This is a genomic window from Okeania sp. SIO2B3 (assembly GCF_010672525.1).
Classification (GTDB): Bacteria; Cyanobacteriota; Cyanobacteriia; order Cyanobacteriales; family Microcoleaceae; genus Okeania.
Map to the genome: position 1 here is coordinate 1 of NZ_JAAHGH010000062.1, position 42,829 is coordinate 42,829.

Below are 42,829 nucleotides of genomic sequence, written 5' to 3' on the forward strand. Positions count from 1 at the left end.
GGCGTACAATCAAATCACCTCCAACCAGATTATCAACCATTTTTTTTGTCAAGTCAAAAAAATCCCCTTCTTTGTTTGAGCTATTGCCAGAAATTGCCAGAGATATTGACACTAGCAATCAGCTCCTATTTCTCAGTATTTGCTCTATCATACTTTTTATGCGTTGAATAAAAAGTCATGCGTATGGGCGAGTTCACCCCAATAACATAATACTACCACATTTTTTTTGACTGTGAGAATCCTATTTGCTTCCATCCTGGGGTTTTTTTGGTGCTTCACAGGATGATAATTTCTATCAGTCGGATAAATCTTCAGTTTACCGAATAATTAAGGTTTAAACCCTCTCCTTTAAAGGAGAAACAATGAATTAATTTTCCTTTTATTCAATCCTCTTCCTTTTAGGGACAGGTAATTATCAATTATCAATTATCAATTATTGAACCACTAGCTTTTGCCCCAACTAAGTCTAAAACCAAACTCCTATTTCTCAATACTTCTTCCCTAGACAACTTTTATGCATTGAATAAAAAGTCATGTATATGGGCGAGTTCACCCCAATAACATAATACTACCACATTTTTTTTGATTGTGGGAATCCTATTGCCTTCCATCCTGGGGTTTTTTGATGCTTCACAGAATGATGATTTTTACCAGTAGATAAATCTTCAATCATAGAAACTCATAATTAATAGACATCTCTAGAAAATAGGGAGCAGGGAGTAGAGAGTAGGCGGAAAGAATTAATGATTTATGTACGAGAATTAATTTGATTTTTTATTATTGGAGATGTCTAATCAAGTTGCACTTGTTAAGCTGATAACTTTATATTTAATTTTTTATTATCAAACAGGATTGGGTCGCGCAACCCCGCCTTTTAAGGCGATCGGGTTTTTGGAGAGTTGCTCAAATCCCCTACTTCCCCTCCTGGGAGGGGGAGGGGCGAGGGGTGGGTTAACTTCTGACTTCTGACTTCGTTAAAGATACCCTCAATTTTAGAACATGAAAATTGATACTATAATAATTGTACTTCTGCTCAACAATAAACATTAAAGTAACTTAACAGGACAATTATGCAATCAACAACGACTCAATTAGATACCTCAAATATGGATATGCCAAAATATGGTTTACCAGTGACAATAATTACAGGTTTTCTTGGTAGTGGTAAGACTACTTTGCTTAACCATATATTGCAAAATCAACAGGGTGTAAAAACTGCCGTTTTAGTAAATGAATTTGGAGAAATTGGTATTGATAATGAGTTAATTGTTTCTACCGATGGAGATGACACAATGGTCGAACTTAGTAATGGTTGTGTTTGCTGTACTATTAATGAAGATTTAGTTAATGCTGTTTATAAAATTTTAGAAAGACCAGACAAAATTGATTATATGGTAGTAGAAACGACTGGTGTAGCTGACCCATTACCAGTAGCTTTAACTTTTTTAGGTACTGAATTACGAGATATGACTCGCCTAGATTCAATTATTACTTTGGTTGATGCTGCTAACTACAGTCTTGATTTGTTTAATAGTCAGGCAGCATATAGTCAAATAGCTTATGGTGATATTATTTTGTTAAATAAAACTGACTTAGTTGAGGAGGCAAATTTAGACTTATTAGAAGTGAAGATTAGAGATGTTAAAAAAGATGCGAGAATTATGAGGACTAGCCAATCACAAATAGCTTTGCCGTTAATTCTAAGTGTGGGTTTGTTTGAGTCGGATAAGTATTTTGAAATAAAAGAAGAAGCTCATAGCCATGACCATGACCATGACCACGACCATGAAAATCATCACAGCCATGACCATGAACATCATCATCACGACCACGACCACGACCACGATCATCATCATTCCAACCACTTAGAAAATGATGGTTTTACTTCTATTTCTTTTCAAAGTGATAAGCCTCTTTCTCTTAAAAAATTCCAAGATTTTTTGGATAATAAATTGCCTGCAAATATTTTCCGAGCAAAGGGAATTTTGTGGTTTCAAGAAAGCCCTCTACGACATATTTTTCATTTGAGTGGTAAGCGGTTTACTATTAATGATGATGAGTGGAAAGGTACTCCTAAAAATCAGTTAGTTTTGATTGGTCAAAATTTAGACCATGATGAGTTGCGATCGCAATTAGAAGACTGTGTTATTGCTTAAAAAGTTAGGAAAAAGGAATAAGGTAATAGGTTGGAATTCTTGAAATTTCCTACAAACCAAAATATCTTTTTTATTCTCTTTCTTAGAAGTGCTATACATTAGCATTTTTTCTACGTATAAAAATGATTATAGGGAGGTTAAAAGCAATATTTAAACATTAGGAATCAGGAGCTAGAGAAATAGGATAGGGGAAAAAGGTGGAAATGTGCCATTATATTCACCATCTACCTATCTCCCTATATTTAAGTACATAAAGTACATAAATAGACACCTCAAATAATAAAAAATTAAATCAATTATTGCACTCTTATTCATCAATTCTTGGCCTCTATGACCTACAGACGTTGCATGCAACGTCCCTACCCCCTACTCCCTCTTTTCTGGTAATGCCTAAAAGATCCCAAATGGGTTCTATACATTGATTCTGCTTAAAGAACAGAATTAGGAATCGGGAAAATTATGACTCAAGATTCACCCCCATTACAATTGAGGCAATGCAGGTAAGGTGTGGTCTATTAAACCAGGGAAGTGGTAGACAAAAGTAAGTATTCTCTACTCCTGACTCCTTTCGATTGAAGATTAATTAATACAATTTATCTGTAAAAATGTGCTTAATAATTGTTGCTCAGACCTGATTATACTGATTATTCTCATCTTTATATTAGGTGTAAATTTATGGAGAAATGTTATAAGTGGTAGTGCCAAATTAATTGCACATCTTTGACAAAGGAATATATGCAATAAAAAGCAAATATAGATTTATAACTTTATGAGATTCATGTTTAGATTGAAATCCAGAAAGTAGAAAGCTTCTCAAAAGAAGAAGTCACCATAGTAATTGTCCTCAAGTTAGAGACCCATACTAATTTAGATTTATTATTCTTCCCTAGTTTCTTCTTTGTCAAAAGAAAAAATTATTTTTAACTTTTAACTTTTAACTTTTTTATTATGCGAGTTTTTATCCAAAGAGTGAATTTTTCTCAAGTAAAAGTAAATGGAGAAATTGTCGGTAAAATTGGCAAAGGGTTAAATTTACTTGTAGGTATTGCGACTACTGATACAGAAGTAGAAATAGATTGGATGGTGCGTAAATGTTTAGAGATTCGTTTATTTCCTGACCCAGATAGTAATAGTAACCGTTGGGAAAAATCAGTAAAAGATATAAATGGTGAATTGTTAATAATTAGTCAATTTACTCTTTATGGAGACTGTCGCAAAGGTCGTCGTCCATCTTTTGATAATGCAGCATCTCCTGAAGTTGCTAAACAACTTTACCAGCTATTTGTAGACCGATTAAAATTGAGTTGCTTAAAGGTAGAAACTGGTATATTTGGAGCAATGATGGAAGTTGAAATTGATAATGACGGTCCGGTAACTCTTTTGTTAGAAAGAGAAGCTACTTCAACAATTAATAATTAATAATTAATAATTAATAATTAGGGTTTGCGCTCATAAAGTCTTTTTGTTAGGGTAGGGAGTAGGCAGTAGTTAAGAGTTAGGATTTAGGGGAGTTGTAGAAGAGGTAGTCATTCATCATTGCTCCTTAGTTTTTCTCTCATCATTACCCCACGATCCTCACTTTTTCCGCTCCATCAACTGAAAAGCTGGTACTTTTTCAGTACTTAAAATTCTTCAAACCGATATCAGTTAATGCTTTGATATTTAATCAGCAAACCCTATTTAATGAAATATCTATGAATAAAACTATTTTTTCCACCACAAAAAATATTTCTATACTTAATTCTCTATTATCTGTTGCCTATTTACTTTTTCTCAAAAGGATTTTCATAACTTAAATGTAAACTCTATATAAATGTGATAAATAAAATTTCGGGTTGACGAACCAAGATAGGGGTATTTCCACACCATTTTTTTTCAATGGTCGAGACAAAATTAATGTTATAGTACTATAAGTAATGGATTTACCTAACAAACAGGTATCATGTTGATATCATAATTGTTAAATTAGGGTAGTTCTAAACTTAAAAATTTAGTTAATATAATTTCAGATTTTAAATAAGGAAAGCTATGGGATTTTTTGATTCAGAAGTAGTTCAACAGGAAGCTAAACAATTATTTGAGGATTATCAATCCTTAATTAAGGTAGGAAGTGACTATGGTAAGTTCGACCGAGAAGGTAAAAAGATTTATATTGAAAAGATGGAATCTATTATGGAGCGCTACCGAATTTTTATGAAACGTTTTGAATTATCAGAAGATTTTATGGCTCAAATGACTATGGAACAACTTAAAACTCAGTTAAATCAATTTGGCATTAGTCCTCAACAAATGTTCGATCAAATGCACACAACTTTAGAAAGAATGAAGTCAGAATTAGAAAAACATTCCTAATTGAATACAAGATAAATAACGATTTAATATGTTAAGCAAATTATTTCAAACAGTTTTTTGGGAAATTTTTTTGATTTTTTGAAGTTATAGAAATTATAGATAGAAATAAGCAGTTTTTTCGCTTTTCCGAATAACGGTATGATTTGAACCCATCATTAAGTCACTTTCAATCTATAATCATACTTGCCTATTAACAAAGTTATTTTCTTTAACCCAAGCTGTTGATTCTAGGAATTAATAAAAAAATTATCTTGCATTTTGCTATTTATTTTAGGTATTTAGTAAACACATTTTTTTTGAGATTGTCAAAAACATCAAGACAAGAAGAATTAGGAATTTATTGTTGTACTGCTTGGCTTTTAATTTAGTTTTATTTAGCAACAAACAAAAAAATTCTACTTAGACCTTTGATTCAGATTGGAAAAATTAAAAATAGAATCTATCTTAGAGATACAAACTTATAGTTTTCTTTTAGCCCACATTCCGCACTTCAATTTGTAACATGAAAATTAGTATAAAATCCGTAGCTTGCTTAAGTATTTATACTATATAAGTTATCTTCATTTACATTGATCGGGAGTCAAATTCTCAGTGAAATGTTAAGCATAAATAGGGCTTGCTGATTAAATATCAAAGCATTGACTGATATTAGTTTCAGCCTTTTTTTCCCTTTAAAAAGTGCAAGCTTTTCGGTCTAAAGAGCTGCATAAAGCTAGTATTTTGGGATGATTATGGCAGAAAAATTGACAGACAATTCTTAACTCCTACCTCCTCGCTCATTCCTATTTCTCCCCTCCCAGGAGGGGTTAGGGGTGGGTTGTCTCCTGTCTCCTGTCTCCTGTCTCCTGTCTCCTACCCCAGCAAAAAGACTTTCCATACACAAACCCTATTTAGGGATTGCTGATTAAACTTCAAAGTATTGATATATAAAGGTTTTGACTGTTTTTGGTTGAACAAAAGAGCCAGCTTTTCGGTTGCTCAAGGTCAAAAAGGAACGCATTTTGGGCAAGAGTTGGGCAGAAAAATCACTCTTACAATTCTTACTCCTACTTTCTCTATAATTCCCCTAACTCCTGACTCCTGACTCCTAACTACTCCCCTTACTTACCAAAAGACTTTTTCAGCAAGCCCTACTTATTAGACACTAAATTTATGGCCGATCAAATTTATATGCTGGAGGGAAATATTCGCGACGCTGGCCACTCAAGGCTTGATTCATAAAATCACGCCAGATCGGTGCAACAGTAGTACCACCAGTAGCACCATAATTTAGAGGCCGATAATCATCATTGCCCACCCAAACAGCCGTTGCCAACTGAGGCGTATAACCTACAAACCAAACATCTCGTTCAGAAGAAGTAGTACCAGTTTTTCCAGCGGCCTGACGACCAATCTTAGCTCTAGTAGCAGTACCTCGTTCAATTACCCCCACCAATACACTATTAAGTGACGCGACAGCCCACTGATTGAGAACCAACTTAGGTTTAGGAGTATTATCCAACAAGACATTCCCACTAGTATCTGTTACCTGCACAATAAAAGTAGTATCAGAATGCCAACCATTATTAGCAAAAGTCGCATAAGCACCCGCCATCTCCAGAGGTGTCAAATCAACCGAACCAAGTGGTAAAGAAATAACAGGTTCCATCGGACTCTTAATACCTAAAATGCGACAAACCTCAATTACCTTATTAAGTCCAACATATTGACCAATTTTCACCGCTGGTATATTCAAAGAAGACTCCAAAGCCTTACGAATACTAACAGAGCCAGAATATCCACCACCATAATTTCGAGGAGAGTAATAACCATTACCATCTGGATAACTAACTCGAGTATCAGACACAACCGAATATGGAGAATATCTACCCGAAGCAAAAGCGGTGTAATAAACAAAAGGCTTAAAAGCAGAACCTGGTTGCCTGCGAGCTTGAACAGCACGATTATATTGACTACTCTTAAAATCTGCCCCACCAACCATTGCCCGCACAAAGTGGGTGCGTGGGTCAACTGCCACTAATGCCATTTGACCTTTGTCCCAACTCCGATAAACCCGACGGTAATATAAGATTTCATGCCATTCAGTCACAGTTCTTTCAGCCATCCGTTGGAAATTCATATCAATGGTCGTTTGTATCCGCATTCCTCCCTTGAGAACAGCATCTTTACCAAACCTCTCAGTTAACTCCTGAACAACTGCCTCAGTAATATAAGGAAGTTCACTCTGGCGAAAAGAGGTAACTTTACCCACTAATAATGGTTGCTTGAGAGCCTCTGCTTCCTCTTCAGCAGTAATCCAATTAAGTTCACGCAGTCTTGCTAAAACAGTGGCTTGGCGTTGCTTGGACTTTTGGTAATTGATAAATGGACTATACTCTTCTGGCGCAGGAATCATACCTGCCATCAAGGCAGCTTCAGCCAAAGTTAAATCCTTGGAGGATTTATTAAAATAGCTTTTCGCTGCAGTCTCAACTCCATAGAGATTATGACCCCAGTAAATTTGGTTGAGGTATAATTCTAAAATTTCGTTTTTATCGAGAATTTGTTCCATCCTAATTGCCAAAACTGCTTCAGCCACTTTCCTACTTAGTTTGGCTGTTGGGGAGAGAAACAAATTTTTCACCAACTGCATAGTTACGGTAGAACCACCTTCAACTGTTCTACCCCGCTCTAAGTTGGCCACAAAAGCACGCATAATTCCGATAGGATAGATTCCGTAGTGATTGTAGAAGTTACTATCCTCGATCGCTAGAACTGCTCGTTTTAAGTCTGGAGAAATTTGGTTTAGGGGTATGACTTCTCGGTTGGCCTCGTCGTGGAGACTTGCCAATGGTCTACCTTTAACATCATATATATGAGTTGTTTCTGAAGGTGTGTAATTTTTTAGTACTCGAACATCCGGAAGATTACGAAAGCTGATTGCTAAACCTACCAGTCCACCAGCTACTAATGAGCTAGTCAGCATGGTGATGCCTAGTACAGTACCTGCTGTCACCTTACTGACAGATTGAACAAATCCGAAGACTGGTGAAATTTCAGACTGAGATTTTGTAGTTTGCTTATGTGGGAGGGCGTTGGTGGACACTTTTATTTAACTTCCTTGACGAAATTTCAAATTTTAGAGCTAGTAATTGTTTAGGTGTTAGATATATTTTTAGAGATTAATTGATTATCAGGACTTATGCATGAGGTAGAACTAGGATTTGAGATTGCTTCCCTGTGGGTTGCTTTGGACGAAAATACATTGCACTGCGTAAGTCCTAATTAGGGTTTGCTGATTAAATCTAAAAGTATTGACATATAAAGACAAGTGCCTTTTTGGTGTCGAAAAAAATGCGCCTATTTCAGTCATTAATGCTCAAAAAGGAGCGTACTTTAGGTGCTATAGTTGGGCAGAAAAATCTTGGGACAAAACTTAGCTCCTACCTCCTCGAAATTCCCATTTCTCCCCTCCTGGGAGGGGTTAGGGGTGGGTTGTCTCCTGTCTCCTGCCTCTTGTCTTCTGTCTCCTGTCTCCTACCCTAGCAAAAAGACTTTATTGAGCAAACCCTAATTATATTAGAGAATTTTACTGTTCATAGCTGGCAACCTCTCGACTTAATTAATTGGTCAGCTAGAAGTGATAGTTGATGGTGTCTTAATTTATTGAGCTTAAAAAACTAAATTTCAAATTTTAGAGCTAGTAATTGTTTAGGTGTTAGATATATTTTTAGAGGTTAACTGATTATATTTGGCAATTCTAATGCCCATAGCTCGTAACCTCTCGACGGAATTAATTGGTCAGCTAGCAGCGAGAGTCGATAGTGTCTTAATTTATTGAGCTTACAAAGTAGATTAAGTATTTGAAGAAGGAAAAAGTAAGGACCGAATGACTGGAAAAGTGGATGGGGATACTGAAAAGTTGCTACTCCGCATCTACAAACCCCAATCAATTGTAGACACAGGGCGTGACGGTGGGGTATTAAACCCATAAGTAAAAAGGTCAAAGAATAAGGTTGAATTATACTCATAAATAATTTATGTTACTTTAGCACTCCTAAAATTATTAAGGAGGCTTAAACACAATAGACATAGGCGTGATCATCAAACATCAAATCAATTATCGCGTAAAAATCATCAATTCTTTTCCCTCTACTCCATACTCCCTACTCCCTCTTTTCCCGATAGGTCTAATAGTTTTTACAAAATCTACTGAACGTTTCTATAATATTTTACTTAGATATCATTGGGCAGTTGAGTTTTTGACATCCTCCCCGGCCTAAAGACACGGGGATTCCTACCGAGCCGTAGCTCCTCGGCGAGTTGACATCTCACAGGCTGCTGCTACTTTGGCAGTAGTCTCATGCTTGCCTCCATGTCCGTTTAATGTCTCGGATTGCCCACCCGCGACTAATATATTTCTTGCTGCATTTTCGTCTCTATCGTGCTTACTTCCGCAATTTAAACATTCCCACTCACGAATTGATAAATCTAATCTTCCACCCTTAAATCCACAACTAGAACAAGTTTGGGATGTGGGTTCCCAACGGCTAATCACCCTAAAATCACGACCGTATTTTTCTGCTTTTCCTTCTAAAAATGTCCTAAATTGCCTCCAACCTAAATCAGAAATAGCTCTAGATAATTTCCGATTTTTAACAATTCCTGAAACATTCAAATCCTCTAAAACAATTGTTTGGTTTTCACGAATTATTTCAGTAGATAATTTATGTAGAAAATCTATTCTTGTATCTTTCAGTTTAGCATGAAATTTAGCTATTTTCAGTCTAGCTTTTTCATGACGATTTGTACCTTTAGCTTTCTTAGATAATGATTTACTTAACTTTCGATATTTATTGATTCGTTTCTTTAGTGGTTTTGGTGCATCAATTTTTTGACCATTACTCAAAGTAGCAAAAGTTTTAATTCCTAAATCTATACCTACTGAATTATCAGTTTTAGGTAAGGTTTCAGGCAAAATTTCTACTACAAAACTTAAGAAATATCTGTTAGCTGAATCTTTGATTATTGTTACTGATGATGGAACATTTGGTAGTTCCCTTGACCAGACAATTTTCAGCTTTCCTATTTTGGCTAAATACACCTTATGCTGGCCAACTTTAAATCCACCTTTTGTAAACCTTGCAGTCTGTCTTGACTTTCTAGTTTTGAATTTAGGAGGTTTAACAGGTCTGCCCTTTCTCTTACCTTGAGTTGATTTAAAAAAGTTTTGATAAGCCTGGTTTAAATCATTCAAAGATTGCTGTAGTGGTATAGCAGAAACCTCTGATAACCATTCTCTGTATTCAGTTTTTTTAGCTTGAGTAATAAACTGTTTTTGTAGCTCAGAGTTAATAGGTTTCTTCTCTCCAGATTTGTACTTTTCCTGACAGCAAGCTAGACTATCATTCCAGACAACACGGACACAACCAAATAGCCTTGCTAATCGGTATTTTTGTCCCAATGTTGGATATATACGGTACTTAAATCTTGCTTTCATAAAATGACTTTTGAACTAACAATATGATAACATAACCTGTGGCAAAAATAAACTAAAAAGTCGCCCTAGAAGGGCGAGGCTTTAAACCCAATTTTTCGGTAAACTGTTCAGCGTTTAAACTATATAATCCAATTTTTGTCAAAGGGGATAGAGAATATAGAATTTAAATGTGTCTTAGCTGACTAAAGACTAAATATTAGGATTGATTGATAATTTAAACCATAGTTACTCTAAATTTAATTTACCCCCTAAAGTCAAGCTATATAAATGAACTTAAATTAAATGATGACTGATAAATTTACATGGCTGCGTCGTGGCATCAGCGAAATTTTCCCAGATCGACCAGATTCTACAGACCCCGATGAAAACTTATTGCAAAGATTGGCCAAGTCAGACCGTCCTTTACGAGTTAAATTAGGAATTGACCCCACAGGGGCAGATATCCATTTAGGTCATAGTATTCCGGTTCGCAAACTCCGAGCATTTCAGGATGCTGGACATACAGCAGTATTAATCATCGGAGATTTTACTGCAAGAATTGGCGACCCCACAGGGAAATCTGAAGTCCGAAAACAGTTAACTTCTGAACAGGTGCAGGAAAATGCCAAAACTTATTTAGAGCAAGTCCGGCCTATATTAGATTTTGACACGCCAGGGCGCTTAGAAATTCGCTACAACTCAGAATGGCTCTCTAAATTAGACTTGGCAAATATTCTGGAACTTTTGGCAACAATGACGGTGGGGCAGATGTTGGCTAAGGAGGGTTTTGCTCTTCGTTATCAGCAGGAAAGCCCTATCTATATCCATGAATTTCTTTATCCTTTGATGCAAGGTTATGATTCTGTGGCTGTGGATGCTGATGTGGAGTTGGGGGGTACAGACCAAAAGTTTAATATTGCTGTGGGACGAGATTTACAACGGCATTTTGGTAAAAAAACTCAGTTTGGTCTATTGATGCCAATTTTGTTGGGGACTGATGGGGTACAGAAAATGTCTAAGTCTCTGGGAAATTATGTGGGTTTATCGGAAGACTCTCTGAGTATGTATTCTAAGTTGGAAAAAATTCCTGATGACCAGATAGAGCAGTATTTTGAACTATTGACTGATTTATCTCTTGATGAATTGCCGGAAAATCCTCGTGACAGACAAAAATTGTTGGCCTTGGATATTGCATCTCAGTACCACGGTAGGGAAGCTGCTTTGTTAGCTCAAAAAACGGCTATGGAAATAGTGCTTGAGGGAGATATGAGTCAAGCTCAAGCAGTACCAGAGTTTTCTTTGGCGACTGTGGAGTTTCCAGCGAAGTTGTTTTATGTTGTTAGTGCTAGTGGTTTATGTAAAAGTAGCTCTGAAGCTAGGAAAAAAATTGCCGGAGGAGCTGTTCGTTTGGATGACGACCGTATTTCAGACCAGAATTTGACTTTTGATTCCCCGGCAGACCTTGATGGTAAGGTTCTACGAGTGGGTAAGAAAAATTTTGTCCGTTTGGTGAAGGATTAATCAATACTTTTGTTGAGACTCATAGTCTGAAAAAATCAGTAGAGAGAAATTCTGACTCACACCGAGATAAATTCTCTAGGTAGAAATGACTCAAAACTGTAACGTCTTAGTTTTTTGTTTCATTGCCCAGAAATAGACAACTGAAAATTAATTAATACTTTTGCTCAGGCTCCAAGTCGGAAAAATTCAGTAGAGAGAAATTCTGACTCACACCGAGATAAATTCTCTAGGTAGAAATGACTCAAAACTGTAACGTCTTAGTTTTTTGTTTCATTGCCCAGAAATAGACAACTGAAAATTAATTAATACTTTTGCTCAGGCTCCAAGTCGGAAAAATTCAGTAGACAACAATTCTGACTCACACCGAGAGAAAATCTCTAGGTGGAAATGACTCAAAACTGTAACGTCTTAGTTTTTTTTGTTTCATTGCTCAGAAATAGACAACTGAAAATTAATTAATACTTTTGCTTAGACTCAAAGTCTGAACAAGTCAGTAGATAAAAATTCTGACTCACACCGAGAGAAAATCTCTAGGTGGAAATGACTCAAAACTGTAACGTCTTAGTTTTTTTGTTTCATTGCTCAGAAATAGACAACTGAAAATTAATTAATACTTTTGCTTAGACTCAAAGTCTGAACAAGTCAGTAGATAAAAATTCTGACTCACACCGAGAAAAATTCTCTAGGTGGAAATAACTCAAAACTACAACGTCTTAGTTTTTTGTTTGAATGCCGAAAAATAGACAACTGAGAATTAATCAATACTTTTGCTGAGACTCACAGTCGGAAAAATTCAGTAGACAACAATTCTGACTCACACCGAGAAAAATTCTCTAGGTGGAAATAACTCAAAACTACAACGTCTTAGTTTTTTGTTTGAATGCCGAAAAATAGACAACTGAGAATTAATCAATACTTTTGCTGAGACTCACAGTCGGAAAAATTCAGTAGACAACAATTCTGACTCACACTGAGAGAAAGTCTTGAGGTGTAAATGACTCAAAACTACAACGTCTTAGTTTTTTGTTTGAATACCGAAAAATAGACAACTGAGAATTAATCAATACTTTTGCTGAGACTCACAGTCTGAACAAAAATGTAGACGATTGAGAATTGTGCAGAATATTCTCCAAGTACTTAAACTAATAACTTTTCAATTGTAACGAAAGTGATGAGTATTAATAAAATTATCGTTCCGTTGGATGTTCCAACTGAGGCAGCAGCGATCGCTCTGATAGACCAATTACCGGAAATAATCTGGTGGAAGGTTGGTCTAGAATTGTTTGTTAGTTGTGGCCCTAAAATTCTCTCAATTCTCAAAGAACGTCAGAAGCGGATTTTTCTGGATTTAAAGTTTCACGATATTCCTAATACTGTTGCTGGAGCTTGTCGAGCTGCTGCTAGTTATGGTGTCGATTTGTTGACCATCCATGCTACTGCTGGCAGAGTGGCTTTGACTGCTGCTCAAGATGCTGTTGTGGAAGGGGCAAAGGCTACAGGAGAAAACCCACCCAGGTTAATTGCTATTACTATTTTGACCAGTTTGACTTCTCGTGATGTGGCTTTTGACCTCAAAATTCCTCTGGAATTGCCAGAGTATGCTTTACAGATGGCATTGTTGGCTCAGGAATCTGGTTTAGGTGGGGCGGTTTGTTCTCCTCAAGAGGTGGAACAGTTGAGGCGGGTTTGTGGTGATGATTTTTTGTTGGTTTGTCCGGGAGTGAGGCCAACTTGGGCAGAGAAAGGAGACCAGAAGCGATCGCTTACTCCTGGTCAGGCTATTAAGGCTGGTGCTGATTATCTTGTTATTGGCCGACCTATTACTGCTGCTACTGACCCAAAAAAGGCTTTAGAGCGCATTTGTCAGGAAATTTAAAGGGCGTTTTATTCAAAGTATTGCTATGTTTGATGCTCGATTGTTTCAAACGTAACTTCAGGTAAATAGTACTATATTTGGGTTGAATAAAAAGTCATGCGTAGGTACGAACGCATCCTAATGATTACATATTATCAAAATTTTTGGCAGAATGCAAGGCTAAATATCTTTCGATTTTTCTGAGCTTCACAAAATGAAAGATAGCTTTCACTTCTAATACTAAGCGTGATAAATGTTTGCTACAAATAGCTAGGGTATTTCTTAGGAGTTAGGAGTCGTATAGGAATGGCTTCAATAACAGTTTTAGGTCAGAAATTCTCTTTTTTCTCAAAGGAACATATCCTATATGTGTCTTTTAGTTATACCTATTATTTGTAATATTCTTTTTTCAAAATGGTATAACCTACCCCGGATAACAATTACAAAAATATTGCTATAGCAGTTGCCATTAATGTTAGGAAATTCTCAAATCCTCAAACTTATTAAATTATTAGGAAAAACTACTGAACAGTAAATATTTTTCATACATGATAACTTTCAGGGAAATATCAATCTGAAAATACTAAAGTTGAATGCTATTTTATTTGAAAATATTCATTTCTATAATCACGATTATTAGTACAGTTAGTAACGATTTATCTTTATCTAATTCCCTATTTTTGACCATTGACAATTATTGGATGGTCAGAAAAAGACGACCTAGAAAACCTAGAATAGAAAGAATAGAATCAACTGAGCCACTCAAACAAAAATCTACTTGCCCGGAAAATTATGACGATTTAGAAATTCTAGCCACAGATTTAATATTAGATTTACCAGGTTATGTTAATCGTGAAATTCAACGCGATCGCCAATCAAATGAAGATTATTTAGAACGGAATATAGTTATAGCAGGTCGTCCTGAGTTTGAACCTTTACCGATAGATAATATGCCTTTTTTTCAGGAGGATATTAATCAAATTTTTCTGACAACTTTAGAAAGGCAATATCGAGATAGTAAGGTAGTTGAATTACAAAAATTTCATTGGTTATTTCTGAGGAAAAGTCAGAGACAATGGGAGTTAGTTAATATGTTTTCTATAGAAGAAAGTTTCCCAGAAAATTTACCACCACAACCAGAAGATAGTAGTAATGGAGTATTTGCTAGAGGTATTAGAGTTTGGTTAGAAAAATGTTATTTTGAAGATAGGAGCCAGGACACAGAATGAGGAATGATATAGCAGAAGGAAGAAAGCGTTTAGTTATCTACAACAGAAGGAAAAATCTGTTTTTTTCTTAGTTTTAAGCTTTTGATATGTCAAATATAGTAATGGTGACTGCTATATTTTATAGTCATTTAAAATAAGAATGACACATTTTTTCGACTGAAACTATTTCCAGGCAAGAAATGCTTGTCTCAATCTAAACTAAAATAACTATATCTTTGATAGTTTAATTTGTGGGATTTTTTATTGGTAACTTAATTAGAATTTGCTAATTAACTCTAAAAGCCTTCTTATTTTACGAAAAAAATGCAGTTTTCTTACTGTTTTTTTACTCCAAAAATCTGAAAATAATCACATTTTAAACAAACCTAAAAATACAAATTTAAGACGTAAGCATTCAGCTATCAGCCACAAGATTATCTCCTTAAGAACAGTGTTTAAATCAATATATATTTGAAGGGCAAGGAAAGCAACTTTTGTAGTTAAGACAATTAGTAAAGCTTTTCTCCTAAACTATAGCAATATGATTTGAGTTGTGAGATATTGAAAATTTTTAGGGAACAGGAAAAAGGGAACAGGGGACAGAGAAGAAGACAAAAACGTATCATATAAAAATAATAATTGCTATATTCTATACTTTTAAGGAACATCTCAATTCTCACAACTGATTCCTGATTGCTATAAAAGTAATAGCTGATAGCTAATGTTAGCTAATGGCTGACAGCTGAATGCTTACTTTAAGACAATTATTTATACTAAATCATGAATCGGTATCCCTGACTCCTACCCAGGCAAAAAGACTGTTTCAGCAAACCCTAATCATGGCTATTTTCAAAGTAAAAGTTAAACCAAATTCTCAACAACAAAGTATTGAAGCAGAAGTAGATGGCAGTTTCAAAATATGTTTGAAGTCTCCACCAGTAGATGGTAAAGCTAATCAAGAATTAATCAAACTATTGGCAAAAAAGTTTAATGTGAAAAAATCAGAAATTACAATTAAATCGGGTTTATCTTCAAAGAGTAAATTGATTGAAATACCTCTACCAGAAATTTAACAAATTATTCTGTGTCTAAAGAGGCTAATTCTTAGGCAGTCTTACACACAGTTTTAATTAGTTGGGGTGAATTCCTCGACTTTTTCTAGCTCCTTGTTCAAAAATCTATAGAATTATTTTCACCTTCTAATTCATGTAATTTTTGTTTAACTGCCTGAATATCTTGCCACATTAACCACTTTGGTTTCCCCGGTTCCCTAGAAGGATTACGCAAAAGATAAGCTGGATGAAAAATGGGCATACAAAGTCGCCCTTCCCACTCCAGCCATTGGCCTCTTATTTTAGTTATACCCCGTTTCTCACCAGTCAAAGCTTTAACTGCCGTTGCTCCAGTTAAAAGAATAATTTTCGGGTCTACAAGACGTATTTGCTCTAGTAAGTATGGTTTACAAGCTTCTATTTCTTGAGTTGTCGGAGTCCGATTTTCTGGTGGCCGACATCTAATAGCATTAGAAATATAAACGTGGCGATCGCTACTTAGCTCCACCGACTCCAAAATTTTGTCCAGCAGTTGCCCAGACCTACCAACGAATGGTAAGCCTTGTTCGTCTTCATTTTGACCGGGTGCTTCCCCTATAATCATAATTTTTGCCTGGGGGTTGCCTCTACCAATGACAGCGTTAGTACGGTTTTCTCCTAGTTTACATCTGCAACATTGGTTACAATGAACTGCTATTTGCTCCATTGTTTGATATGTTTCTGATGGAATGGGAATTTTAGCATCTGTGGGAATGAGCTTGGAGTCGAAGTCAGAATCAGAGGTAGATTCCTCAGAATAATTATTGTTTGACCAGTCAAAGAGACTCAGTTGTTTTTCGTTAGACATGAAAGGAGATTTAGGAATAAACTGCCACTATGTGTTTAATCTAAAGTTTTGGGGTAAATACAGAAAGCGAAAACTTATCTAAAGTTTATCAAAATTACTCATAAATATAGCTATAAAACTAAAATGGGTAATTTTTCTCAGTTGTTTATCCATTGAGTAGTTATCAGCTACAATTTAAGATATGAAGCTAGTTGAACGTCATGTTATCAGCAAATCACATGATTTGTGGTCACAAGCTGACCACAAGGCTTTTTTGTCAAAAAATCTGTTTAACTTAGCCAATTACCATTATCGTCAATATTTCTTTTCTGATCGAAAGAAATTAAATTTTAATGAACTTTATCACAAGGTATCTAAAAGTGACGATTATCAAGCTTTACCGACCAAAGTAAGTAAGCAAATAATCAGAAGATTAGACTCAGCTTGGAATAGCTATTTTGCAGCTTTAAGAGAGTGGAAAAAACAGCCAAACAAATTTTTAGGAAAACCAAAAATCCCCAAATATAAACATAAAACAAAAGGCCGAAATATTCTGCCCTATCCTAATGAATCAATTTACAAAAAAAACTTAAAAAAAGGAATTTGTCATCTGTCGATGAGTGAAATAAAAATTCCCACTTCACAGACAGAAATAATAGAAGCCAGAATCATCCCCAAAAGTAGCTGTTATCTTATAGAAATAGTCTATGAAAAAGCGGAGGAAATTACAGAAAATCAACAAATAGCAGGAGTAGATTTAGGCGTAAATAATTTAATAGCTGTAACGACAAATCAAACAGGAGTATCACCTTTTTTGATAAAAGGCAGACCATTAAAAGCCATTAACACATTTTATAATAAACAGCGCTCTTCTTTACAATCTCAATTAAATAATCAAAATCATTCTCATCGGTTAAAAAAATTAACTCACAAACGAAATTGTCGAGTAGAAAACTATCTCCATACAGCAAGTAAAAGAGTAATAGATTGGTGTGTCAAACATGAAATAGGCCAATTAATTATTGGGCATAATCAGACTTGGAAACAAGAGGTAAAATTAGGTAAAAAGAATAATCAACAATTTGTGAATATCCCTCATTATAAGTTAATAGAGATATTAACATATAAAGCCCAATTAAGAGGGATAAAAGTAATAATTACAGAAGAATCTTATACATCTCAGTCGAGCTGTTTAGATGGGGATGATTTACCAAAATATGGAGATAAAAAACCGAAATTTAGTGGAAGAAGAGTAACAAGAGGGTTGTATAAAACCAGGGAAAATAAATTATTAAATGCAGATGTCAATGGCTCGTTGAATATTATTAAAAAAGTAATTCCTGATGTCTTTGACCAAGGAATAAAGGGTTTGCCGTTTAACCCTGTGGTGGTCGATCCACTACGAGCAACTAAGCTTTCAGATTTTTGAGTAAGTTTAGTTGAGCGGTAGAAAGTCTCAACTTAAAGGCCATTAGGTAAAATATAAGTGTCAGTAGCTGGAGAAAATTATGTCATCTATTCCCATATTTCGAGACCGCACTGATGCTGGAGAAAAATTGGCCGAGGTTATTTTTTCAGATTTTTGTCAAATGAGTTTGACTACTGAGTGGATGATTAAGCCTATTGTCTATGGTCTACCAAGAGGGGGGTTGCCAGTAGCAGTAACTATTGCGCGTCGGTTGGGTTGTCCTTTGAGTGTGGTGGTGGCGAAGAAAATTACTTTACCGGATAATCCAGAATTGGCTCTTGGTGCTGTGACAGCGGATGGTTGTATAGTTTGGTCGAGGCACAAACCACGCAATTTACAAGTCCAAAAGACTATAATTGAAAGAGCAAGGGAAAAAGCACAGTCTCAATTAGAATGTCTTAGTGGTGGAAAGCCTGAAGTTATTCCTCTAGGTAGGTTAGTAATTTTAGTTGATGACGGAATAGCTACGGGTATGACTATGGTAGCTGCATTAAAGTCTATTAAGTTGCAGAAGCCGAATGCTGTCTGGATATCTGTGCCAGTTGCCCCTCCAGAATTGATTAAATCTTTGGAAGATTGTTGCGATCGCTTAATTGTATTGGAAACTCCTCAGCCTTTTTTGAGTGTGAGTCGATTTTATGCTGAGTTTTCTCAGGTGGAAATGGAGGTTGCTTTGGCTTGTCTCCAGCAACAGAATGAGTGGTTATGATAGGGCAGGGGGAGTAGGGAATAAGCAAAAAATATTTACTCTGTCAAAAGTCCATTTATTGTACCTCACGGGCAACGGGAAGCGCTGTAATAATTTGGAACTGGAGAAATATTTTTAGATGATTTAATCATCTAAGTTAAATATAGCGACAAATAACAAATTATTTAGATATTCAGTTTATGAAAAAGTATTTTTGTGATAGGAGTACAATTTATTTTTTCGCTGTAAAGTATCGTTGTGCTATTCGAAAACATCATGCCTGTTAGTATCGTTTATATAAAAACTGAGTAAATTTCCTTATACCAATTCTGGAGTTGAAAAACTCGTTTTTAAATATTGACTAAATTTTATTATATCAATGATTTATACTTTATAAATAACATAAATAGCAGATGGTATGAAAACCAGATTTGGTATTATTTAAAATCTTCTTTCCTCTTTCTTGATTGTGAGTTAAGATGGTTGAACTATTTATAATACTGATGCTACCGGATTTGAGATCAGACCAATTCCTAAAAATAATGCGATTCTTATTGAAGACTCTAGTTATTCAGTAATAATAATTGTTCAGTAATATTTTTAGTAATTATTTGTATGAAGTTAAGATATCTTATTGGTTATTTACCGAAAATTTTTGTCTAAAGCCTCTCCATTTTAAAGGAATAAACAGCGGTCGAGATATGGCAAGGAAAACTCACCATATCTAATCGACTAAGAGAACATATGTCAAGCTTCCTTATTGCAGAGGTACTGATAACTGATAACTGAAATGACCTACTCCCGGCCTTTATGCTCTCAAGAAGATGTAGCAAAAATTGGTAAGATTTGATATAACACAAAAAAAATAGTAAAAGATAAATTTATTATTCCAGAAATTTTTTTAAGATTAACTGTATCAACTAGCCAGGAAAATAATTGCTAATAAAATACAAATGCCATTAATTTATTTTATGGTAATTAGTCGAAATTTTGTGATTTTATTTGATGTCAAAAATATGAGAATTTTACAACTGTGGTGGCAAAATATTAGGAGTGGCATACAATATAATCCACCTGGTTTTGTCGAGTTAATAATGTTAGTCTTTGCCATAGTATTATTATTGTGTTGGAGTGTTACAGATAAATGGCAATATTTAGTATTATGTCTGAGTTATGTAATGGGTTCTTCTATTTCTATTTTAGTGAGAGAAGCACTGGCATCATCTCCTCAAATACAGGCTTCCCAATTCACAGCTATACTATTGTTAATTCTTAGCACTTATAGTTTTGCTGATTTAATTCGTTGAGAATAAAATTTTTAACGAATTAAGCATAAATAGGAAGGAAAAACTTTTCTTCGAGGGTATTTTTTCTTTACTTGAGGGGAAAAGAGGAAATGAATAAGGTTGACTAATTTTTTGACTTTACATTCCACTTTCTATAGGTGCTAACTTTAGGGAGTAAGGTGGAAATTTTTCTACTTTTTAAAGTTGCTTATATTCAGTTAGGGTAAAATTTCTAACTAAATACTTACTTTTCTAAAGGGAGAAATAGGGTGACGCTACCCCCGCTATAAATTTCATTTTAGCGGTTGAAAATTAGTGGTGATTAACAATCTCCGACTAATTGTAATTTCTGACTTTCGGTCCAAACACACTTCTGACTTCTTGAACTTCCATACTTTGTAAGGATGTTGTCTGCAACTTTGTATATCCAGAAATTAACAAACTACTGTATATCTTTGACTATTAAATCTAGAGAAAAAAACAATATGATTGACAAAATAGAAATTGAAAATTTTATCCAAGATTTGGCAAAAGTAGCAAAAGTTCGTGTTGAGGTTGCTGAGAGTTTAGGAAAAATTGCACAAATATTAGAAACAGCAGAATTTGCAGGTAAAGAAACTTCTGGTGAGTTTGGTTTAGACAGAGAAATAGAAGATATGAAAGCTTCTAGTAAGAATCTCAGAGAGGGTGTGTTTAGATTGATGGTTTTGGGAGATATGAAACGAGGTAAAAGCACTTTTTTAAATGCTTTAATTGGTGAAAATATTCTTCCCAGTGATGTTAATCCTTGCACTGCTTTACTAACTGTTTTGCGCTACGGAGTAGAGAAAAAAGTGACGATTTATTTTAATGATGGGAAAAATCCTGAAGATTTAGATTTTAAAAGTTTTAAGGGTAATTATACAATTGACCCCGCAGAAGCTAAAAAATTAGAAAAGGAGAAAAAACAAGCTTTTCCTGATGTTGATTATGCTGTGGTTGAATATCCTTTACCGCTATTAGAAAAAGGAGTTGAAATTGTTGATACTCCAGGATTGAATGATACGGAAGCTCGAAATGAATTATCCCTGGGATATATAAATAGTTGTCATGCAATTTTATTTGTGATGAGGGCAACTCAACCTTGTACTTTGGGAGAGCGTCGCTATTTAGAAAATTATATTAAAGGTAGAGGTTTGAGTGTATTTTTTCTAATTAATGGTTCAGACCAAGTTAGAGAAAGTTTAATAGACCCAGACGATCTGGAAGAATTAGCAGAAGCATCCGCAAAAATTAGAAAAGTTTTTCATGCTAACTTGGCTGAATATTGCATAGTTGATGGTCAAGATATTTATCCAGAAAGGGTATTTGAAATATCTTCTTTACCTGCTTTGCGACGGCGGATAAAAGATAGTTTTGTTTCTCTGGAAGGAACAGGTTTTCCAGAATTTATGGGTGCTTTGAATACTTTTTTAACTAAAGAAAGAGCAGCTCAAGAATTTCGACAAGCTCAGACTTTAGCTAGTCAAGCTAATAGTCGGATGAAAGAGGCGATCGCTAGAAGAAAACCTTTATTAGATGAGGATGTAAATGAGTTAAAAGTTAAGATTAATTCTGTGGAACCGGAGTTTAAAAAACTTACAGAGATTCGCGACCAATTTCAAGAGGAGATTAGGACTGTTCGGGATAAAAAAGCTAAAATTGTGGCTGATTCTTTTCGCTCTTATATCTTAAATTTAGGCGATACTTTCGAGACTGACTTTTTGCGTTATCAGCCAGATTTAAACTTTATGGATTTTCTGAATAAAGAGAAACGAGAAACATTTGAAACAGAATTAAAAAAAGCCTTTGAACAATATATTAATGATAAATTATCTGCCTGGACAATAACTGTGGAAAATGAAATGGATGCAGCATTTTTACAACTTTCAAGAAGAGCTGCACATTATGGTGCCTCTTACAATACAGTGACAGATAAAATTACTGAAAAAATTACTGGAAAAAAAGTTAAATCTTTTGGCAATTCTGCTACAGAAGATGACTCTCCGGCTTGGGCAAAATGGGCAATGGGATTATTTTCTTTAGCTAGAGGAAATATTGCTGGTATGGCAATGGCAGGAGTTGGTTTTGACTGGAAAAATATTTTATTAAACTTAGTTACTGTAGCTGGAATAGGAACAATTATTGCTACTATTAGTGGCATAACTTTAGGTCCTATTGGTTTAGCATTATTAGGCTTAGGAGTAGGGGCAATGCAGGCAGACCAAGCCAGAAAAAAATTAGTTCAAGTAACTAAAAAAGAACTGGTCAAACATTTGCCTCAAGTTGCTCAAGAACAGTGGCAACCAGTTTATGATGCGATTAAAGAATGCTTTGATATTTATGAGGGAGAAGTGAGTGAAAGGATAGATGATGATATTCAATCTCGCAAAAGAGAATTAGATAATTTACTGAAGCAAAAAGAGGAACGAGAAATTAATCGCGGTGCTGAGTTAGCTAGGTTTCAGCAGTTAGAAATTGATGTATCGTCTGAGTATAAAAATATTGAAACTGTCTGCGATAATTTTCTCAAAGCAGTGGCTTAAGTTTGTAAGCATTTCCTGCGGAATGCTGCGCAAACAGCCGTCAGCTATTAGCTATCAGCTATTAATTTTGGGGAAGTTCATTAATTGATAATTACCTCTGGTTAAAAGCGTTACGGAATTGAATATAAGGAAATATTATTTCTTCTCTTGGTCGATTGGATATGGTTAGGAAACCCATCCATCCAACCCTACGGGAAGCTGCGCTTTTTCCTGACGGAATGCTCCGCAAACATGTCGCGTAGCGTTAACGTAGTTATGCGCCAGCAAAACGACCGCTTTTTTCCCCTTAAAAGGGTCGGCTTCAAGGCACGAATTATTTAATTATTAATATTAATTATTCGGTAAGAATAATTGAGAAATTGAGACATAATAAAAATTACTGTTAAAGTCTCCTTCCTAAACCTTAAAAGTAATAAATAATTATTAATTTCTGATAGCTGACTGCTAATAGCTGTTTGCGCAGCAGTCCGCAGAAAATGCTTACCAATAGTTAGTAGTTAGGAGCTATGAATTTATGTGATTTTTTTAAGCTTGGAAAAATTTGCTTTAGAATTGCTGAGTAACAACTGTCAGCAAATCGATAATTTTGTTTGGATAAACAGCTATATTCTGTATGTATAGGGTTTTTCAAGTTACTGAGGTACATTTGTTTTTCCTCTTTTCTACTCCCTATTCGCTAAAAAAGTAGTTTTATAGGTATATTTAGACAAGACATAGGGTTACTAATAGTCAATCGTTAGTAGTTAGGAGCTATGAATTTATGTGATTTTTTTAAGCTTGGAAAAATTTGCTTTAGAATTGCTGAGTAACAACTGTCAGCAAATCGATAATTTTGTTTGGATAAACAGCTATATTCTTTGTGTATAGGGTTTTTCAAGTTATTGAGGTAAATTTGTTTTTCTTCTTTTCTATTCCCTACTCCCTATTCCCTATTCCCTATTCCCTACTCTCTACTCCCTACTCGCTAAAAAAGTAGTTTTATAGGTATATTTAGACAAGACATAGGGTTACTAATAGTCAATAGTTAGTAGTTAGGAGCTATGAATTTATGTGATTTTTTTAAGCTTGGAAAAAATTGTTCTATAATTGCTGAGTAACAACTGCCTGAAATCGATAATTTTGTTTGGATAAACAGCTATATTCTGTATGTATAGGGTTTTTCAAGTTACTGAGGTACAGTTGTTTTTCCTTTTTTCTACTCCCTACTCCCTAAAAAAAACGGTTTTATAGGTATATTTTAACAAGACATAGGGTTACTAATAGTCAATAGTCAATAGTTAGTAGTTAGAAGCTATGAATTTATGTGATTTTTTTAAGCTTGGAAAAAATTGTTCTATAATTGCTGAGTAACAACTGCCTGAAATCGATAATTTTGTTTGGATAAACAGCTATATTCTGTATGTATAGGGTTTTTCAAGTTACTGAGGTACAGTTGTTTTTCCTTTTTTCTACTCCCTACTCCCTACTCCGTTTGATTAAAAAAAATGCAACAACAAGAAAATTATCATAATCTAATTAATTATTTTAATTCTGCTCTAGGAATGTTAGAACTTGAGCCAGAGTCACAACTAAGAAAAGATGTATTTTTTATTTGTGAATATCTCAAAAATCCTGATTTTAAAATTGCTGTTTTTGCTCCATTTAATTATGGCAAATCTACTTTACTAAATGCTTTTTTAGGTCAACGTACATTACCTATTGATTTGATTCCTACTACTGGAGCTGCAATTTCTATCAAATATGGCAGAGAGTTACAGACTAAAATTAATCTGAAAGATGGAAGTCAAATTTGTGAAACTGGTACAGAAATTCTCAAACAATATGCAGTGCTAGATAATAACCGTCGAATGCGAGATGATGTGACTTCAGTCGAAGTTTATTGCCCTCATTCTTTCTTGAAAAGAGGAGTAGAATTTTTAGATTTACCAGGAACAAATGACAGGGTCGCTCAAGATATTTTGGTGCAGGATAAATTATTAACTGCCGATTTAGTAGTACAGGTTTTAGATGCCAGAAATTTGATGACTTTAGGAGAACGAGAAAATCTCAGAGATTGGTTGTGGGAAAGAGGTATTAATACAGTAATTTTTGTTGTTAATTTTATGAATTTACTAGCGCCAGACGAACAAAAAGAAGTTGACAATAGAATGCGGTTTGTGGCAGAAAGTTTTCGTTCGGAGCTACCAAATAATATTAGTAATTTATATCGAGTTGATGCTTTACCTGCTTTGCGGGGTCGGTTAAAAGGTGATATTTCTGTGGCACAAACAACGGGTTTAGCAATTTTTGAATCTGCTGTACAAAATATTGTTGAAACTCATGGGAAAAAGATAGATATTCAATTGCCAAGAATACAGGCGATCGCTTCTCAGTTATGTCAAGTCATAAAAGCTAGTGCTAAGGAGGTAACTAAAGAGTTAATTGCTATCCAAGAGCAGAAAAGTGAAAAATTTGAAATTCAAAAGCGGGCAGAAAAATTAATTAAACAAGGCTTTCAAAAAAGTAGTTCAAATTTCCAAAGTTGGTTATATTTAACTAAACTTTTAGAGCGCCATCAATTTGAATTAGCTATAGTTTTGGAACAAAGAACTTTTAATATTTGGGAGTCAGAAAAATTTAGACCGGAAGTGCTTAAATATAAACAAGAAATTACTGAATGGATAGATAAAGCTTGTGAGTTTTTTCAACAAGAAGAACCAGCAGAATTAATTATCACATTCCCTGAAGCTCCTAAAGTTTTTTTGCCATCCCCACCCCCATCAGAAACCAAAAAATCAGGAGGGGTAAAAAATATAGCGATCGCCACTGGAATAGGTTGGTTATTAGGAGGTCCAATGGGTGCTGCAGTTGCTGGTGGTGCGACCTATTTTTTGAGCGATAATAAACAGAATAAATCACAAAATTTAGATAGTTATCAGCAGCAGGTAAAACAAGCTTATGCTAATGCGGCTAGAGATTATTTAAGTCGTTTTAGTGCTGTAGCTTTAAAAGCAGTTGAGGAATATGAAGAAAAGGCAGAAAAAGTGATTAAGGTTCCTATTAGTCAGCAGTCACCAGAGGCAATTAAGTTAAGGAATAAATTACAGTTATTGAATAATTTGTCGGCAGAAATAAATCAAGAATTGGAATTTTTAGGTAAGCATTCAGCCGTCAGCTATTAGCTATCAGCTATTGCTTTTAGTGAGTTATAAAAGCTTTATTAATTGAGAAACGAAAAATATTACTACAAAAGTCAGCTCCAAAGTCTGTATTAATTTCAACCCCGTCCTTAAGCACAAGGTCTTATTGCTGTTAACGCAGTTCCTCCGTTTGCGCAGCATTCCGCAGGAAAGGAGGCTAGCTGACGGCGAATAGCTGTTTGCGCAGCATTCCGCAGGAAATGCTTACATTTTGAGAAAGGTAAAAGCAACCTTTGAAATTGAGTTTGAATAAAAATTGCTGCCAAAGTCCCTTTATGTTTTGATGAAAATTTAGGTAACAACTCTATGTCAATATATAGATACAGCAGTCTTATTTGAATTGTGAGAGATTGTAGATTTTTATGGAAAAGGGAACAGGGAACAGGTAAGAAAGAAAAACTTTATTCTGGCAGTTAAACCAACTTTATATATACCTTATATATTAGGAGAAATAGTAAACCATTCTTGTCAAAGGTAGACCTCCTGTAAAGTCTTTTTCTCATGCTTATTATTCGTAATACCAAGCGTGATAAATTTTTGTTACAAATGGTAGGGACGCCCTTATGCAACGTCCGTACGAAAGAAGGAAGAGGGAAGAAGGAAGAAGGGATAAATATTTTAAAAAATGGAAAAACGATATAAATAACTATCTAAAATGAACTATACTAGCTATTTTTAAGCATATTCGATCAAGGTCTACTTTTTTGTAGCATTCTTTTTTCAAATTGGTATAAGGTACACCCATAGCGGGCAAGATGCCCGCACTTACATTCATTTAATTGTTAATATCTGTACTTCTTATGCGAGGAATTTGCTGTATCAAAAACTTAAAACTTAGGCAACGAAAGATTTTTCTTTCTTTCTTTTTCCTTCTCCATACCACAAAATTGTCAATCTATCAATCTGCCAAAAAATTAGGCGAGGAAAATTAGTCATTCATGGTAAAAGAACGGAAGAGTCTTTGCCTCTAAAAACAACGAAATTATAGGTATTTGGAGCTTTATTTTTTAAAAAAGCTATAAAAACCCCTTGGATATTAATATTATTTAGAGTATCACAAAATCTAGCTTAAGTGCTAAAAATATTGAAACCTCGTTAAGTTTATCAGAAAGTTTCTCTGATTTTTTGTCATCAACTCCTGACAAAATTAAAAATTTTTGAACTAAAAGACTAAAATTTATAACTAAAACTTAACTATAAACCTAAATTTGTGAGATATGGCAATTTTTGTAGCGATCGCTTAATAAGCAAGACAGTCGCTACAAAATATAATGACTAATTATTCAGACGTAACAACCCATAATTTCAAAGATGAAAGAAATAGATATAACCAAAACCCTCCAATACTTAGCTACTGGTTTAGTGGAGTGGGAAAAGTTAGATTTGGATAAGCGAAATGAAATTCCAAAAGCTCTCCGTATTGGAATGTCAAAATTGTCAGCAATCTCAATTTTAGAAGGAGAAACTGCACCGACAAATTTACCAGAATTTTTTCAGTGGGCAACTCAACCGATTAAGTCTTGGAAGCCAGCAGAAAAAGTAGAATTTATTCCTGAAGATGCAACTTTCATAGATGATGGTTTAGTGTCTGACTTTGCTAAAGATTTAGCACTTACTGGTAAAAATTCTATTGCTCAAGTGCAAGAATATATTTTGAAAAAAATCAAAGATTATTGTACAGATAATTCATTAGAAGACTCTTATCGTGATTTCAGAAATCTAATTATTACCACACCAGTTATACATCGAATAGAATTAGAAGACTATTTAGATTCCCGCACATTCAGACCTTTAAATGATTACTTCAAAAATCAAGAAATCTACAAACCATTAACAAATTTGGATGAGTATGATCAATACCATCTTTGTCCGAGATGTAAGTATATAGAAAGGCAACGCAGGGATGGTAGTTATAGCTGTAAAAATGCTTTTTGTCAGCGAGTTGTTGCTGAAAATCCAAATAAATTTCCTCGTTTATCTCCCATTCCTAAAAAAGAAGTTGACCAATGGTTAGCTGTGAGTTATGGAGTTTATTTGTATGGCACAATTCCGGGAATTTGGGAGGTAAAATTAGCTGAAGATTTAACAAATTTAGGAGCAAAAGTTACCTTATGGCCTCATGTTGATTGGTATGATTTACTGGTGGAATTGCCTGGAAATATTAAATGGGCAATTGATGTTAAAGATTGGTCTTATATTACTCCAGAACGTGTGAAAGAAGTTAGGGTTCAGTCGGAAGCGACAGAGACATTTATTGTGATTGCTGATGCTAGAGAAAGTTTGCGAATTCCTGTCATTCGCAGGCAAAAAGCATATAGGGATGCTTTGGGGAAATTGCAACTAAAATTAAGTACTGAAATTTTTGAAGCAGCGAAAAAGATATTAAAAGTTACTCAACAATAAAGCTTATGAATTCCTGTCATTCGCAAGCAAAAAGTATATAGGGATGCTTTGGGAAAATTACAACTAAAATTAAGAGCTGAAATTTTTGAACCAGGGAAAAAGAGATGAAAAGGTACTCAATAATCAACCTGACAAATTTCTAATTTCTCCAGGGAAAATAAATATAGGGATGCTTTGGGAAAATTACAACTAAAATTAAGTGCTGAAATTTTTGAACCAGGGAAAAAGAGATGAAAAGGTACTCAATAATCAAACTGACAAATTTCTACTTTCTCCAGGCAAAAAACATATAGGGATACTTGAGGGAAATTACAACTAAAATTAAGTACTGAAATTTTTGAAGTAGGGAAAAAGAGATGAAAAGGTACTCAATAATCAACCTTAAGAGTTCCTGTCATTCCCAGGGAAAAAAATATAGGGATGCTTTGGGAAAATTACAACTAAAATTAAGTGCTGAAATTTTTGAACCAGGGAAAAAGAGATGAAAAGGTACTCAATAATCAACCTGACAAATTTCTACTTTCTCCAGGCAAAAAACATATAGGGATACTTGAGGGAAATTACAACATCTCAGGAATTCGAGGGGAACAACGGGAACAAACGAAAATGGGTGTCATCTTGGGAAATTTACAAAATTTTATTGACTGAAAAATGGGACCCCGCTTCTTATATACAAGAACTGCCGGAAAATTTAATACTATAAATAGAAAAAGAGCAGCAGAATTTAATAAATGATTTTGTTAGTAAAGCTTTAAAAGATTGTTTATATACAAAAATTGGAGATAATTCTCAACCCCATGTCTTATTTATGTTAGAAGCTCAAAATTCTAGGGGTATGTTGAAATGGTTAACTAATCCTAATTTACCTTCAGGAACATTGCCTCAAGAAATTAAGCGAAATTTACGACGACAGGCAGACTGTCAAAGGTTATCAATTGTCAGAATTCGTACTTCTAAAAATCAAGAAGTTCCTGTCTGGTCTGTGGAAGATAAACCGGGAAGTCGAACCAGTGGAGTATTTCGTTGGGATAATGTTTGTGATGAAAATAATCAATCTATCTACTTCAGTTTAAGACAACTATTAAATACAGAACAAGGTGTTCTAAAAATCAAAGAATCTCGACTTGAGGCAGGCAAAAAAACAGCCGGAAATCCTCCACTTCTAGAAATAGCAATTGTTTATTCTGTCTTAGAATATGATACTTTAACAACTTGTCTCCATCGCCTCAGAAATAGATGGGCTTATTTTGGCGGAACTACTGCTTTACCTTTCCCATTTATCTTTGCCCAAAAAGCAAAAGAATATGCTGTTAGTGTCAAAGATTCTATAGAATCAATAGAGTCATAATAATTACGCTATTGCCCATCCAAAGTTATAGCAGAGCGAAGAAGTAAGAAGGAAAAATCTTACTTTGTCTAAGTTTTAAGTTTTTGATATGTTCGTGCCTTTTACTTCAACTCCTATAATACCAATTTGATAAATATTTGCTAAAAATAGTTAAGTTATTTCTTGGGTCGTAAATTCTCTTTTTTGTCAAAGGGACATTTCCTGCAAAATCTTTTTATTGCACTTATTATTCATAACATTCTTTTTTCAAATTGGTATAACTTAGAAGCCGTAAAATACACTATCAAAAATAGAATGAGAAATTATCAACTTGATGTTGATAAGATTTTGATAAAATTCGTTTTTATCATTGATTTCTATTTTTCCTGATAGAGCTAATTTTTTGAAAATTGCTAATTCTAAAAAAATTGGCAAAGATGCTATAATATCTTTTAAATTAACAGTGCTTGTCATTTTCTTTCCTACCCATTAATCAATTTCTTTAATCTCAGAATTAGGTTCATTTTTTGTCATTTAATTTATCTAGCAGAAGGAAGAAGAAAAAATCTTGTATTGTCTGAGTTTTAAGCTTTTGATATGTCCTAATCTTTCCTTCGACTCCTATAGCAGGGAACAGTGGAAAAAGCATTTCTCTGTCTCAGATTTATTATCAATCAAGGTTTCTTGCCTTGAAAGACTTTCAGCTAAAAAATTGAAATTAAATCTTTTGATTTAGTAGCTTATATCTTCAAAATCAAAACATAAGAAAGCCTGCCAACTTAGCATTGGTGTCAGGCTTTAGATACTAATCTTGCATACTTTTTTGAAACTCTTCATAACTTGCGCCATCTGGCATTATGACTCCCTGGAGAGCTGCTCCATCTATATTCAAATTGGAAATATTAGCACCCAAAAGACTTGCTTCATTTAAGTCCGCAGCACTCAAAATAGCCTCTGTTAAATCAGCTCTCATTAAACTTGCTCCAATTAAATCAGCTCCTGCCATATCTGCTCTGGCAAGATTAGCTCCAATTAAGTCTGCTTCATTAAGAATAGCGCGTCGGAAATTCACGCCATATAGGTTGGCCCCATGTAAGTCTGTTTCACAGAGGATAGCTCTTGAGAGGTCAGCATTAATCATATTAACTTGACTAAAATTAGAACGACTTAAGTCTGCTCTAGTAAGTTTTGCTCCTGTTAAGTCAGCTTTGTTGAGTTTAGCCCCTGCCAGAATAGCTCCAGATAAATTTGCCCCACTTAGATCCGCTCCAATTAGATTAGCTCGACTGAGATTAGCTTTGGCCAGATTTACTCGACTGAGATTCGCCCGACTAAGGTTGGCACCGATTAAGTCAGCTTCAAAAAAATTAGCCCCTTCTAATTCAGCTTCTAGCAAATGTACTTCATGTAGGTAAACACCGCTGAAATTTCTTTCTCCTCTTGCGTACTGCCTTAATAATTCGTCTATTTTCATAATATGTTCATCAAAACTTTTCTTTGAAATATACTCTCATCAGAATAGATAAACAGGATATTATGGAAGAAGGAAGAAGGAAGAAGGAAGAAGGAAGAGGGAAAAGGGAAGAAGGAAGAAGGAAAAGTCTGGCGTTGTCTGAGTTTTAATATCAAGTTTCCAGACCCAACCTGAGAAATAATGATTCATGAACCTATCCCACTATTTTTAACAAACTTATTTCTTTGAGTAAAATGTGTTTAAAAAGCTTAATTTTTGGTTTTTAATTCTCAAAATATTTATGGTTTTTAGCAAAAATATTATTAGTGGGATAGGTTCATTATTAATTGCTGATAGCTGACTACTAATAGCTGTTTGCGCAGCAGTCCGCAGGAAATGCTTACCGAATAATTAAGGTAAAAATCCTCTCCTTTAAAGGGGAAACAAGAAAATATTTTCCTTTTATTCAATCCTCTTCCTTTTAGGGAGAGGTAATTATCAATTATCCATTATCAATTATCAATTATTGAAAAATTTCCTGTAGATATTCACCCTTGGTTCTACACAAACGATACCAGTGGACATGATATAAATTTATAATTTTCTCTATTTCTTGTTTCTCTTTCCCTTTGTTTGATCAAAGCTATGCTTTTTTCACTGGTAGATTTTAAGTGTAGAAAACAGTTGCCGTTCAATTGGGTTAAAAATCACACATTCAGTCATGCTATCTGCAATTATTTCTGTTTTATACCAAGCGTGAAAAAAGAATGCTATATTTAAGTGACACTTCAATTATTAAGTAATTAACACAAACTGAATATTTTTTTTGATAATTAGCACGCCAGTTATTGTTAATTATTCTTATTTTTACCTCTCCCTGTACGGACGCCCTTATGCAACGTCCCTACTCACTCCCCTATTTCCCCTCCTGGGAGGGGTTAGGGGTGGGTCCCCCGCAATGCGAAAATGTAGCAAACATTTATCAAATTGGTATTAATCCCCTAAAAATTAAATCTAAAATCTGATTCAATTTCATAATTTAATTTCATAGATTATCTGAAGCTTTCATAAGGAAATTTACCTTTTTCAGGGTCAAACCACTGATGCAAAAGTTGGGTATTTTCATTACTAGCAATAGTAGTATCAACAAATTTATCCCAATCAGGATTTTGTAATGGTAAAATACAACCATAATTTTCAAAAGTAAAAGGAATTTTAGGTATTAATTCAAACTCACTAATAGTTTTATTTTGTTGCCTAATTTCTCCTAGTAATAAAATTCCATCACTAGCAACAGCATCAATTTTACCATTATCTAATTGACTAATACCTTCGGCTCTGTTGGAAACTGACTGCCAATTTGCATTGGGATAAATAGGGCGAAATTCCTCATCAGTAGTTGAACCTGCTAAAAATCCTATGGATACTTTTCCTGTAGTACCTTTCATGGGGTCAAATCTTTCTACATCTGTTTTTCTTACTAAGAATTGAATGCCTGTAGTAAAAAAAGGAATGGAAAAATCTACTATTTCTTCTCTCGTATTATTAATAGTTGTAGCAGCACAGACAATATCTAGTTTTCCATCTTGGATTAGTTTAAAACGGTTTTCTAGAGATACTTCTTGCCACTCCAATTTGATTGATTTACCCAGTTCTTGTTCTAGACGTTGATGAATTAATTTAACCAATTCAACAGAATAACCTTCTAATTGATTGGTTTCACTGCCGATATAGCTAAAAGGAGCTGCATCACTTCTAAATCCTGCTTTTAGTACCCCCGTTTTTTGGATTTCTTCTAATACAGTTTTTTCTACAGTTTCTGCCAAAGTTGTTAGAGGAAAAATGATGAAAAATATGGCTATTAAGAAGGAAGAGGGAAGAAGGAAGAAGGAAGAAAATAACTTGAACATCAAAATTAATTTAAGAGGGAAGAAGGAAGAAGGAAGAAGGAAGAAGATAACTTGAACATCAAAATTAATTTAAAAAGGAAGAAAGAAGAAAGAAAAAGATAACTTGAACATATTAGGTTTTTGATAAGTATTTGATCTGAAATAAAAATCAGATATTAAATTATACCATACTTGAAAATCAAATTTCTTGATAATTGGTAACAATTTACTATTTAAGTAGGCATTAAGATTAGAAAATCACCAAAAAACTGCTGAGGAGATAATACAATGGCGAAGGTGATTTTTTATGAAAAAACAGGTTGTAAAAATAATACCAAGCAAAAGACTTTGCTGGAAGCAGCGGGTCATCAATTAGAAACTCACAACCTGTTGAAAGAAACTTGGACAAAAGATAATTTGCGTTTATTTTTTGGCGATCGCCCAGTAGTAGAGTGGTTTAACAAAGCTGCTCCAAAAGTTAAGTCTGGAGAAGTAGTTCCTGAACAAACTGATGCTGAAACTGCTCTAACAATGATGCTGAGTGACCCATTACTTATCCGTCGTCCTCTAATGCAAGTGGGCGATCGTAGAGAAGTGGGATTTGATGTGGAAGTTGTGAATAACTGGGTTGGTTTACAACCTGTAGATGAAACCCAGAGGGAAAAAAGTGAGGAGTTGATGGGTCAAGACTTACAAACTTGTCCAAATAGCCATAATCACTAGAATTTCATACCGTTTCACGGAAGTCGTAGGGGCAAATAGCATTCGCCCTTACAAAAGTAAGATTTTATAGACTCGAAATTTTGATGCCACAGTAATTTCAGGAAATTATTTCAGATATGGGGTTTGAAACTATTTGTGACATCTTTAAAGTGAATTGGTATCATAAAGTTTATTTTTATCAATGAATTTGTTGAATCTCTCGTGAGAAAATTTTCTGGCGGGAGATATTTTTCATAGCAATTTACACTCAGTTTTTTTGTTTCTCCGGTCTTATAAAATGATGATAATTAGTTATTATATAATTGTTCTTCAAAATCAGTCATAAGTGTTAATAATTAAATGCACTTTTGCTCTACTTACCGAATAATTAAGGTTTAAAGCCTCTTCTTTAAAGGAGAAAAAAGAAAAAATTTTCTCTACCGCGTCAATTCTATCCGTTTTCAAGGAGAAGTAATTGTTAATTATTAATTGTTGAACTACTAATTAATTAAAGGTTTTGGTCTGGCAATTCCATAACCCTGAGCATAATCAACACCTATTTCTTGCAACTTTTCTAAAATAGCCTCATTTTCTACAAACTCCGCAATTGTTTCCATCCCCATCATATCACCAATACGATTAATAGCCTCCACGATTTCACAATTAATCGGATTATCCACCATATCTTTAATAAAAGAACCATCAATTTTGATGTAATCTACAGGCAAATTTCTTAAATAACCAAAAGACGACATCCCACTACCAAAATCATCTAAAGCAAACTTACAACCTAACTCCTTTAGAGAGCGAATAAACATCTCCGCTTTCTTTAAATTAGCGATCGCCAAAGTTTCTGTCACTTCAAAACAAATAATTTGAGGTCGTATTTGATGAGAGTCAAATTGCTGATATAAAAATTCAACAAACATCTCATCATTAATACTATCACCAGAAAGATTGATAGTATACACACAGTCCAATTTCTTTACTTGTTGAAAACACTGTTCTAAATATGCAAAAACATGGCTCACTACCCAGCGATCGATTTTATTCATCAAATTATAGCGTTCTGCTGCTGGAATAAAAGCCATCGGGGAAATAATCTTCCCAGAACTATCCTGCAAGCGTAAAAGTATTTCTCTATGTTCCCAAACAGAATCAGTTGCTATCAAAGGTATAATAGATTGATAGTACAAACAAAAGCTATTGTCTTCTAGAGCTTGAGGAATTTTCACTGCCCACTCAATCTGATTGCGCTGTCTGACTAACTCATTATCATCTACTTGATAAACATGAACTCTATTCCTCCCCAAATTCTTCGCAGCATAGCAAGCAGCATCTGCAGCACTCAACACGCTAGCTAAATCTTCTTGAGTACTGCTGTCGATAGAAACCAAACCAATACTCACTCCAATTCTAAAAACCTTTTCCTCCCAAATAAATCGGTAATTCATAATTTCTTCCCGCAGTGAATTCGCTATCTGCTTTGCTGTTTCTAATTTGATATTGTGTAACAACAAGCCAAACTCATCACCTCCTAAACGCGCTAAAGTATTATTTTTTCCTACTTTACTTTCCAGCAAATTACTAACTTGACGTAACAATTCATCCCCTGCTACATGACCACAGGTATCATTAACAATTTTAAATTGGTCTAAATCAAGATAACAGAGGGCATGATTATTATGCTTTTGGTCCCTGAGTTTCAGCAACTGCTCAAGTTCTCGCTCAAATTGATGGCGATTAACTAAACTTGTCAATTGATCGTGACTTGCCTGCCATAATAACTGATTTGCCAGATATCTTTCTTGAGTAACATCCCGAAATACTAGCACTGCTCCAATAATCTCACCAGCCAAATTGCGAATGGGTGCTACTGAATCATCAATGGCATATTCACTACCATCTTTAGCAATGAGTACAGCATCTGCATCTATATTAAAAGTCATGCCAGAGTTAATCGCTTTTTCAAATTGATTTTCTATGGGCAAGCGAGTGCTTTCTTTAATAACCGAAAATACTCGATCCACTGGCAAACCTCTGGCTTCCATCATTGACCAACCTGTGAGTTTTTCTGCTATGGGGTTCAAACCTTCAATCCTACCCTCTGCATCAGTTGTAATTACAGCATCCCCAATTGATTTTAGAGTAACTTGAGCAAGTTCTTTGCTCTGGCGCAGCTCTTCTTGAGAAGATTCTAAAGCTGCTAACATAATTGCACTTCTCAGTTCTAGAGCGACATCAATTTCTTGTTCCTGCCATGGATAAGATGTTAATTTAACTGTTTCTTTCCACAACTCAAATGATTTCCGTGGAGACAATCTTATCTCTGGTTTTTCATAAATTTTGACGATTTTCTTGGGATTTCCTCCCCAGTTTACAGTATGAATAAATTCTGGTCTAAACCAAACAACTTGATAAGATTTTTGACTTAGATTTATAGTAATTACCAGTAAACCACTAACTATATCTTTAAAATTTTCTGACTCTGGATAAATTTTAGCTAGAGAGTCTGTATAAAAAACTTCTTGATTTATGTTAGTTTTTAACCATGAAGTTAATTTTTTGAGATTTTTTGCTGTGGGTGTTTTACCTAGTAAAGTGCAGTTATCTCCCCAGCATACTACTCCGCCTTCAGCATTTACTAAATTTAGCAAACTATTTGGTTCTTTAACTAATCCCTGCAAAAAGTTTTTGCTGTTAGTCATCGATTGAATAATGTTATTTTTTAGCTTTTTTAAGCCTTGAAGATAATAATAGTTTATTTCTGTATGTTCTTTATAAACAAGTTCTACAGACATTACTTGAGATATAAATTCACAAGCTTTCCTCAGTTCATAAGAAACAAACTTGGGTAAATAGTGATGACAAGCAATTAATCCCCATAATTTTTGATCTTTAATTAAAGACATAGATAGAGTTGCTCTGACTCCCATATTTTTTAGATATTCTATATGTACAGGAGAAACGCTTCTTAGTACGCTAAGACTCAGGTCTAAAGGTTGATTAGTAATTGGATTATTTGTGGGAAAAATTGCAATTGACTGATAATTTGTATCTGGTATTAATCTCAGGCAATTTAAAGTATATAATTTCCTTGCTTGCTTGGGAATATCCATTGCCGGATAATGTAATCCCAGGTATGATTCTAAATCTTTTTGTTTGTCTTCTGCAATGACCTCTCCATTCATTTCTTTATCAAACTTATATACCATTACTCGGTCAAATCCAGTAATTTTTCTAACCTCTTTGACAACAAACTCAATTAATTCTTCAAAATTTAAGGCACTTTGAAGTTTGTATGTAGAATTTCTGATTAGATAATAAAAATTTGAGAAAGAAATCTTGCTAGATTGATAATATTTTTGTTCTAACTCTAGAATCACAACACCATTGTAACGATGAATAATTCCATCCAAAAATGTATCTCCTTTGTCAGGAGTTTGTACTAATAAACTTATCTGATTAACAACGTCTACTTGTTTTTTCTTGTTTAAAACAGATTGAATTTTTTTTATTTGGGATACTTTGAGAATTTTATCTAATTTCTGATTAATAATTTCATCACAGTCAATCCCTAATAATTCCTGAGTATTTTTACTACTTTGTAAAATAATTAATTCTGGCTCTTTTAGTACCAAGAGTATTCCGTGAGGCTGAATTGCACCAGGAATATGAATTGCTTCCCGGTCACAGCTAATTAGATTGGTTTCTGACGATTTTACCCATTCAATAATATTCATAGCTATTTATTCAGTTATTTAATAAGGATTTGAAGATGGCATTGCTGAATGAACAAATATATGTGGGAGGTAAATCGCAAAATTTGAAGTATAGAATAGGGTTTCACGTTCACCTCAGTATTACAGAACATTATAGCTTATTTGAATGTTCTATTACCTATAATACCAATTTGACAAATGAGCTAGGCTTTTTATTAGGAGTCATAAGTCATAAGTCAGGATGTAGCATAAAAACAAAAGTCAAAAGTAAGAAATAAGAAGTAAGAAGTAAGAAATAATATCATGTTCGGATAATCAGTTATAAAAAACCTTTTCCATTTTAACTTTTCTTTTCCTTCAGCATAGCAGCATAGCTGCCTTCCTTCCTCCTAAGTGTAAGTATTCAACCGAACATGATATAAGAAGTAAGAAGAAAATTATAGTGGTCAATAGGAGTCAAGGATTCAGCAAGTATTTATGCTTAATATTTAACTAAGAATTTGACTCCCGATCAAGGTAAATGAAGATAATTTATATAGTATAAATACTTAAGTAAGCTACGGATTTTATACTAATTTTAATATTACAAATTGAAGTGCGGAATCTGGATTTTAACCTAAATTATTTAATTAATAATTATTAATTATTCGGTAACTTATCTTTTTAGTCAAAGGGATATCTCCTGTCATTTCAGTTATCAGTTATCAGTTATCAGTACCTCTGGAATAAGGAGGGTTGACATAAAGTACGAGTTATGGTTATTTGAATCTTCGGTTTAGGCTTAACCTGCAAAAAATGAAAGGTAAGCATTTCCTGCGGAATGCTGCGCAAACAGCTATTAGCGGTTAGCTGTAAGCTTTTTAATGAATGAAGCAAGTATTCGTTTAATTTCTACTACATTCTCAACCACAGATTCGTACTTTGAAGCTTTGATAAAATTGCTTTTTTATCCTTTAAAGGTAATAAAGCTGATAGCTGATAGCTGACTGCTGAATGCTTACAATGAAAGTATTAAAGCTTGTTTTTAAGGTTTATGTAGATTATTCAAAGGTTTTTGACTAGGTACGCCAACTGGACGAGGATAATTTATCGGAGTTTTTTTTACTTTCTGCAAATATATACAATGACGAATACTGTTAGTTAAGGGAGTTTTAAATTCTTCAATAGTATGTATTTTTCCTCCCAAAAATTTGACAACTTCTCGTAAATTAGCCTGTTCATTAGTTGTAAAATTTCCCCGATATAAAATTGCCATGCCACCTATTTTTAACATTGGTAAAGCATATTCAGCACAAACTATTGTAGGAGCAACGGCTCTTAAAAGAGCAAAATCGTAAATTTCTCTGTGTTTAAATATCCGACCAATTTGTTCAACTCTGTTAGTTAAAGTCAAACAATTTTTAATAGCTAAATCTGCCAGAATAGTTTCAATAAAATTAATTTTTTTACGTGTTGAATCTAGTAACGTAACAGTATATTGAGGTAAAGTAATAGCAACTGGTAATCCTGGAAAACCTCCTCCTGTGCCAATATCAATAACCTTTTTTTCTTCTTGGGAATTAATCTGATTTTCTAAGATAAATTTAATGCCTCTGAGGGAATCCCAAAAATGTTTTTCCCAAAAATCTTCTGGGGTAGTAATTCTAGTTAAATTTAACTTTTTATTACCAATAAGAATCAACCGATAAAGTTGCTGAAATTGTTGTTGTTGTTCTGCTGTTGGTTGCCAATTTAATGTTTCCTGCCAAAGAGAATTCATCTCTGGCAATATCTCGTTATTATTATTATTCATTTCGCTTTAGAGAACAGGGAATAGGGAATAGGGAATAGGGAATAAGCAACAGGTAATATAGTTTCACGGAAGTCGTAGGGGCGAATGGCATTCGTCCTTACAAAAGCAATATTTTATGGATTCAACACTTTAACACTACAGTAATTTACGGAAATTATTTCACATCTAAAGTTTGAAACTATTTGTAATATAAAATCCGGTTATACAGTTATCGCACTTTCTACTTCCATGCAATGCAGACATAAAATGCCGGAATATCCTCAGATAATTCTAACTCTCATCCTTTCTTCCTACTGACTACTAGACATCTCCAAAAATCCAAAATAAAATCAATTCTTATCCATAAGTTATCAATTATTTCTCCCTGTTGCCAGATGAGCTGTTGCCTGTTGCCTCTTTTCTGGAGATGTCTACTGACTACTGACTCCTGAGGACTGACTTCTCTCATCATACAATAACTAATTATCTGGATACTATATAACATTCTTTTTTTAATTGGTATAATATTGTGTCAGGATAAGAGCGTTATAAAAAAACTTTCTTCTTCTTCTCCTATTCTTCCTCTTCTTTCTTCCCTCCTGACTCCTGAGGACTCCGTATTTATTTATCACTGTTCAACCGGACATGATATAATAGATCTTCATAGCAAACATTCATAAAAGAGGTAATTCTAAATTCTAAATTCTAAATTATTACCCCTACTCCCTTCCATTTAATTTTTCACAAAGCTGACGATCGCTATCAGAAACATTAGGATTAGTTTGTAAATAATCACTCACCCAACTACAACCTTTTTCTAACAAATCATCCAATGCCAAATTCCACAAAATAATAGTATTATCTCTGCTACCTGAAGCTAACAATTTACCATCAGAACTAAAATTAACACTCATCACACTATCTCCATGACCGCTCAAAGTTTTCAATAAAGTTCCATCATCATCATCATCATTAAGACTCCATAACTTAACTTTACCATCATAACTAGATGAAGCAATTACCTGACCATCTGGACTAAAACTAACACTGGTTACACTATCACTAGAACCTTTTAAAAAAGTTTTCAATAACTTGCCATTTATACTCCAGAGTTTAACCATATTATCATAACTAGCGGTAGCGATCGCCTGACCATCAGGACTAAAACTTACCCCCAACACCCAATTATCGTGAGCAGGAATAGTTCTGAGCAACTTACCATCTTGAGTCCAGAGTTTCACAGTACCATCATCGCTGGCAGAAGCAAGCATTTTACCATCGGGACTAAAACTAACACTATTGACCCATTTTTTATGACCAACTAAAGTTTTAAGTAATTTACCTCTGCGGTTCCACAACTTAACTGTTTTATCTTTACTACCAGAAGCAATAATTTGATTGTTCGGACTAAAGCTAACACTCATTACACTATCACTATGTCCGATAAGATTAATATTCTTAGAGATAGGATAAACAGAATGATAATTTATATTCCAATTCCAATCAACACAAATATTTCTGATAGCTTCTGAACAACATTGTAGTCTGGTTACAACTTCTGCTTGTACGGACGTTGCATGCAACGTTCGTACTGGGGCAATATTAGTCAAACTGCTATATTTTCCCTCTTCAAAATATTGATTTGTAGAAAAATTGAACTGTGGCAGAAGGGTAAAATTATGGGGAAGTAAGGAAATAATTTTGCTCAGGGGAACTATGCAAAAATTACTTACTTTGACGAAACATTGAAGCTTAGTAGCAATATGATCTGTAACTTTTCCCTGTTGACTTAAATATAATTTAATTCTCCTGCTATTGAGATCGAGAAACCGATCATTTTGACTGTATAGTTGCCAATACCTGGAATAATCAAGTAATTCTGAATTCCAGATTTTCTCTGGATAGTTAAGATACCACAATTTTACTGTATTGTCATAACTACCAGAAGCGAGAATTTCACCATCTGGACTAAAATTTACACTTGCGACTCTATCTGTATGTCCCTGAAGAGTCTTGAGTAACTTACCTGCACGACTCCATAGTTTAATTGTATTATCTTGAGATGCAGAAGCTAAGATATTACCATCTTGACTGAAAGTCACACCCAGAACTCTGTGTTTATGTCCTCGTAGAATATTGAGAGAACTGTTTTTGAGACTCCACAATTTAATAGTTTTGTCATAACTTGCTGAAGCCAAGGTTTGACCATTGGGGCTAAAACTAACCTGAGTAACTTTGTCTCCATGACCAGCAAAAGTCTTCAATAGACTTCCATCTCGGTTCCAAATTTTGATGGTATTATCCGCACTAGAGGAAGCTATTATTTGACCATCAGGGGAAAAACTAGCACTGAGAACTTCTTGCTTATGCCCGATAATTTTAGTTTCGAGGATAACTCTGTTTCTAGAAAAGCGCCAAATTTTAATTGTTTGGTCTCCACCTCCTGTAACTATCCTGCCACCATCAGGGGAAAAATTTACACTGTAGACTGGATAATTCTGATTGCCATTTCCATGGTTTAAAGTTGCCAATAGTCTGCCTCTAAGATTCCATAATTTGACAGTGCCATTTGCATTAGCAGCCGCAACGACCTGCCCATCTGGACTAAAACTAACCGAATTGACAACTGCTTTGGTTTTAATTGTTCTGAGTAATTTTCCTGTTTTGCTCCAAATTTTGATTGTTTTGTCTTGGGAACCTGATGCTAATATTCTACTATCTGGACTGAAGCTGACTGCTGTTACTTCATCTCTATGACTTTTCAGGTTCAGAGGTTTAATTTCTGTTTGCTGAAGGTTCCATATTTTAACTGTGCGGTCATGGGAAGCAGAAGCTAGATATTTTCCATCTGAGCTAAAACTAATTCTGCTGACACTATCTGTATGACCTTCTAATGTCTTTTCTAATTTGCCATCGTGGGTCCATAATTTAATAGTTTTATCTACACTAGCAGAAGCAATTAAATTACCTTCAGGTTGAAAAGTTACACTCCAAACTACATCACCATGTCCTTCTAAATGATTATATTCTTTGACTCCATAAACTGCTTGTTGTAGGGAAGCTGCAATTCGATATTCGGTATCATTTGAAAGATGATTTTCACCTAATGATTGTTTGATATTTGTCCATTTTTCACCTGCTCTGAGACTTTCTATCAGAGCATCAAATTTATAATCTGAAAAAAATAATGCTTCCGAAGCAGCAGTCATGCTATTAATATCTGCTCGATATTTTTGAGCATCTGCCACCTGTTTTTGAAATATTGTTCTCTGCCAAAAACCTAGTGTGGCGATGGTTGACAGTGACATGGAAATAATTCCTACAATTGCTACTGCTAGTTGTCGTTTTAAGGCAATATTTAGTTGAGTTTGACTAATTATTTTTTCGCTTTCTGCTTGTTTTTTAGCGATTTCTGCTTGCTTAATTTCAACTTCAGCTTGGAGTAATCTCTCTTCTAAATTAAATCTTTGACGGATTGGTTTTACTAAATAATCATGAACTAGCTGGTAGTGTTTTTCATGGGATTCTTTCCTGACAAATAATAATCCTGAATCTATTAAAATTTCTAAAATTAATTCTGGCAGATTAATTTCTTTACTCTCAATAAGATTAAGTTGATTTTTGGTGATTTTATCTAAATTATTATTAAATGTAGATAGCAAATTTTGTTTTGTAAATTGTTCAATTCTTTCTAATAATTCTGTCTGAGTTCGACTAGCTCTAGTTAAATTATCATTAGTCAGTGCAAACAAAATTTGCATGGTAGTTTCTTCATTTTTCTTTCCACAATCTACGATTACTTGCTCCAAAAACTTTTTAATCAATTTTTCTTTGGCTTCTTGTGGATTAATGCCAAATTTTTGCTGAAATCTATCTAAGGTTTTAATAGGAGGTTTTTCTTCTTGTAGTTGACTTCCCACTACTTGCAATTCAATCGGACGAATCTTGA

The 42,829-nt window shown here is 34.3% G+C and carries 28 protein-coding genes; 18 read left to right on the forward strand and 10 right to left on the reverse strand.

The features are described 5' to 3' along the window. Positions 1-1,070 precede the first annotated feature (1,070 nt). The 3 genes from F6K15_RS26510 to F6K15_RS26520 all read left to right on the forward strand — a co-directional run bounded on the left by F6K15_RS26510 (position 1,071) and on the right by F6K15_RS26520 (position 4,508). Positions 1,071-2,156 (forward strand): GTP-binding protein, encoded by a 1,086-nt coding sequence (locus F6K15_RS26510; RefSeq protein WP_293066579.1) that lies wholly within the window; start codon positions 1,071-1,073, stop codon positions 2,154-2,156. 948 nt (positions 2,157-3,104) lie between these two features. After that, the gene (dtd, locus tag F6K15_RS26515) at positions 3,105-3,575 is read left to right on the forward strand and encodes a D-aminoacyl-tRNA deacylase (RefSeq protein ID WP_293066581.1); all 471 of its coding nucleotides are present in this window, start codon (positions 3,105-3,107) and stop codon (positions 3,573-3,575) included. Between the two features lie 609 nt (positions 3,576-4,184). Further along, complete coding sequence (locus tag F6K15_RS26520; RefSeq protein ID WP_293066584.1) at positions 4,185-4,508, forward strand: DUF1825 family protein; 324 nt, start codon at positions 4,185-4,187, stop codon at positions 4,506-4,508. A 1,150-nt stretch (positions 4,509-5,658) separates the two neighbouring features. Here F6K15_RS26520 and F6K15_RS26525 read toward each other — a convergent pair. Together F6K15_RS26525 and F6K15_RS26530 are read right to left on the reverse strand one after the other, a co-directional pair. Next, on the reverse strand, positions 5,659-7,593 hold the full coding sequence (locus F6K15_RS26525) for a transglycosylase domain-containing protein (protein ID WP_293066587.1): 1,935 nt from the start codon (positions 7,591-7,593) through the stop codon (positions 5,659-5,661). A 1,191-nt stretch (positions 7,594-8,784) separates the two neighbouring features. After that, the gene (locus F6K15_RS26530) at positions 8,785-9,987 is read right to left on the reverse strand and encodes an RNA-guided endonuclease TnpB family protein (RefSeq protein WP_293066590.1); all 1,203 of its coding nucleotides are present in this window, start codon (positions 9,985-9,987) and stop codon (positions 8,785-8,787) included. A gap of 282 nt (positions 9,988-10,269) precedes the next feature. Between F6K15_RS26530 and tyrS the strand changes: the two genes are divergently transcribed. The 4 genes from tyrS (at position 10,270) to F6K15_RS26550 (ending at position 15,623) form a co-directional block, all read left to right on the forward strand. Then, positions 10,270-11,487, forward strand: coding sequence for a tyrosine--tRNA ligase (gene tyrS / locus F6K15_RS26535; protein WP_293066593.1), 1,218 nt, complete (start codon positions 10,270-10,272; stop codon positions 11,485-11,487). Between the two features lie 1,171 nt (positions 11,488-12,658). Further along, entirely contained in the window at positions 12,659-13,363 is a 705-nt protein-coding gene (gene pyrF / locus F6K15_RS26540) for an orotidine-5'-phosphate decarboxylase (protein ID WP_293066596.1), read from the forward strand. 572 nt (positions 13,364-13,935) lie between these two features. Beyond that, on the forward strand, positions 13,936-14,571 hold the full coding sequence (locus F6K15_RS26545) for a hypothetical protein (RefSeq protein WP_293066598.1): 636 nt from the start codon (positions 13,936-13,938) through the stop codon (positions 14,569-14,571). A gap of 818 nt (positions 14,572-15,389) precedes the next feature. Beyond that, a complete protein-coding gene (locus F6K15_RS26550) occupies positions 15,390-15,623 on the forward strand; it encodes a DUF167 domain-containing protein (RefSeq protein ID WP_293066600.1) in 234 nt (77 codons plus the stop codon). Positions 15,624-15,720: 97 nt separating this feature from the next. Here the strand turns inward: F6K15_RS26550 and F6K15_RS26555 are convergent, their stop codons facing one another. Then, a complete protein-coding gene (locus F6K15_RS26555) occupies positions 15,721-16,449 on the reverse strand; it encodes a uracil-DNA glycosylase family protein (RefSeq protein ID WP_293066603.1) in 729 nt (242 codons plus the stop codon). 181 nt (positions 16,450-16,630) lie between these two features. Here F6K15_RS26555 and F6K15_RS26560 point away from each other — a divergent pair, with 181 nt between their 5' ends. The 8 genes from F6K15_RS26560 to F6K15_RS26595 all read left to right on the forward strand — a co-directional run bounded on the left by F6K15_RS26560 (position 16,631) and on the right by F6K15_RS26595 (position 29,364). Then, a complete protein-coding gene (locus F6K15_RS26560) occupies positions 16,631-17,857 on the forward strand; it encodes a transposase (RefSeq protein WP_293066606.1) in 1,227 nt (408 codons plus the stop codon). 79 nt (positions 17,858-17,936) lie between these two features. Next, the gene (locus F6K15_RS26565; protein ID WP_293066608.1) at positions 17,937-18,605 is read left to right on the forward strand and encodes a phosphoribosyltransferase; all 669 of its coding nucleotides are present in this window, start codon (positions 17,937-17,939) and stop codon (positions 18,603-18,605) included. Positions 18,606-19,537: 932 nt separating this feature from the next. Beyond that, entirely contained in the window at positions 19,538-19,891 is a 354-nt protein-coding gene (locus F6K15_RS26570; RefSeq protein ID WP_363268767.1) for a hypothetical protein, read from the forward strand. A 464-nt stretch (positions 19,892-20,355) separates the two neighbouring features. Beyond that, positions 20,356-22,434, forward strand: coding sequence for a dynamin family protein (locus F6K15_RS26575; RefSeq protein WP_293066610.1), 2,079 nt, complete (start codon positions 20,356-20,358; stop codon positions 22,432-22,434). A 1,484-nt stretch (positions 22,435-23,918) separates the two neighbouring features. Further along, positions 23,919-25,595: a dynamin family protein gene (locus F6K15_RS26580; protein WP_293066612.1), complete on the forward strand. Its 1,677-nt coding sequence runs from the start codon at positions 23,919-23,921 to the stop codon at positions 25,593-25,595. Between the two features lie 1,329 nt (positions 25,596-26,924). Beyond that, positions 26,925-28,016 (forward strand): hypothetical protein, encoded by a 1,092-nt coding sequence (locus tag F6K15_RS26585; RefSeq protein WP_293066614.1) that lies wholly within the window; start codon positions 26,925-26,927, stop codon positions 28,014-28,016. A 462-nt stretch (positions 28,017-28,478) separates the two neighbouring features. After that, complete coding sequence (locus F6K15_RS26590; RefSeq protein WP_293066615.1) at positions 28,479-28,664, forward strand: hypothetical protein; 186 nt, start codon at positions 28,479-28,481, stop codon at positions 28,662-28,664. Between the two features lie 55 nt (positions 28,665-28,719). Beyond that, positions 28,720-29,364: an RNaseH domain-containing protein gene (locus tag F6K15_RS26595; RefSeq protein WP_293066650.1), complete on the forward strand. Its 645-nt coding sequence runs from the start codon at positions 28,720-28,722 to the stop codon at positions 29,362-29,364. 261 nt (positions 29,365-29,625) lie between these two features. On the opposite strand, the gene F6K15_RS26600 is transcribed toward F6K15_RS26595, so the two are convergent. Then, on the reverse strand, positions 29,626-29,817 hold the full coding sequence (locus F6K15_RS26600; protein WP_293066617.1) for a hypothetical protein: 192 nt from the start codon (positions 29,815-29,817) through the stop codon (positions 29,626-29,628). A gap of 331 nt (positions 29,818-30,148) precedes the next feature. After that, positions 30,149-30,817 (reverse strand): pentapeptide repeat-containing protein, encoded by a 669-nt coding sequence (locus tag F6K15_RS26605; RefSeq protein WP_293066620.1) that lies wholly within the window; start codon positions 30,815-30,817, stop codon positions 30,149-30,151. A 23-nt stretch (positions 30,818-30,840) separates the two neighbouring features. Between F6K15_RS26605 and F6K15_RS26610 the strand changes: the two genes are divergently transcribed. Next, entirely contained in the window at positions 30,841-30,966 is a 126-nt protein-coding gene (locus F6K15_RS26610; RefSeq protein ID WP_293066623.1) for a hypothetical protein, read from the forward strand. Between the two features lie 882 nt (positions 30,967-31,848). On the opposite strand, the gene F6K15_RS26615 is transcribed toward F6K15_RS26610, so the two are convergent. Beyond that, positions 31,849-32,622, reverse strand: a complete 774-nt coding sequence (locus F6K15_RS26615) for an amino acid ABC transporter substrate-binding protein (RefSeq protein WP_293066626.1) — start codon at positions 32,620-32,622, stop codon at positions 31,849-31,851. 16 nt (positions 32,623-32,638) lie between these two features. On the opposite strand from F6K15_RS26615, the gene F6K15_RS26620 reads away from it, so the two are divergent. Together F6K15_RS26620 and F6K15_RS26625 are read left to right on the forward strand one after the other, a co-directional pair. Next, the gene (locus F6K15_RS26620) at positions 32,639-32,761 is read left to right on the forward strand and encodes a hypothetical protein (RefSeq protein WP_293066629.1); all 123 of its coding nucleotides are present in this window, start codon (positions 32,639-32,641) and stop codon (positions 32,759-32,761) included. 212 nt (positions 32,762-32,973) lie between these two features. Then, entirely contained in the window at positions 32,974-33,408 is a 435-nt protein-coding gene (locus F6K15_RS26625) for an ArsC/Spx/MgsR family protein (RefSeq protein WP_293066632.1), read from the forward strand. Positions 33,409-33,887: 479 nt separating this feature from the next. Here the strand turns inward: F6K15_RS26625 and F6K15_RS26630 are convergent, their stop codons facing one another. From F6K15_RS26630 to F6K15_RS26645, 4 genes are all read right to left on the reverse strand, one after another. Continuing rightward, a complete protein-coding gene (locus F6K15_RS26630) occupies positions 33,888-37,130 on the reverse strand; it encodes an EAL domain-containing protein (protein ID WP_293066635.1) in 3,243 nt (1,080 codons plus the stop codon). A gap of 1,003 nt (positions 37,131-38,133) precedes the next feature. Next, positions 38,134-38,901 (reverse strand): 16S rRNA (guanine(527)-N(7))-methyltransferase RsmG, encoded by a 768-nt coding sequence (rsmG, locus tag F6K15_RS26635; protein ID WP_293066638.1) that lies wholly within the window; start codon positions 38,899-38,901, stop codon positions 38,134-38,136. Positions 38,902-39,178: 277 nt separating this feature from the next. Then, positions 39,179-39,385, reverse strand: coding sequence for a hypothetical protein (locus F6K15_RS26640; RefSeq protein WP_293066641.1), 207 nt, complete (start codon positions 39,383-39,385; stop codon positions 39,179-39,181). A 214-nt stretch (positions 39,386-39,599) separates the two neighbouring features. After that, a partial coding sequence (locus tag F6K15_RS26645; protein WP_293066644.1) for a WD40 repeat domain-containing protein occupies positions 39,600-42,829 on the reverse strand: 3,230 nt, incomplete at its 5' end.

Excerpts from the sequence above, each read along its gene's own strand:
- F6K15_RS26630 (WP_293066635.1), bottom strand. The coding sequence starts at position 37,130 with ATGAATATTATTGAATGGGTAAAATCGTCAGAAACCAATCTAATTAGC.
- F6K15_RS26510 (WP_293066579.1), top strand. The coding sequence starts at position 1,071 with ATGCAATCAACAACGACTCAATTAGATACCTCAAATATGGATATGCCA.
- F6K15_RS26565 (WP_293066608.1), top strand. The coding sequence starts at position 17,937 with ATGTCATCTATTCCCATATTTCGAGACCGCACTGATGCTGGAGAAAAA.
- dtd (WP_293066581.1), top strand. The coding sequence starts at position 3,105 with ATGCGAGTTTTTATCCAAAGAGTGAATTTTTCTCAAGTAAAAGTAAAT.
- F6K15_RS26605 (WP_293066620.1), bottom strand. The coding sequence starts at position 30,817 with ATGAAAATAGACGAATTATTAAGGCAGTACGCAAGAGGAGAAAGAAAT.
- rsmG (WP_293066638.1), bottom strand. The coding sequence starts at position 38,901 with ATGAATAATAATAATAACGAGATATTGCCAGAGATGAATTCTCTTTGG.
- F6K15_RS26640 (WP_293066641.1), bottom strand. The coding sequence starts at position 39,385 with ATGTTATATAGTATCCAGATAATTAGTTATTGTATGATGAGAGAAGTC.
- F6K15_RS26520 (WP_293066584.1), top strand. The coding sequence starts at position 4,185 with ATGGGATTTTTTGATTCAGAAGTAGTTCAACAGGAAGCTAAACAATTA.
- F6K15_RS26620 (WP_293066629.1), top strand. The coding sequence starts at position 32,639 with ATGATGAAAAATATGGCTATTAAGAAGGAAGAGGGAAGAAGGAAGAAG.
- pyrF (WP_293066596.1), top strand. The coding sequence starts at position 12,659 with ATGAGTATTAATAAAATTATCGTTCCGTTGGATGTTCCAACTGAGGCA.
- F6K15_RS26560 (WP_293066606.1), top strand. The coding sequence starts at position 16,631 with ATGAAGCTAGTTGAACGTCATGTTATCAGCAAATCACATGATTTGTGG.
- F6K15_RS26570 (WP_363268767.1), top strand. The coding sequence starts at position 19,538 with ATGCCATTAATTTATTTTATGGTAATTAGTCGAAATTTTGTGATTTTA.
- F6K15_RS26575 (WP_293066610.1), top strand. The coding sequence starts at position 20,356 with ATGATTGACAAAATAGAAATTGAAAATTTTATCCAAGATTTGGCAAAA.
- F6K15_RS26530 (WP_293066590.1), bottom strand. The coding sequence starts at position 9,987 with ATGAAAGCAAGATTTAAGTACCGTATATATCCAACATTGGGACAAAAA.
- tyrS (WP_293066593.1), top strand. The coding sequence starts at position 10,270 with ATGATGACTGATAAATTTACATGGCTGCGTCGTGGCATCAGCGAAATT.
- F6K15_RS26625 (WP_293066632.1), top strand. The coding sequence starts at position 32,974 with ATGGCGAAGGTGATTTTTTATGAAAAAACAGGTTGTAAAAATAATACC.
- F6K15_RS26555 (WP_293066603.1), bottom strand. The coding sequence starts at position 16,449 with ATGTCTAACGAAAAACAACTGAGTCTCTTTGACTGGTCAAACAATAAT.
- F6K15_RS26585 (WP_293066614.1), top strand. The coding sequence starts at position 26,925 with ATGAAAGAAATAGATATAACCAAAACCCTCCAATACTTAGCTACTGGT.
- F6K15_RS26550 (WP_293066600.1), top strand. The coding sequence starts at position 15,390 with ATGGCTATTTTCAAAGTAAAAGTTAAACCAAATTCTCAACAACAAAGT.
- F6K15_RS26545 (WP_293066598.1), top strand. The coding sequence starts at position 13,936 with ATGCTATTTTATTTGAAAATATTCATTTCTATAATCACGATTATTAGT.
- F6K15_RS26580 (WP_293066612.1), top strand. The coding sequence starts at position 23,919 with ATGCAACAACAAGAAAATTATCATAATCTAATTAATTATTTTAATTCT.
- F6K15_RS26600 (WP_293066617.1), bottom strand. The coding sequence starts at position 29,817 with ATGACAAGCACTGTTAATTTAAAAGATATTATAGCATCTTTGCCAATT.